Annotated in this window: 54 protein-coding genes and 1 tRNA gene (2 of these 55 running past the window's edge); 52 read left to right on the forward strand and 3 right to left on the reverse strand. The window is 41.4% G+C overall.

Going from position 1 to position 57,671, the window contains the following annotated elements; all coding sequences use genetic code 11:
* The 8 genes from recN to DW019_RS00530 form a co-directional block, all read left to right on the forward strand.
* Positions 1-1,319, forward strand: partial view of a DNA repair protein RecN gene (gene recN / locus DW019_RS00495; RefSeq protein WP_118442157.1) — the 3' portion only. The gene continues 364 nt to the left of window position 1, outside the view; the window shows 1,319 of its 1,683 coding nt (coding positions 365-1,683); its start codon lies beyond the left edge, outside the window; it ends in the stop codon at positions 1,317-1,319.
* Positions 1,320-1,415: 96 nt separating this feature from the next.
* On the forward strand, positions 1,416-2,642 hold the full coding sequence (spoIVB, locus tag DW019_RS00500; protein WP_182430990.1) for a SpoIVB peptidase: 1,227 nt from the start codon (positions 1,416-1,418) through the stop codon (positions 2,640-2,642).
* Between the two features lie 185 nt (positions 2,643-2,827).
* The gene (gene spo0A / locus DW019_RS00505; RefSeq protein WP_117478339.1) at positions 2,828-3,622 is read left to right on the forward strand and encodes a sporulation transcription factor Spo0A; all 795 of its coding nucleotides are present in this window, start codon (positions 2,828-2,830) and stop codon (positions 3,620-3,622) included.
* Between the two features lie 80 nt (positions 3,623-3,702).
* The gene (gene glgA / locus DW019_RS00510; protein ID WP_117478338.1) at positions 3,703-5,139 is read left to right on the forward strand and encodes a glycogen synthase GlgA; all 1,437 of its coding nucleotides are present in this window, start codon (positions 3,703-3,705) and stop codon (positions 5,137-5,139) included.
* A 121-nt stretch (positions 5,140-5,260) separates the two neighbouring features.
* Entirely contained in the window at positions 5,261-6,277 is a 1,017-nt protein-coding gene (gene gap, locus DW019_RS00515) for a type I glyceraldehyde-3-phosphate dehydrogenase (protein WP_117478337.1), read from the forward strand.
* A 99-nt stretch (positions 6,278-6,376) separates the two neighbouring features.
* Positions 6,377-7,573 (forward strand): phosphoglycerate kinase, encoded by a 1,197-nt coding sequence (locus DW019_RS00520; protein WP_118442159.1) that lies wholly within the window; start codon positions 6,377-6,379, stop codon positions 7,571-7,573.
* Between the two features lie 122 nt (positions 7,574-7,695).
* Entirely contained in the window at positions 7,696-8,442 is a 747-nt protein-coding gene (tpiA, locus tag DW019_RS00525; protein WP_117478336.1) for a triose-phosphate isomerase, read from the forward strand.
* A 110-nt stretch (positions 8,443-8,552) separates the two neighbouring features.
* A tRNA-Gly gene (locus DW019_RS00530) sits at positions 8,553-8,625 on the forward strand.
* A 74-nt stretch (positions 8,626-8,699) separates the two neighbouring features.
* Here the strand turns inward: DW019_RS00530 and DW019_RS00535 are convergent.
* On the reverse strand, positions 8,700-9,476 hold the full coding sequence (locus tag DW019_RS00535) for a DeoR/GlpR family DNA-binding transcription regulator (protein WP_117477661.1): 777 nt from the start codon (positions 9,474-9,476) through the stop codon (positions 8,700-8,702).
* A 282-nt stretch (positions 9,477-9,758) separates the two neighbouring features.
* On the opposite strand from DW019_RS00535, the gene DW019_RS00540 reads away from it, so the two are divergent.
* From DW019_RS00540 to DW019_RS00660, 26 genes are all read left to right on the forward strand, one after another.
* Positions 9,759-9,998: a hypothetical protein gene (locus tag DW019_RS00540; protein ID WP_147324403.1), complete on the forward strand. Its 240-nt coding sequence runs from the start codon at positions 9,759-9,761 to the stop codon at positions 9,996-9,998.
* Positions 9,999-10,019: 21 nt separating this feature from the next.
* A complete protein-coding gene (locus DW019_RS00545; RefSeq protein WP_117477663.1) occupies positions 10,020-10,229 on the forward strand; it encodes a hypothetical protein in 210 nt (69 codons plus the stop codon).
* Positions 10,230-10,498: 269 nt separating this feature from the next.
* Entirely contained in the window at positions 10,499-11,890 is a 1,392-nt protein-coding gene (asnS, locus tag DW019_RS00550; RefSeq protein WP_117477664.1) for an asparagine--tRNA ligase, read from the forward strand.
* Between the two features lie 24 nt (positions 11,891-11,914).
* Positions 11,915-12,922, forward strand: a complete 1,008-nt coding sequence (asnA, locus tag DW019_RS00555; RefSeq protein WP_117477665.1) for an aspartate--ammonia ligase — start codon at positions 11,915-11,917, stop codon at positions 12,920-12,922.
* Positions 12,922-14,091: an iron-containing alcohol dehydrogenase gene (locus tag DW019_RS00560; RefSeq protein ID WP_118442160.1), complete on the forward strand. Its 1,170-nt coding sequence runs from the start codon at positions 12,922-12,924 to the stop codon at positions 14,089-14,091. Before asnA ends, DW019_RS00560 begins: the two co-directional genes overlap by 1 nt.
* 16 nt (positions 14,092-14,107) lie before the next feature.
* Entirely contained in the window at positions 14,108-14,875 is a 768-nt protein-coding gene (locus tag DW019_RS00565) for a sigma-70 domain-containing protein (protein ID WP_022378094.1), read from the forward strand.
* Entirely contained in the window at positions 14,862-15,926 is a 1,065-nt protein-coding gene (gene mutY / locus DW019_RS00570; protein ID WP_118442161.1) for an A/G-specific adenine glycosylase, read from the forward strand. Before DW019_RS00565 ends, mutY begins: the two co-directional genes overlap by 14 nt.
* Positions 15,927-16,138: 212 nt before the next feature.
* On the forward strand, positions 16,139-18,265 hold the full coding sequence (nrdD, locus tag DW019_RS00575) for an anaerobic ribonucleoside-triphosphate reductase (protein ID WP_022378092.1): 2,127 nt from the start codon (positions 16,139-16,141) through the stop codon (positions 18,263-18,265).
* A 17-nt stretch (positions 18,266-18,282) separates the two neighbouring features.
* The gene (gene nrdG, locus DW019_RS00580) at positions 18,283-18,813 is read left to right on the forward strand and encodes an anaerobic ribonucleoside-triphosphate reductase activating protein (RefSeq protein ID WP_118442162.1); all 531 of its coding nucleotides are present in this window, start codon (positions 18,283-18,285) and stop codon (positions 18,811-18,813) included.
* Positions 18,814-18,828: 15 nt separating this feature from the next.
* Entirely contained in the window at positions 18,829-19,275 is a 447-nt protein-coding gene (dut, locus tag DW019_RS00585) for a dUTP diphosphatase (RefSeq protein WP_117477669.1), read from the forward strand.
* A gap of 114 nt (positions 19,276-19,389) precedes the next feature.
* Positions 19,390-20,655 carry a 3-isopropylmalate dehydratase large subunit gene (gene leuC / locus DW019_RS00590; protein ID WP_118442163.1) on the forward strand — a complete coding sequence of 422 codons (1,266 nt, stop codon included), beginning with the start codon at positions 19,390-19,392 and terminating at the stop codon, positions 20,653-20,655.
* A gap of 19 nt (positions 20,656-20,674) precedes the next feature.
* Positions 20,675-21,166, forward strand: a complete 492-nt coding sequence (gene leuD / locus DW019_RS00595; protein WP_022378088.1) for a 3-isopropylmalate dehydratase small subunit — start codon at positions 20,675-20,677, stop codon at positions 21,164-21,166.
* A gap of 71 nt (positions 21,167-21,237) precedes the next feature.
* On the forward strand, positions 21,238-21,597 hold the full coding sequence (locus tag DW019_RS00600; protein WP_147324404.1) for a hypothetical protein: 360 nt from the start codon (positions 21,238-21,240) through the stop codon (positions 21,595-21,597).
* A gap of 16 nt (positions 21,598-21,613) precedes the next feature.
* Positions 21,614-22,954 (forward strand): acetyl-CoA hydrolase/transferase C-terminal domain-containing protein, encoded by a 1,341-nt coding sequence (locus tag DW019_RS00605; protein WP_118442164.1) that lies wholly within the window; start codon positions 21,614-21,616, stop codon positions 22,952-22,954.
* Between the two features lie 76 nt (positions 22,955-23,030).
* Positions 23,031-24,137: an FKBP-type peptidyl-prolyl cis-trans isomerase gene (locus tag DW019_RS00610; RefSeq protein WP_118442165.1), complete on the forward strand. Its 1,107-nt coding sequence runs from the start codon at positions 23,031-23,033 to the stop codon at positions 24,135-24,137.
* 14 nt (positions 24,138-24,151) lie between these two features.
* Entirely contained in the window at positions 24,152-24,703 is a 552-nt protein-coding gene (locus tag DW019_RS00615; protein WP_118442166.1) for a hypothetical protein, read from the forward strand.
* A gap of 13 nt (positions 24,704-24,716) precedes the next feature.
* A complete protein-coding gene (locus DW019_RS00620; RefSeq protein ID WP_022378083.1) occupies positions 24,717-25,388 on the forward strand; it encodes a response regulator transcription factor in 672 nt (223 codons plus the stop codon).
* A gap of 17 nt (positions 25,389-25,405) precedes the next feature.
* A complete protein-coding gene (locus DW019_RS00625) occupies positions 25,406-26,953 on the forward strand; it encodes a HAMP domain-containing sensor histidine kinase (RefSeq protein ID WP_243024080.1) in 1,548 nt (515 codons plus the stop codon).
* A gap of 58 nt (positions 26,954-27,011) precedes the next feature.
* A complete protein-coding gene (locus tag DW019_RS00630) occupies positions 27,012-27,722 on the forward strand; it encodes a DUF4352 domain-containing protein (protein WP_117477671.1) in 711 nt (236 codons plus the stop codon).
* A 9-nt stretch (positions 27,723-27,731) separates the two neighbouring features.
* Complete coding sequence (locus DW019_RS15600; protein WP_279217628.1) at positions 27,732-27,860, forward strand: hypothetical protein; 129 nt, start codon at positions 27,732-27,734, stop codon at positions 27,858-27,860.
* A gap of 14 nt (positions 27,861-27,874) precedes the next feature.
* The gene (locus DW019_RS00635; protein ID WP_022378079.1) at positions 27,875-28,783 is read left to right on the forward strand and encodes a chemotaxis protein; all 909 of its coding nucleotides are present in this window, start codon (positions 27,875-27,877) and stop codon (positions 28,781-28,783) included.
* A gap of 34 nt (positions 28,784-28,817) precedes the next feature.
* Positions 28,818-30,293 carry a hypothetical protein gene (locus DW019_RS00640; protein ID WP_118442167.1) on the forward strand — a complete coding sequence of 492 codons (1,476 nt, stop codon included), beginning with the start codon at positions 28,818-28,820 and terminating at the stop codon, positions 30,291-30,293.
* Positions 30,294-30,359: 66 nt separating this feature from the next.
* Positions 30,360-30,968 carry an imidazole glycerol phosphate synthase subunit HisH gene (gene hisH, locus DW019_RS00645; protein ID WP_118442168.1) on the forward strand — a complete coding sequence of 203 codons (609 nt, stop codon included), beginning with the start codon at positions 30,360-30,362 and terminating at the stop codon, positions 30,966-30,968.
* 27 nt (positions 30,969-30,995) lie between these two features.
* On the forward strand, positions 30,996-31,757 hold the full coding sequence (gene hisF, locus DW019_RS00650) for an imidazole glycerol phosphate synthase subunit HisF (protein WP_118442169.1): 762 nt from the start codon (positions 30,996-30,998) through the stop codon (positions 31,755-31,757).
* Positions 31,758-31,772: 15 nt separating this feature from the next.
* On the forward strand, positions 31,773-32,462 hold the full coding sequence (locus DW019_RS00655) for a uracil-DNA glycosylase (RefSeq protein WP_118442170.1): 690 nt from the start codon (positions 31,773-31,775) through the stop codon (positions 32,460-32,462).
* Positions 32,463-32,719: 257 nt separating this feature from the next.
* Positions 32,720-34,384, forward strand: coding sequence for a collagen-binding domain-containing protein (locus tag DW019_RS00660; RefSeq protein ID WP_117477676.1), 1,665 nt, complete (start codon positions 32,720-32,722; stop codon positions 34,382-34,384).
* A 132-nt stretch (positions 34,385-34,516) separates the two neighbouring features.
* On the opposite strand, the gene DW019_RS00665 is transcribed toward DW019_RS00660, so the two are convergent.
* A complete protein-coding gene (locus tag DW019_RS00665) occupies positions 34,517-38,734 on the reverse strand; it encodes a 2-hydroxyacyl-CoA dehydratase (RefSeq protein ID WP_118442171.1) in 4,218 nt (1,405 codons plus the stop codon).
* Between the two features lie 153 nt (positions 38,735-38,887).
* Between DW019_RS00665 and DW019_RS00670 the strand changes: the two genes are divergently transcribed.
* From DW019_RS00670 to rpmB, 9 genes are all read left to right on the forward strand, one after another.
* Positions 38,888-39,331 (forward strand): LysM domain-containing protein, encoded by a 444-nt coding sequence (locus tag DW019_RS00670; RefSeq protein WP_118442172.1) that lies wholly within the window; start codon positions 38,888-38,890, stop codon positions 39,329-39,331.
* A gap of 101 nt (positions 39,332-39,432) precedes the next feature.
* Complete coding sequence (locus tag DW019_RS00675) at positions 39,433-40,359, forward strand: magnesium transporter CorA family protein (protein ID WP_118442173.1); 927 nt, start codon at positions 39,433-39,435, stop codon at positions 40,357-40,359.
* Between the two features lie 41 nt (positions 40,360-40,400).
* Complete coding sequence (locus DW019_RS00680) at positions 40,401-41,300, forward strand: hypothetical protein (protein WP_117477679.1); 900 nt, start codon at positions 40,401-40,403, stop codon at positions 41,298-41,300.
* Between the two features lie 20 nt (positions 41,301-41,320).
* The gene (locus DW019_RS00685; protein ID WP_118442174.1) at positions 41,321-45,322 is read left to right on the forward strand and encodes a glycosyltransferase family 39 protein; all 4,002 of its coding nucleotides are present in this window, start codon (positions 41,321-41,323) and stop codon (positions 45,320-45,322) included.
* A 27-nt stretch (positions 45,323-45,349) separates the two neighbouring features.
* Positions 45,350-46,735 (forward strand): hypothetical protein, encoded by a 1,386-nt coding sequence (locus tag DW019_RS00690; protein ID WP_118442175.1) that lies wholly within the window; start codon positions 45,350-45,352, stop codon positions 46,733-46,735.
* Between the two features lies 1 nt (position 46,736).
* Entirely contained in the window at positions 46,737-47,075 is a 339-nt protein-coding gene (locus DW019_RS00695) for a hypothetical protein (protein ID WP_117477682.1), read from the forward strand.
* Between the two features lie 20 nt (positions 47,076-47,095).
* Positions 47,096-47,917, forward strand: a complete 822-nt coding sequence (locus DW019_RS00700) for a DUF2953 domain-containing protein (RefSeq protein ID WP_118442176.1) — start codon at positions 47,096-47,098, stop codon at positions 47,915-47,917.
* Between the two features lies 1 nt (position 47,918).
* Positions 47,919-48,302, forward strand: a complete 384-nt coding sequence (locus tag DW019_RS00705; protein WP_022378065.1) for a GerW family sporulation protein — start codon at positions 47,919-47,921, stop codon at positions 48,300-48,302.
* 160 nt (positions 48,303-48,462) lie between these two features.
* Positions 48,463-48,648, forward strand: a complete 186-nt coding sequence (rpmB, locus tag DW019_RS00710; RefSeq protein WP_022056941.1) for a 50S ribosomal protein L28 — start codon at positions 48,463-48,465, stop codon at positions 48,646-48,648.
* A 70-nt stretch (positions 48,649-48,718) separates the two neighbouring features.
* On the opposite strand, the gene DW019_RS14855 is transcribed toward rpmB, so the two are convergent.
* The gene (locus DW019_RS14855; RefSeq protein ID WP_181974888.1) at positions 48,719-48,862 is read right to left on the reverse strand and encodes a hypothetical protein; all 144 of its coding nucleotides are present in this window, start codon (positions 48,860-48,862) and stop codon (positions 48,719-48,721) included.
* Between the two features lie 151 nt (positions 48,863-49,013).
* Between DW019_RS14855 and DW019_RS00715 the strand changes: the two genes are divergently transcribed.
* The 9 genes from DW019_RS00715 to ilvB form a co-directional block, all read left to right on the forward strand.
* A complete protein-coding gene (locus tag DW019_RS00715; protein ID WP_022378063.1) occupies positions 49,014-49,370 on the forward strand; it encodes an Asp23/Gls24 family envelope stress response protein in 357 nt (118 codons plus the stop codon).
* Positions 49,371-49,398: 28 nt separating this feature from the next.
* Positions 49,399-51,072, forward strand: a complete 1,674-nt coding sequence (locus DW019_RS00720; protein ID WP_022378062.1) for a DAK2 domain-containing protein — start codon at positions 49,399-49,401, stop codon at positions 51,070-51,072.
* A 31-nt stretch (positions 51,073-51,103) separates the two neighbouring features.
* Positions 51,104-51,703, forward strand: coding sequence for a bifunctional phosphoserine phosphatase/homoserine phosphotransferase ThrH (gene thrH / locus DW019_RS00725; RefSeq protein WP_022378061.1), 600 nt, complete (start codon positions 51,104-51,106; stop codon positions 51,701-51,703).
* Between the two features lie 21 nt (positions 51,704-51,724).
* Positions 51,725-52,600: a methionyl aminopeptidase gene (locus DW019_RS00730; protein WP_117477684.1), complete on the forward strand. Its 876-nt coding sequence runs from the start codon at positions 51,725-51,727 to the stop codon at positions 52,598-52,600.
* A gap of 43 nt (positions 52,601-52,643) precedes the next feature.
* Positions 52,644-53,699 carry a GGDEF domain-containing protein gene (locus tag DW019_RS00735; protein ID WP_118442177.1) on the forward strand — a complete coding sequence of 352 codons (1,056 nt, stop codon included), beginning with the start codon at positions 52,644-52,646 and terminating at the stop codon, positions 53,697-53,699.
* A gap of 38 nt (positions 53,700-53,737) precedes the next feature.
* Positions 53,738-54,607: a putative manganese transporter gene (locus DW019_RS00740; RefSeq protein WP_117477686.1), complete on the forward strand. Its 870-nt coding sequence runs from the start codon at positions 53,738-53,740 to the stop codon at positions 54,605-54,607.
* A 247-nt stretch (positions 54,608-54,854) separates the two neighbouring features.
* Entirely contained in the window at positions 54,855-55,940 is a 1,086-nt protein-coding gene (leuB, locus tag DW019_RS00745; RefSeq protein WP_022378057.1) for a 3-isopropylmalate dehydrogenase, read from the forward strand.
* A 12-nt stretch (positions 55,941-55,952) separates the two neighbouring features.
* Positions 55,953-57,611: a dihydroxy-acid dehydratase gene (ilvD, locus tag DW019_RS00750; RefSeq protein WP_022378056.1), complete on the forward strand. Its 1,659-nt coding sequence runs from the start codon at positions 55,953-55,955 to the stop codon at positions 57,609-57,611.
* A gap of 51 nt (positions 57,612-57,662) precedes the next feature.
* A protein-coding gene (gene ilvB, locus DW019_RS00755; RefSeq protein WP_022378055.1) for a biosynthetic-type acetolactate synthase large subunit crosses the window boundary here: on the forward strand, positions 57,663-57,671 show its beginning. It continues 1,680 nt past the right edge of the window; only the first 9 of its 1,689 coding nucleotides appear in the window; its start codon is at positions 57,663-57,665; its stop codon lies beyond the right edge, outside the window.

Genomic DNA, 57,671 nt, shown 5'->3' on the forward strand with positions numbered 1-57,671 from the left:
TCTGCATTGACATTCATGGACAGCATGAAAACCAGTCATTATTGCAGAAGGATAAACATTTAGCAATTGTAGATGAGTTTGCCACCAAACAGTGTGTCGCTCTGAAACAAGAGATTGCTGCTTTATACCGTGAATATACAGCGCTGAAAAAACAGTGGCAGGATGAAGATGTGTCAGATGAGGAGCGTGCGAGAGAACTTAGTTTTCTGGAATACGAAAAACAGGAAATTGAGCAGGCATCTTTACAAGCCGGTGAAATCGAAGAAGTGGAAGAAGCATACCGCAGAGCATCCGGCGCTGAGACAATTGTGGAATCGCTTGGTCTGGTACACCGTTTGACAAGTGATACGGCCGCGGGAGCTGTGAGCCATGCGTTACAGAGTATGCAGCGGATTACAGGCTTTGGTGATGAAATTCGGAACTTGCAGGAAGAACTTTTGCAGATTGAGGGACTTTTAGATGATTTTAATCATGAAACAGCGGATTATATGCAGGACTTTTCTTTCGATGCCAATGAGTTTTCGGAATTAGAGAAAAGACTCGATACGATTCACAATTTGCAGGCGAAATACGGAAGTACCTATGAAGAAATACTTTCACATTTGGAAGAAGTAGAGGATAAACTGCAAAAACTTGCAGATTTTGAACAGTATAAGGAGAAACTTCTTGCTAAAATAAAGGAATATGAGTCGGATTTGACAAAGAAATGTGAGCAGTTATCAAAAGAAAGGAAAGAAACCGCTTCCATTCTTCAGGAAAAGATTAAAGCTGCTTTATCAGATTTAAATTTTGCCTATGTAGATTTTGAAATTTCATGGAGCCGCAAAGATACATTTGGTGCGGATGGATGGGATGAAGCTGAATTTTTGATTGCAACGAATCCGGGCGAGCCAAAGAAAAGCCTCGGAAAAATCGCATCCGGCGGTGAGTTGTCCCGTATTATGCTGGCAATTAAATCGGTTTTTGCCGAAAAAGACCATATTGAGACCTTGATTTTTGATGAAATTGATGCCGGAATCAGTGGACGTACGGCACAGAAGGTTTCGGAAAAACTGAAACTTTTAAGTAAAAGCCACCAGATTCTATGCATTACTCATCTGGCACAGATTGCGGCAATGGCAGATACCCATTTTTTGATTGAAAAGATGGTTGATGAAAATCATTCGGAGACAGTGATTCGTCCGTTGGATAAGTCGCAGAGTGAACAGGAACTGGCACGTATTCTTGGCGGTGTTGAGATTACAGAGTCGGTACTTGAAAATGCGAGAGAGATGAAAGCGTTAGCAAACCAAAAAAGTTCAGATAGTTTTCAGAATTAGAAAAATAGAAGTTGGCTATACTAAACAGAAGGAACCAAAACAATAGTAAGTTTTGTACCTTCTGTTTTTATTTTGCCAATTATGGGAGGAATGAGTATGAGAAAAAAAGTTCGTTTTTTGCTGGCTGGATTATTAGTGGCTGATGTATTATTGATTGGATATTTGATGTATGATTATATTCAAAATAAAATTCCTGATTCTGTTTTGACTTACGTCGGGGAAAAACAGGAACTGGACCTGCCGGCGTTTTTTAAGACCGAGCAAAGTGTTCCTGCTCTGCATGTGCAAAATCAGGATGGCAGTTTTTCTATGAAGTCAAACCGGTTAGGAAGTTATGAGGTATCGGTCCGCTTATTTGGTGTGCTGCCGGTAAAGAGGATGGACGTTAAAGTGGTGAAAAGGAAAAAGATTTTTCCGAGTGGAGAGCCAATTGGTATTTATGTGGAGACTAATGGGCTGCTAGTGCTGGATACGACTGAGGTCCCGGCAAAAGATGGGCTTACTTATGCGCCCGGTGAAAATTTGTTAAAGCCGGGGGATTATATTTTGGAATGGAATCAGAAAAAGGTTGCTACGATTCAAAGTTTAAACCGTGAAATTCAGGGGACAAAAGATAAAAAGGTTACGGTTTTAATACGCCGAAACGGAGAAAAGATAAAAATTGCCATGCGTCCGGTGCTTTCATCAGATGGCACATATAAAATCGGAACATGGGTACGGGAGGATACACAGGGAATCGGCACGCTTACTTATGTAACGAAGACCGGTGTATTTGGTACACTTGGACATGGAATTACAGATGTTGATACCGGGACGCTGTTGAATTTACACGGGGGTGAATTGTTTCAGACGCAGATAGTCGATATTATGAAGGGGGAGAAAGGAAATCCGGGAGAACTGCAGGGATATATCAATATGATTGCAAAAAATACGATAGGAAAAATTAAAAAGAACACGGAGCAGGGTGTGTTTGGTGAGATGAAACAGGAGCGTGTGTCCGCCTATTCCGGAAAGGCGTATGAAGTTGGCAGAAAACAAGAGATTGAAGCCGGAAAGGCGTATCTGTATGCGAATCTTGAAGGCAGGGCGAGGATGTATGAAATTGAAATTGAAGATATAAAAATTAATGCAAGGGATAATAAGAGTATGGAAATCAGTGTGACGGATAAAAAGCTTTTAAAACTGACGGGCGGGATTGTACAGGGGATGAGTGGTTCGCCGATTATACAGAACGATAAAATTGTTGGGGCTGTTACGCATGTTTTTGTTGATGACCCGACAAGAGGTTATGGAATTTTTATTGAGGAGATGTTGGTGCAGTAAAAAGAACCGCATTTGCTGTCAAAAACCGAAGCTAGGAGTCGAAAGATGATGAAATATAAAAAGAATATAAATAAAAAAATAAAATAATTTAGAATTTGCTCTTGTAATATGGAGAAAAGAGGTATATACTTTTAATTACATTGAGTTTATAAAAAATTTATAATTATTTCAAGGGGGTACTAGTTGTGCAGAAATTAAAAGTGTTAATTGCAGATGATAATCCAAGAATGGCATCCATGATTCAGAATATTCTTATGGATGATGATGAGATTCAGGTCGTGGGAACGGCAGAAGATGGAGTAGAAACACTGGGAATGATTGAGGAAACGGAGCCGGATTTGCTTTTGCTAGATTTGATTATGCCGAAATTAGATGGTCTTGGTGTGATGGAGCGGCTGCAGGAAAAGCAGAAGATGAAAAAGGTGCCGGAGATTATTGTGGTGTCCGGTATTTCGCAGGAACGAATTACGGATACGGCATTTGCCTTGGGAGCTTCATATTACTTATTAAAACCATTCGAGTCGGAAACACTTCTTTCTCATGTACAGAAATTTAAACCGGGTGCGAGGGCAAAACTCATTGCTACGGGAAATGAGAACCGAAGAAATGAAAAAATGGCGAAATATAATCTTGAATCGGATGTTACCAATATCATTCATGAAATCGGGGTGCCGGCACATATAAAAGGGTATCAGTATTTGCGGGATGCAATTATGATGTCAGTTGACGATAAAGAAATGTTAAATTCTATTACAAAAATTCTCTATCCTTCTATAGCCAAACAACATGGGACAACACCAAGCAGAGTAGAACGAGCAATACGACACGCAATTGAAGTGGCGTGGAGCCGCGGAAAAGTGGATACAATTGATGAATTATTCGGATATACGGTTCATAATGGAAAAGGAAAACCGACAAATTCGGAGTTTGTAGCGCTAATTGCGGACAAGATACGGCTAGAACAGAAAATGAAAGCCTAAAAAAATCTTTTCACCGCTCCCTTTTTAGTGTATAATAATACCAATATGATTTTGTGTCAAAAAGAAAGGGGAGAAGGATATTGAAGAAAGTATTATTTGTTGCTTCTGAATGTGTTCCTTTTATAAAAACCGGTGGATTGGCAGACGTTGTCGGTTCACTTCCAAAGTATTTTGATAAGAGTAAATATGATGTACGGGTTATGATTCCAAAATACACTGCGATACCGGAAGAGTATAAAAACCAGATGCATTATATCACGCATTTTTATCTGGAACTTGCATGGCGTAAGCAGTATGTCGGTGTGTTTGAAATGGAATTAAACGGTGTTAAATTCTATTTTCTTGATAATGAATTTTATTTTAGCGGCAGCAAGCCTTATGGAGAAATTTATCAGGATATTGAAAAATTTGCCTTTTTTGACAAAGCGGCGTTATCAACACTGCCTGTGATTGATTTCCGCCCGGATATTATTCACTGCCATGACTGGCAGACGGGGCTGATTCCGGTATATCTGCATGATGCATTCCAGCAGAGCGAATTTTACCGTGGAATTCAGTCAATTATGACGATACATAATTTGAAATTTCAGGGTGTCTGGGATAAAAAGACAGTTATGGATACGGCAGGGCTGGATGCATACTATTTTACACCTGATAAATTGGAAGCCTTTGGGGATGCTAATTATCTAAAGGGTGGTCTTGTTTACGCAGATCAGATTACGACTGTAAGTGATACCTATGCAGAAGAGATTAAGACACCGTTTTATGGAGAAAAATTAGATGGTCTGATTAATGCGAAGTCAGGGTGTTTGACCGGAATTGTGAATGGCCTTGACTACGATGAGTATAATCCGGCAAAGGATCCACTTATTTATGCAAATTATGATGCAAGAACATTTCGCAAAGAAAAAATTAAAAATAAGCGCGGCCTTCAGAAAGAACTTGGTCTTTCGCAGGATGATAAGAAGTTTATGATTGGTATTGTGTCAAGACTGACCGACCAAAAGGGCTTTGATTTGATTGACTATGTAATCGAAGAAATCTGTGCAGAAGATACACAGCTTGTGGTACTTGGTACCGGAGAAGAAAAGTATGAAAATCTGTTCCGCCATTTTGCATGGAAATATCCGGACCGTGTATCGGCGAACATTTACTATTCCAATGAGCGTTCGCATAAAATTTATGCGGCGTGTGATGCCTTTTTGATGCCGTCGCTCTTTGAACCGTGCGGATTAAGCCAGCTGATGAGTCTTCGATATGGTACGGTTCCGATTGTAAGAGAGACCGGCGGACTTAAAGATACGGTAGAGCCTTATAATGAATATGAGAGCAAAGGAACCGGTTTCTCATTCAGCAATTACAATGCACATGAGATGCTTAATACCATCCGCTATGCAAAAGATGTCTATTATAATAGAAAGAGAGAGTGGAATAAGATTATCGACCGCGGGATGGCAATGGATTTTTCATGGAAGAATTCAGCGAAAAAATATGAGCAGTTGTATGACAGAATGTAAAAAAATACAAATTATTTGAATTTACTCTTGAATTTTATTACGGAATTGGGTAGAATAGGTTCTAGAAGTTTGTATATTTTTTAACAAACCAAAATTTTAACTATTTTTAGGAGGAAATATCATGTCAGTAAAAGTAGCGATTAACGGATTTGGACGTATCGGACGTCTTGCATTCAGACAGATGTTTGGTGCAGAAGGTTATGAAGTAGTAGCAATTAACGATTTGACAAGCCCTAAGATGCTTGCACACCTTTTGAAGTATGATTCTTCTCAGGGTAAATATGAGAAAGCAGATACTGTTTCTGCAAGTGATGATTCCATCACAGTAGATGGTAAAGAGATTAAAATCTATGCTTTCCCGGATGCAAACAACTGCCCATGGGGTGAGCTTGGTGTAGACGTAGTTTTGGAGTGCTCCGGATTCTATACATCCAAAGAAAAAGCACAGGCTCATATCAATGCAGGTGCTAGAAAAGTTGTTATCTCTGCTCCAGCAGGAAATGACCTTCCTACTATCGTATATAACACAAACCACGAGACATTGAAAGCAGATGATACAATCATCTCCGCAGCTTCTTGTACAACAAACTGCCTTGCTCCTATGGCAGATGCATTGAACAAATATGCTGCAATCCAGTCTGGTATCATGGTTACAATCCATGCTTACACAGGTGATCAGATGACTCTTGATGGTCCTCAGAGAAAGGGTGACCTCAGAAGATCTCGTGCAGCAGCAGTAAACATCGTTCCTAACAGCACAGGTGCTGCAAAAGCTATCGGCCTTGTAATTCCTGAGTTGAATGGTAAACTGATTGGTTCTGCTCAGCGTGTTCCTACACCTACAGGTTCTACAACAATTTTGACAGCTGTAGTTAAAGGAAAAGACATCACAGTAGATGGTATCAATGCCGCTATGAAAGCAGCAGCTACAGAGTCCTTCGGATACAATGAAGACGAAATCGTTTCTTCTGATATCGTAGGAATGAGATTTGGTTCTCTCTTCGATGCAACTCAGACAATGGTTTGCAAAGTTGACGATGACACATACGAAGTACAGGTTGTATCTTGGTATGATAACGAGAACTCTTACACAAGCCAGATGGTTCGTACAATCAAATACTTCAGCGAGTTAGCATAAGTCTTGATTTAGGACAAGGTTTGAAATTGATCCCAAAAAGGGTCCGGTCGGTTGGACCGGATCCTTTTTTCATAGAAATAATTAAAATGGAGGTTTGTTATGTTAAATAAAAAATCAGTAGATGATATTAATGTAAAAGGTCAGCGCGTGTTAGTACGCTGTGACTTTAACGTACCGCTTCAGGATGGTAAGATTACAGATGAAAACCGTCTGGTAGCAGCACTTCCTACAATTAAGAAGTTGATTGCCGATGGCGGTAAAATTATTCTTTGCTCCCACCTTGGTAAGCCAAAAGGAGAGCCTAAACCGGAACTTTCTTTGGCACCGGTTGCTGTTCGCCTTTCTGAACTTTTGGGACAGGAAGTAAAATTCGCAGCAGATGATAACGTAGTTGGTGAAAATGCAAAAGCTGCTGTTGCTGCTATGAAAGATGGCGATGTAGTTCTTCTTGAGAATACACGTTATCGTGCAGAAGAGACAAAGAACGAAGATAATTTCTCCAAAGAACTTGCTTCTTTGGCTGATGTTTTCGTAAACGACGCATTTGGTACTGCTCATAGAGCACACTGCTCAAATGTAGGTGTTACCAAATATGTAGATACTGCTGTTGTTGGTTACTTGATGCAGAAAGAAATTGATTTCCTTGGAAATGCAGTAAATAATCCGGAGAGACCATTTGTTGCAATCCTCGGTGGTGCCAAAGTTTCTTCCAAGATTCCGGTAATTGAGAACCTTTTGGATAAAGTAGATACTTTGATTATCGGTGGTGGAATGGCATATACATTTATGGCTGCTCATGGTGAGCCAGTTGGTAAATCTCTTTTGGAAGAGGATTACAAACAGTATGCACTTGACATGGAGAAGAAAGCAGAAGAAAAAGGTGTTAAACTTTTGATTCCTGTAGATAATATAGTAGCGGATGATTTCTCAAACGACGCAAACTTCAAAGTTGTTGAGCGCGGTGGTATTCCGGATGACATGGAAGGTCTGGATATCGGACCTAAGACATGCAAATTGTTTGCAGATGCCATCAAAGGCGCAAAGACAGTTGTTTGGAATGGACCGATGGGATGTTTTGAAATGCCAAACTTTGCAAAAGGAACGATTGCAGTTGCTCAGGCAATGGCAGATTTGAAAGACGCTACAACGATTATCGGTGGTGGTGATAGTGCTTCTGCTTGCAACAACCTTGGATTTGGTGACAAGATGACACATATTTCTACCGGTGGTGGTGCTTCACTTGAGTTCTTGGAAGGAAAAGAACTTCCTGGTGTTGCAGCAGCAAACGACAAATAATAATATAAGATTTTGATTCTGTGGTGGTGTTTTGTATGCCACCACAGAAATTTTTGGAGAAAAAAACAATAATTACACATTATGAGCAGAGTGAGAAGATATTTGTATAAGGAGTGATTTTTATGTCAAGAAGAAGAATTATCGCAGGAAACTGGAAAATGAATAAAACACCAAGTGAGGCAGTTGCCCTTGTAAATGAATTACTTCCGTTGGTGAAAAATGATGATGTTGATGTTGTATTTTGTGTACCGGCAATTGACATTGTACCGGTTGTTGAGGCGGTAAAGGGAAGTAATGTAAATGTTGGGGCAGAAAATCTTTATTTTGAAGAAAGCGGTGCTTATACCGGTGAAATTTCTCCGAACATGCTTGTAGATGCCGGAGTTAAATATGTCATTATCGGACATTCGGAGCGCAGAGAGTATTTTGCAGAAACTGACGAGACGGTAAATAAAAAGGTTTTGAAAGCATTTGAACATGACATTACCCCGATTATCTGCTGTGGTGAGACATTGACTCAGAGAAAACAGGGTATTTATGTGGATTGGATTCGTATGCAGATTAAAATTGCATTCCAGAATGTAACGGCAGATCAGGCAAAAAAAGCAGTTATTGCTTATGAGCCAATCTGGGCAATCGGAACCGGTGAGACGGCAACAGCAGACCAGGCAGAAGAAGTATGTGCAGCAATCCGTGCTTGTATCGGTGAGATTTATGATGCAGCTACTGCAGATGCAATTCGTATTCAGTACGGCGGTTCTATGAATGCCAAGAATGCCGCAGAACTTTTGGCAAAACCGGATATTGACGGCGGACTGATTGGCGGCGCTTCTTTGAAACCGGATTTTGGTCAGATTGTGAATGCATAACGCGAATGAACTCGGGAACTTGTTAAAAAGTGAAATAAACTATTGACAAGAACCGTATCAGTATGTATAATATGTCTTGTGTCTGTCAAAGAGATGGACACAAGATAAATGCGCGAGTGGCTCAGTTGGTAGAGCACAACCTTGCCAAGGTTGGGGCCGCGGGTTCGAGTCCCGTCTCGCGCTCTAATATAAAAAAGAGTGATTCCAAAAGGAATCGCTCTTTTTTACTTCGAGGTCTCGGCTGCCGCCTCGGTTGACTATACTGTTAGAAGTATTTCGACACCATTTTCTTCGATTGCTTTTAAGTCTTCTTCTAATGCATCGTCATCGGTAATAAGAACATCTAAAGCGTTAATAGGACAAATACTTATAATAGAATCTGTGCCAATTTTGCTGGTAGGGTAAAGTCCATAAACTTTTTTTGCAGACGCAAGAAGAGTGTTATACAGACATAAATTTCTGGTTCGCTGGATGGATAATCCGAAGTCAGCACTGACTCTTGCTGAGGTGATAAAAATTTTATCGAAGCGCAGCCGTTTTAACATCTCAATGGCGAAACCATCATATACGCAGCCGTTTTTGTGTAATTGGCCTCCTAAAAGAAGGATGGTAATGTTTGGATATTGGCGCAGATTATCTGCGATAGAGATGGAATTTGTTACAATGGTACAATTCAAATCATGCGGCAGATTCTGTGTCATAAGATACCCAATGCTTGCGCTAGTGATAAATATTACATCATTATCATTTATACAGGTGACTGCTTTCTTTGCAATGGCAAGATAATTTGGGTCAACTTTGGCAATGCGCTCCTTAGCTGTTAAATCACCAATGTTATATTGAGCCCCGATTGTTTCTCTTAAAATGGCGCCGCCGTGAGTTCTTTTTAGCATACCTTGTTCTTCAAGCAGACGCAGGTCACGTTTGGCAGAATCATAACTTATGCCAAACATATCTTGTATCTCCTGATTTGTGATACTTTTGTTTTTTTGCAGCATTTCCAGTATTTTTTTGTGTCTTTCTTCAATAAACATAATGGTTACCTCCTTTAATGGTTGTTGTATTGTAACTCAGATATTAGCACAATCGTTAACAAATGTCAACATAAAACGTGAATAAAAGTTAAATAACGTGAATAAGCGTGGAAAACAAGATGCTTTATTGCTAGATTATGTTGTTGATAGTAGATTCTATCTACGAATTTAAAAAAGTTTAGATATTTGAATGTACTCGTTTAACACTTCTTTTTATACTAAAGAAAAAAGAAAGAAGGATGCGGAATAAAGACAAAAGACCATAAGATACTTAGCCATTATTTGATGGCACAATTTAATTATCCGGTAAAAAAGAGCTTAAAGCATGCATTGATATTAGGCAGTGTTGAGCCTGACTATAACCCTTTTACCTATCTGCATGGAAGTTTAAAAACAGAAAAATTCCGCGGACATAATTTTGATAATGCACGAAAATGTATTGTGTGTTTGATTCATAAAATCGAAACAGAAGATATGAGTGAGTTAAAACGATGCTATTTGTTGAGCAAATTGATAAAATGAAAAAACGAAAGAGAAATAAAAATGAATCCGAAAAGAGTATACTGTGAACTGCTTATATGTGTTGTGGTTTTTTGCGTGATAGCAGGGATAGGGGCAGCGGTAAAGTTTGGCGGCAGACTGCCGGAATTAAAGCAACAAATGGAAACCGCTAATCTATCTGCTTTCACGGCAAGTGATTTGGCATTCCTTGGCTGTGTAATAGGAGTGTTTTGGATTCCAGTAATTCCGTAGAAAAGCTTTGTGACTCGTGGGTTTTGAGTACGTCGGTATGAGGCACTGGTATTTTCGGTGCCCATACCGCTACGTACTCAATGAGCGAAAGCACCCACGAGACGCAAAGCTTTTCTGCTGAACTACGGAAACTAAAAAATCCGCCATCCGTTTATTTAATACAAACACAAGCGGTAGCCCTTGCATTTTTTTTCATATTTTGATAAACTGTAAAATTGAGAATAGAACTAACTATATTATTGTGTTTTAGACGCAGAAATGAGGCAGATATGGAATTAATTAGTATACGCGATTTGTATCGCAACCAGGAAAAGTATGTAGAACAGACGGTTACGGTCGGAGGATGGTTAAGAAGCGTCAGAGATTCCAAAACATTTGGATTCTTAGTGGTTCATGATGGAACATTTTTTGAGCCGCTTCAGGTGGTATATTCAGATAAACTTGATAATTTTTCAACAATTTCCAAATTGAATGTAGGAGCAGCCGTGATTGTTACGGGAAAAGTAGTAGCAACACCGGGAACGAAACAGCCATTTGAGATTCAGGCAGATGAGGTTGTTGTAGAAGGTGAGTCTGCACCGGATTATCCATTGCAGAAAAAGAGACACTCCTTTGAGTATCTTCGTACGATTTCCCATCTTCGTCCGAGAACAAATACATTTCAGGCAGTGTTCCGTGTGCGTTCTTTGATTGCGTATGCGATTCATAAATTCTTCCAGGAGAGAGAATTTGTTTATGTACACACGCCATTGATTACCGGGAGTGACTGTGAAGGTGCCGGTGAAATGTTCCGTGTGACGACATTGGATATGGAAAACCTTCCGATGACAGAAGAAGGAAAAGTAGATTACACAAAGGATTTCTTCCGCAAAGAAACTAACCTTACCGTAAGTGGTCAGTTAAATGGTGAAACGTATGCGATGGCGTTTAAAAACATTTATACATTTGGACCGACATTCCGTGCGGAAAATTCAAATACGACACGCCATGCGGCAGAATTTTGGATGATTGAGCCGGAAATTGCATTTGCGGATTTGAAAGATGACATGATGTTAGCTGAGAGCATGTTGAAATATGTTATCCGCTATGTGCTTGAGAATGCACCGGAAGAGATGAAATTCTTCAATCAGTTTGTGGACAAGGGACTGATTGAGCGTCTGCGGGGAGTTGTGGATGCGGACTTTGCACATGTTACTTATACCGAAGCTATCAAACTCTTAGAAGAGCACAATGATAAATTTGAATACAAAGTAAGCTGGGGATGCGATTTGCAGACCGAGCATGAGAGATACCTTACGGAAGAAATTTTCAAACGCCCTGTTTTCGTAACGGATTATCCAAAAGAAATCAAGGCATTTTATATGAAGATGAACGACGATAATAAAACCGTTGCCGCTATGGACTGTCTGGTTCCTGGAATCGGGGAGATTATCGGAGGAAGCCAGCGTGAAGATGATTATGATAAGCTGGTTGAGAGAATGAACGAATGTGGACTGGATAAAAAAGATTATGAATTTTATCTGGATTTGCGTAAATATGGTACGGCACGCCATGCCGGATTTGGTCTTGGATTTGAGCGCTGTGTGATGTATTTGACAGGCATGCAGAATATCCGCGACGTTATTCCGTTCCCACGTACTGTAAATAATTGTGACTTATAAAGATTACACTAGGAGGTTAGTAACATGAATTTAATAATTCCACAAGGCTATCAGTCAGCGTTGGATATCCGCGAGACTGAGGTAGCAATTAAAAAAGTAAAGGATTTCTTTGAAAAGGCTTTGGCTGCCAATTTGAATCTGACACGAGTTTCAGCACCGCTTTTTGTAGATCCGGATTCCGGATTGAATGACAACTTAAATGGTGTAGAGCGCCCGGTTTCTTTTGATATTTTGGAGCAGAACGGAAGGGTAGCAGAAATCGTACATTCGTTAGCCAAGTGGAAACGTCATGCGTTGGGCCGCTATGGTTTTGCGCATGGAGAGGGACTTTATACGGATATGAATGCGATTCGCCGTGATGAAGAAACCGATAATGTACATTCTTTGTTTGTCGACCAGTGGGACTGGGAGCGCATTATCGACAAAGAAGAACGTAATGTAGATACTTTGAAAACTATTGTAAATAAAGTATATCAGGCATTGATGGAAACAGAAGATTATATGGCAATGCAGTATGACTACATTAAGAAATCCCTGCCTGAGCAGATTACCTTTGTGACAACACAGGAACTTGAGGACCGATATCCGGACAAGACGCCAAAAGAGCGTGAGTACGAGGCAGTAAAAGAATATGGTGCCATTTTCCTGATGCAGATTGGAGATAAGTTAGCTTCCGGAGAGCCGCATGATGGACGTGCACCGGATTATGATGACTGGTCATTAAATGGTGATATTATCGTTTATTACCCGGTTCTTGATATGGCATTTGAAATTTCTTCCATGGGAATCCGTGTGGATGAAAAGGCATTGAAGGAGCAGCTTGAAAAAGCAGGATGCCCGGAGCGCGAAAACCTTCCGTTCCAGAAAGAAATTTTGGAAAAGAAACTTCCGTATACCATCGGTGGTGGAATCGGACAGTCAAGAATTTGTATGTTTTTCCTGAAAAAAGCACATATTGGAGAAGTACAAGCATCGATTTGGCCGGATGATGTGTGGGAAGAAGCATCGAAGAAAGGACTTAATATTTTATAATGGATAATTTTACCTTTTATGCGCCGACTTATTTTGATTTTGGTAAAGGCGCCGAAAAGCATGTTGCTGATTTAATAAAAAAATTTGGCGGACATAAAGTGCTGCTTCACTATGGGGGAGGCTCCATCAAAAAGAGCGGACTTTATGATACCGTGATTTCCGTATTAAAGGAAAGCGGTTTGGAATTTTGTGAACTTGGTGGTGTAAAACCAAATCCAAGAAGCGGACTCGTATACGAGGGAATTGAATTGTGCAAGAAAGAAAAGGTTGACTTTATTCTTGCCGTCGGCGGTGGAAGTACGATTGATTCGTCTAAGGCAATTGCTGCCGGTACTTTGTATGATGGAGATTTCATGGATTTTTATCAGGGCAAGGCATCCGTTGAGAAAGCGCTTCCAATCGGAACGATATTAACGATTGCGGCAGCCGGCAGTGAGGGTTCTCCAAATACGGTAATCACCGATGAAAAAACAATGGTGAAAAAGGGAACAAAAAGTGATTTGCTTCGTCCGAAGTTCTCTATTTTGAACCCGGAACTTACCTGCACCCTGCCTCCGTATCAGTCGGCAGCGGGAGCAACGGATATCATGATTCATGTTTGTGAGCGTTATTTTTCCAACACAGAGGAAGTTGAGATTACAGACCGCTTGTGTGAAGCAATTTTAAAAACAATTGTATATGAGGCACCGCGTGTCATTGAAAATCCAAATCATTATGAAGCGCGTGCAAACATTATGTGGGCAGGTATGTTAGCACATAATAATGTTTGCGGTGTCGGTCGTGTGCAGGATTGGGCAAGCCACCACATCGAGCATGAACTGTCAGCTCTTTATGACGTTACTCATGGCGCAGGACTTGCAGTAATTGCACCGCTTTGGATGCGTTATGTCTGTAAGAAAAATCCGGGTAAACTTGCTTTATTTGCAAACCGTATATTTGATGTGCCGATGAATGAGAAACATCCGGAGAAAACCGCACTCAAAGGAATTGAGGCGTTTGAAGCATTTTTGAAAAAAATCGGCATGCCGTCTTCCTTTGCAGAGATTGGTGCAAAAGAAGAGGATATCGAGCTTATGACCGATAAGCTTTTGAAGGGGCGTAAGACCGAAGGAAATTATGTGAAATTGAATCGTGATGATGTGATTGCGATTTATCGGAGTGCATTGTAAAATTAAGGAGGCAGATATGGACCAGAGAGAATTTCTACGTCAGATGGAAGAGTTGGTAGATTTTGGACGAACGAAAGAAAATTTGCTCACCAAACAAGAAATTGCCGATTATTGCAGTGACTGGAATTTGACAGAGGAACAGATGCCATTTGTCTATGCATACCTTAAAGAACATCGGATTGAGGTAGAAGGATATCGTGCGCCGGTAGAGAAAACGGAAGAAGAGGCTGTCGAAAAAAGCGAAAAGGATTCCAAATATTTGCGCTTATACAAAGAAGAACTGTGTCAGTTAAAGCGGTACGAAGAAGAGGAACTTGTGCGTTTACTCGAACAGTTGCGAAGAGGCGAGGAAGAAGTAATTTCTTCTGTTATCGAAGCGCATCTGCACCGGGTCATGCAGTTGGCGGATAAATACCGCGGCCGTGGTGTGCCGGTGGAAGATTTGATTCAGGAAGGTAATTTGGAATTAACCGCCTGTGTTGCGATGCTCTGTGGAAATGAAGAAGTTGTGGATTATCAAAAAGCCATTGAACATGCAGTGAGAAGCCGGTTGATTGAATTAGTAGATGAAGAACTGGCAGGAACGGACAGCGTGCATGCACTGCTTGGGCGTGTGAACCTTTTGCTGGAGGCAACGAGGACATTAGCGCAGGAATACGGACGTATTGCGACAATTGAAGAACTTTCCGAATTTACCCATATGGATATTGAGGAAATTAATCAGTACGTCGATTTGTCCCACAATGAAATAGAACTGGGAAAAGGTGAAAATGAACGAAAATAAAGAATTTAAACTGGAGGCTCTCGTTGAGCCTCTTTGCTTATGGTATGAAAAGGAAAAACGCAGTATGCCGTGGCGGGATGATGCTACGCCGTATCATGTATGGCTGTCGGAGATTATGCTCCAGCAGACAAGAATAGAAGCGGCAAAAGCATATTATGACCGGTTTACAAAGTGTCTGCCGGATATTCCTTCTCTGGCAGCAGTTTCGGAGGAAGAACTTCTGAAATTGTGGGAAGGACTTGGATATTATAACCGCGCACGCAATTTAAAGAAGGCAGCTTCTCTTTTGGTGGAGCGGTATGATGGCAGGCTGCCGGCCGATTATGATTTGCTGCTTTCACTGCCGGGAATCGGAAGATATACAGCGGGGGCGATTGCATCCATTGCTTACGGCTTAGCAGAGCCGGCGGTGGATGGCAATGTGCTTCGTGTTACGATGCGGTATTTAAATTGCGATGAAGATATTATGAAGATGTTGGTTCGGACTAAGATGGAAAAACAACTTCGTGCCATTATGCCAAAGGACTGTCCGGGCGAATTTAATCAGGCACTGATGGAACTCGGGGAAGTAATCTGCATTCCAAATGGGAAACCACTCTGTGAAAAATGTCCGCTTTCTCATTTGTGTCTTGCCCACAAAGAAGGGCGTGAGATGGAACTGCCGAAAAAGGCGGAGAAGAAAAAGCGCCGTATCGAGAAAAAGACAGTCCTTGTATTCCGGCAGGGTGACCGGATTGGAATTGTAAGACGACCAAATCAAGGGCTATTAGCCGGTATGTGGGAATTTCCATCAAAAGAAGGACATTTGACGATGCAGCAGGTGAAAGAGTATTTGTCAGAAACCGTATCCTGTGAGGTGACGGTAAAACGATTAAAGAGCGGCAAGCATATTTTCTCCCATGTGGAGTGGCACATGCGCGGTTATGAGATTATTCTTCCGGAAGGAAAACCACAAGATGTAGTGCATGGGCTTTTGCTTTGTGACTTGTCAGAGGTCCAGGAAAAATATCCGATACCGGTTGCTTTTCATATTTTCTTACACCAGATTTGAGTGTGGAATAACGTAAAATAAGGGCTTTGGATGAATTTCCGGCTCTTATTTTTATATTCCGTAAAAACACATGATATAGTGCATACTGCAAAAAAAATACAAAAGAATTACAATATATAGTAGACAATGCATACCTCATTTGGTATAATGATTCCTGTAGGAAAAATTATGAACGTTAGTATTGGTACGGATTGAAAGGAGTTGTACAAAAAGTGAGGGTAATCAAAAGGGATGGCCGAACCGTAGAATATGACCGAAACAAAATATTGATTGCAATACGGAAGGCAAATGCAGAAGTGGATACGTTTGAAAGGGTTAATGATGACATGATTGATGGCATCGTTGCCGGTATCGAGAATATGAAACGTGATACGATGCAGGTGGAAGATATTCAGGATATCATTGAGCAGAAATTAATGGCGGCAGGAAAGTTTGACCTTGCGAAAAAGTATATTATTTATCGTTATACGAGAGAACTGGTTCGTAAAGCCAATACCACAGACGATTCGATTATGAGTCTTCTCCAAAACAGCAACAAAGATGTTATGGAGGAAAATTCAAATAAAAATGCATATGTGGCAAGTACCCAGCGCGATTTGATTGCCGGAGAGGTGTCAAAAGATTTGACAAAGCGTATTCTTCTTCCGGAGAAAATCACAAAAGCGCATGAAGACGGTGTGCTTCATTTCCACGATATGGATTATTTTATTCAGCCGATTTTTAACTGCTGTCTGATTAATATTGGGGATATGCTTGATAATGGTACAGTGATGAACGGAAAACTGATTGAGAGTCCAAAGAGTTTTCAGGTTGCCTGCACGGTTATGACACAGATTATTTCAGCTGTAGCAAGCAGTCAGTACGGCGGTCAGTCGGTAGACACCAGACACCTTGGCAAATATTTGAGAAAGAGTGCGGACAAGTACCGCAAGCATTATACCGAGCGTTATGCAGGGAAAATTGCGCCGGATGTAATTGAAGAATTTGTTAAAGAACGTGTAAATGACGAACTCCGCTCCGGTGTGCAGACAATTCAGTACCAGATTAATACTTTGATGACAACGAATGGACAGTCTCCATTTGTAACACTGTTTTTAAATTTGGATCCAAAGGATGAATACATCAAAGAAAATGCGATGATTATTGAAGAGATTCTTCGTCAGCGCTTAGAGGGAATTAAAAACGAAAAAGGTGTTTATGTGACACCTGCGTTCCCGAAACTGATTTATGTATTAGATGAGCACAATGCCTTAAAAGGCGGTGAGTACGATTACATTACAAAACTTGCTGTCCGCTGTTCGGCAAAGAGAATGTATCCGGATTACATATCCGCAAAGAAAATGCGTGAAAATTATGAAGGAAATGTATTTAGCTGCATGGGATGCCGCAGTTTCCTTACACCGTGGAAAGATGAAAACGGTAATTATAAATTTGAGGGACGTTTTAACCAGGGTGTTGTCAGTTTAAACCTTCCGCAGATTGGTATTTTAGCAAAAGGCGATATGGAATATTTTTGGCAGCTTTTGGAAGAAAGATTGTCGCTCTGCTTTGAAGCTTTGATGTGCCGCCACCGTGCGCTTGAGGGTGTAACCAGTGATGTCAGTCCGATTCACTGGCAGTATGGTGCGATTGCACGTCTGCAAAAAGGAGAGAAAATCGATAAATTGTTACATGGCGGTTATTCCACGATTTCTCTTGGATACATCGGTTTGTATGAAGTTACGAAACTGATGACCGGCGAGAGTCAGACAACGGAAAAGGGAAGTCAGTTTGCAAAAGCGCTGATGAACCGTCTGCGCCGTGCAACGGATACATGGAAGGAGGAAACCGGAATCCATTTTGGACTTTATGGAACACCGGCAGAAAGCCTCTGCTACCGTTTCGCTGAAATTGATAAAAAACGCTTTGGTGAGATTGAAGATGTAACGGATAAAGGATATTATACCAATTCCTACCACGTGGACGTGCGTGAGAAAATTGATGCTTTCAGTAAATTTGAATTTGAGGCACAGTTCCAAGTTATTTCTTCCGGCGGTGCGATTTCATATGTAGAGGTGCCAAATATGCAGAACAACCTGCCTGCACTGGAAGAAGTTGTTAAATATATTTATGAGCATATTCAGTATGCTGAATTTAATACAAAATCGGATTATTGTCATGTGTGCGGATATGACGGCGAGATTATTATTAATGATAATCTTGAGTGGGAATGTCCAAATTGCGGAAATAAAGACCATGACAAAATGAACGTAACAAGAAGAACCTGTGGGTATCTGGGTGAGAATTTCTGGAATGTGGGCAAAACCAAGGAGATTAATGCCCGCGTACTCCATCTGTAAAGAGGAGATGAAAGAAAATGAATTACGCAGATATTAAATACTGCGATGTAGCAAATGGTGAAGGTGTGCGTGTATCTTTGTTTGTCAGCGGATGCACGCATCACTGCAAAGAATGTTTTAATAAAGAAGCATGGGATTTCCATTATGGAAATCTTTTCACGCAAAAAGAAATCGACCGGATTTTAGAGTATTTAAAACCGAATTATATTGCCGGTTTGTCCCTGCTTGGCGGTGAGCCGATGGAACCTGTCAATCAGGAGGGGATTCTTCCATTGCTTCGCGTGGTAAAACAGACATATCCGGAGAAAAATATCTGGTGCTATACCGGTTATTTGTTTGACAAAGATGTCTTAGATAAAATGTGTAAAGAGTCGGAAGTGACAAAAGAAATTGTATCCTATCTTGATATTGTGGTTGATGGAGAGTTTATGATTGACAGAAAAAATCTGAAAATCAATTTCCGTGGTTCCGATAATCAGCGTATTATTGATGTAAAAAAGACATTAGATGCCGGAGAAATTGTTCACTGGGAACGTGAGATACAATAAATAGTGAGGAAGAAAATGAATAAAACAACAGTAAAATTTAAAAAATTAGACGAAAGAGCACAGATGCCGCATTACGGAACGGAATTTGCGGCGGGTGCGGATTTGTATGCGTGTCTGGATGCACCGCTTACCATTGCAAAAGGAGCAACGGAATTTGTCCATACCGGGATTGCGATGGAAATTCCTACAGGACTTGTCGGACTTGTGTATGCAAGAAGCGGGCTGGCGTGTAAAAAAGGACTGGCACCGGCCAATAAAGTTGGTGTGGTGGATTCCGATTACCGCGGCGAGATTATGGTAGCGCTTCACAATCATTCAAACGAAGATATAACGATTGAAAGCGGCGAGCGCGTGGCACAGATGGTGATTGCTCCTTATATTTTTGCGGAGTACGAAGAAGTATCCGAGTTAGAGGATACAGTGCGCGGTGAGGGCGGCTTTGGTTCAACCGGTACAAAATAATTAAAAAACGGTGGTTTTGTAAATTTTTAGACGGAACATAATTTACAGAACGCCGTTTTTCTGTTATGATAGTGAATGTTAAGAACTTATACACAAAGAATGGAGGAATGAACGATGGGTATGACGATGACGCAGAAAATTCTTGCGGCCCATGCAGGACTGGAGTCGGTAGTACCGGGTCAGTTGATTGAGGCAGACTTGGATTTGGTACTGGCAAATGATATTACCGGACCGGTAGCGATTCATGAAGTAGAGAAATTGAATAAAAAGACGGTGTTTGATAAGGACAAAATTGCACTTGTACCGGATCATTTTGCACCGAATAAAGATATTAAATCAGCAGAACACTGCAAATGTGTACGCGAATATGCAAAAGCACAGGGAATTACAAATTATTTTGAAGTTGGCGAGATGGGAATTGAGCATGCCCTTTTGCCGGAAAAAGGTTTGATTGTTGCCGGTGAGACATGTATTGGAGCAGATTCCCATACTTGTACATACGGTGCACTGGGTGCTTTTTCCACCGGTGTCGGAAGTACCGACATGGGTGCCGGCATGATTACCGGACAGGCATGGTTTAAAGTACCATCTGCCATTAAGGTAGAATTAAAAGGTGAGTTAAAGCCATGGGTCAGCGGTAAAGATGTAATCCTTCATCTGATTGGATTGATTGGCGTAGATGGTGCGTTGTACCGCTCTCTTGAATTTATGGGCGAGGGTGTAAAGAGCTTGTCTATGGATGATCGTTTCTCCATTGCCAATATGGCAATCGAAGCAGGTGCCAAAAATGGTATTTTCCCGGTTGATGAAAAGACGATTGCATATATGGAAGAACATTCGACAAAGAAATATACAATTTATGAGCCGGATGAGGATGCCGAGTATGATGAGACGATTACCATTGATTTGAATACATTAGAGTCTACGGTAGCATTCCCGCATCTGCCGGAAAACACAAAGACCGTAAAAGAAGCCGGCGAAGTAGTCATCGACCAGGTTGTCATTGGTTCCTGTACAAATGGACGAATCGAGGATATGCGTGTTGCCGCAAGCATCTTGAAGGGACGTAAAGTAAAAAAAGGAATCCGCTGCATCGTGATTCCTGCCACACAGGCGATTTACTTACAGGCAATCGAAGAAGGACTTGTGCAGACCTTTATCGAGGCAGGTGCTGTTGTCAGCACACCAACGTGTGGTCCGTGCCTTGGCGGATACATGGGTATCTTAGCAGCAGGTGAGCGTGCGGTATCCACAACAAACCGTAACTTTGTTGGACGTATGGGACATGTGGATTCAGAAGTATATTTGGCTAGTCCGGCAGTTGCCGCAGCAAGTGCCATTACCGGTAAAATCTCAGAGCCATCCGAACTTGGCTTGTAAGAAATGGAGGAAATTGATTGTGAAAGCATTAGGTAAAGTATTTAAATATGGTGACAATGTGGACACGGATGTAATTATCCCTGCCCGTTATCTGAATTCTTCGGATCCGGCAGAACTTGCTACACACTGTATGGAAGATATTGATAAAGATTTTGTAAATCAGGTAAAAAAAGGTGATATCATTGTAGCGGAGAAAAACTTTGGCTGTGGTTCTTCCCGTGAGCATGCGCCAATTGCCATTAAGGCATCGGGGGTAAGCTGTGTAATTGCAGAGACATTTGCTCGTATTTTCTACCGCAACTCCATTAACATCGGACTTCCGATTATTGAGTGTAAAGAGGCATCTGAGCGCATTGAAGCCGGTGATGAAGTGGAAATTGATTTCGACAGTGGTATCATTACAAATAAAACAAAGGGTGAGTCTTACAAAGGCCAGGCATTCCCTGAGTTTATGCAGAAAATCATCAAGGCAGAAGGTTTGATGAATTATATCAATGCCAAAGAGGCATAAAAGAAACTAGATTTTGGCAGGAGACCTTATGCGTATGTGTAAGGTCTCTTGTTGCATAGAAACGAGGGAAAATGATGAAAGTAGCAACAAGACATTTTGTCAGACCTGAATTTATGAACCATCACCAGACTTTATACGCCGGCTATATATCGGAGTGGGTGACGGAAGCTGCGATGATTGGTGTGACTGAAAAGTTAGGAACGAATGAGCACGTTGTACTTGCCGCACTGAAAGAAGTGGTGATAAAAAAAGAAGTCGTAAGTGGTATGATACTGCAATTGGATTATGAGGTATCAAAAATCGGGGTGACAAGTATTGAGATTTTGGTAGAAGGAAAGAATTTTCTGACCGGTGAGAGTCATTTGACCGGGCGTGCTGTTTTTGTGACAGTGGATGAAAATGGAAAGAAACGGCCACATGGGCTGTCATAAGAAATGAGGGGAATGGATGAAGGATTTTAGAAATGAATATAGGCAAAAACTGAGAAGTCCGGAGGAAGCGGTTGCTGTTGTGAAAGACGGTGACTGGATTGATTATACGAGTTGTCTTGGAAAGCCGATTCTTTTAGACCGGGCACTTGCCAAAAGAAGAGACGAACTTCATGATGTGAAAATCCGTGGGAATTTGATGGCGGGACCAATTGCGGTGGCAGAATGCGATGAGACGCAGGAGCATTTTGTGTATCACAGCTGGCACTGCTCGGCGTATGAGAGAAGGCTCTGCGATAAAGGGCTCTGCTATTATATTCCGATGGTTTTTCATAACAATGCTGCTTATTATGAATACTTTTTAGACGTTAATGTTGTTATGGTCAGTGTGGCTCCGATGGATAAACACGGGTATTTTAATTTTTCGGTAAATACCGGTGTTGCCGCACCGATTGCCCGCATGGCAGACATTGTGATTGTGGAAGTAAATGAAAATCTTCCGCAGGTGCGTGGCGGTTATGACGAATGTATTCATATTTCGGATGTGGATTATATTGTGGAAGGGGAGCATGAGCCTTTTGTTAATATGGAAGCACTGGAACCGACGGAAATTGACAGGCAGATTGCCAAATACCTGATTCCGCATATTGTGGATGGAGCGACGTTGCAGCTTGGGATTGGAAGTATGCCAAATGCGTTAGGAGAAATTATTGCAAAATCGGATTTGAAAGATTTGGGGATGCATACGGAACTTTGCTCGGATGCGTATTTGCAAATGTATTTGGCGGGAAAATTGACAAATCGAAAGAAAAAACTGGAGCCGGGCAAAGGTGTATTTGGATGTGCCATTGGTTCCAACGCACTGTATGAGTGGTTAGATAATAACCCGGGAGTAGCGGCATATCCGCTTGAGTATGTGAACCGCCCAAGTGTGATCGCGCAGATTGACAATATGGTGTCGATTAACAGTTGTGTTGCCGTTGATTTATATGGACAGGTGGCGGCAGAGAGTTCCGGGGTTAGGCAGATTAGCGGAACCGGCGGCCAGTTGGATTTTTTGATTGGTGCATCGGCTTCACGTGGTGGCAAGGCATTTATTTGTATGAGCAGTGTGTATGTGGACAAGGATGGACAGACTCATTCACGTGTTCGTCCGCAGTTTAATGGCGATATTATCACTTCGCCGCGCAGCCAGGTTTATTTTCTGGCAACGGAATACGGAGTTGTGAACCTTGAGGGGCGTTCGACCTGGGAACGTGCGGAAGCATTGGTGAGTATTGCTCATCCGGCATTCCGCGATTATTTAATAAAAGAAGCGGAGAAAAGAAAAATTTGGAGGCGGAGCAACCGTATCCGCTAAGGGGTTACGCAAATATTCTTTCTTTCGTCACACTTTTGTGCTAGAATGACAATAGAAAAATGTACTGGAGGATATTATGAAGGCGAAGAAAAAAGCATGGATTGTAATTATTGTATTGGCAGTGATTGGGTTTTGCGTCGGTTTTTATTTTGGATATAAGGGAGAAAAAGATAAGCAGGAGCAAACGAACACACAGACAAGAACGCAGGAAAAAGAAATACGGGCACAGGGTGAAATGAAGGACGGAGAGCTAGTCGACTATACAAAAAATAATATGTTGGAACTTGGTAAATATAAGGGGAGAACGGTTACCGTTACGCCGACCGAGACGGAAGTTTATCAGGCAATTTTATTGGAGGCAGAGGACTGGAAGAAAAAGGTGGCCGATGGAGAGCGGGTAGAGAAAGGTGACTGGATTTCTCTGGATTACGAAGGCTATGTCGACGACCAGCCATCCGATGATTTGAGTGAGAGCGGTGCCGTGATTCAAGTTGGTGCAGGAAATTTGTTTAATGCGGCGTTTGAACGCGGATTGATGGGCTTGAAATTAGGAGAGACATATAATCTGAATGTAACATTTGCAGAGGATGATGCAGATCCGGACGTGGTGGGGAAAACGATTACTTTTTCCGTTGAGGTGAATGCGAAGTTTAACGATGCATATGCGAAAAAGATGTCGAAAAACAAATATCCGAACGTAAAAGCGTATTATACGTATGCAAAAGCGAAGGAAGAGAAAGAAAACAGAGAGGGAATCGGTGATACGGTATGGGAGGATTTATTAAAAGAATGTAACGTGAAAAAATATCCGGCAGGTTCCAGAAAACAGGCATACAAAGACCAGAAACGTTCGTATCAGGTTTTTGCCAAAGTAAGTGGGCAATCGTATGAAGAATTTATCGGTGCATTAGGTCAGACGGATGAAGATATTCAGTCGTCAGCTGACGATCAGGTGAAAGCGCGTATGACAGCAAAGACAATTGCCATAAAAGAGGGGCTTACATTATCGGATGCAGATTATGAGCGTTTTCTTTTGGCGTTTTTAGAGCCGGAAGAAGAAGAGGACAAGACTTTGAAAGCAATGGAGAAAAGATATCTCGAAGAACAGAGCTGTTATCCGAGAGATGATATGCTTATTGAATTAGTAAAAGAGTATCTTGGCAAAAATTCAAAGATGAAATAAAGGCGGGGATTTATATGGCTGAAAATTATGTAACAAACCAGTATTCTTTTGAGAGCCGTGAATCGTATGAACAGACGAAAAAAGAAGCAGAGCAGATAAAAAAACTGATTCACTCAGCGGATTTGAAAAATCCGAAAATCGCTTTGAAAATTTATAATAAATGCGTGTCAGACAAGATGTTTCATACGATGGCCGGTTATAATTTTTTGATGGAACTGCGGCATTTTATTGGGAAAAGCGGACTTGTGAGTGAGCAGTCTTTAGCGCCAATTCCAATTAAGGAAGAAAATGAGAAAAAGCCGGATGTTATTGCTCAGACATCACGAAAAGAAGCAAAGTGGAAGCGATTGTACGAAGGGCAGCAGTTACTGAATAAGAAACTGAAAATTGCCCTTTTTGCGGCAGTTGTTCTTTTGATTGGTTTTGTCGTAATAAATTTTCGATTTGAATACTCAATTTTCACATATTTTACAAATTATAAGGCTAATATGGAAGAAGATTTGATTGACAAATATGAAAAATGGGAAGAACGTCTTCAGCAAAAAGAGGACAGTCTGAATCAGTGAAAGGAGTTTATATATGGCAGGAAATACAATTTTAGTCGTAGATGATGAACAGCGTATGAGAAAATTGGTACGCGATTTTTTGACAAAGCAGAATTTTCGTGTGTTAGAGGCGGCAGACGGTGAAGAAGCCGTAGATGTTTTTATGGAGAATAAGGACATTGTTCTTGTGATTTTGGATGTTATGATGCCAAAGATGGATGGCTGGGAAACCTGCAGGGAAATCCGCCAGTACTCCAAAGTGCCTATTATTATGCTGACGGCACGTGGCGGGGAAAATGACGAACTGCGTGGCTTTGAACTTGGGGTGGACGAGTATATTGCAAAGCCATTTAGTCCAAAGATTTTAGTGGCGCGTGTGGAGGCACTGCTTCGCAGAACCAATTCGGCAAATGAGAAAAATCTCGAATATGGCGGAATTGTGTTAAACCGCTCCGCACATGAAGTTATAATTGATGGTGAGAAAGTGGATTTGAGTTACAAGGAATTTGAGTTGCTTTCCTATTTTATGGAAAACAAAGATATTGCCCTTTCACGTGAACGGATTTTGAATCACGTGTGGGACTATGATTATTTTGGTGATGCCAGAACGATTGATACCCATGTGAAGAAACTCCGCAGTAAAATGGGTGAAAAAGGAAAGTACATTAAGACAATCTGGGGTATGGGATATAAATTTGAAGTATAGGAAATGGAGTGATTATCTTGAAGCGTTCCATGAAAACAAGACTGGTAGCGATTTTTGTCGTTACCATTGTCATTATTATCGGTGTTATCAGTCTTGCAAACGTTGTGCTTTTGCCATATTTTTATCAGTCCAATAAGGTAAGCCAGATGCAGGGCGTTTATTCGCGTGTTATCAATATTTGTGAAAATGTGGATTGGAATAAGATGGACAGCGAGCAAAAAGATACAATTTATGATAAGTTAGACCAGCTTTCGAGCAATACCAACATGAGCATTTATCTTGTGCAGATTCGGGTTTACCAAGGGTCTGGTGATATCGCGGAATTAGCGTATGTATATCCGAGTGACAGTGAGCGTTTGCAGCAGGTAACAAAAAACCAACTTGATAAGTACGTAAAATCAATTTATTTTGGGCAAAAGCTAGACGATAACTGTAAAATGATTACACAGACAGCAAATTATTCGATGTATAATGTGTATGACACGAGAGTAGATTCTAATTTTTTGGAACTCACAGGAAAGATGCCCGATAATTACTGGATTTATCTGCGTAGTAATTATCAGAGTATACAGGAAAGTGCCAGTGTATCGAATCAGTTTATGCTGTATGTCGGAATGATTGTGATGATTGCCGGCGTATTTATTATGTATTTTGTCAGCAATCAATATACGAAGCCGATTCTGCGCTTGGCAGCTCATGCAAAAAATATGCAGAAACTTGACTTTTCAACTCGTTATAAAGATAACCGTGATGATGAAATCGGAGTGCTTGGCAACAGTATGAATGCTTTGTCAGACCGCTTGGAGAAAACCATTTCCGAATTAAAGACAGCGAATAATGAATTGCAGCTGGATTTACAGAGGCGTTCGGAGCAGGAGCAGATGCGGCAGGAATTTTTGGCGAATGTTTCGCATGAACTGAAGACGCCGATTGCTTTGATTCAGGGATATGCAGAAGGATTGCAGGAAAATATTAATGATGATGCAGAAAGCCGTGAATTTTACTGTGAAGTCATTGTGGACGAGGCTGACAAGATGAACAAGATGGTAAAAAAACTACTGAGTTTAAATCAGTTAGAGTTTGGAAATGACCAGGTTCATTTTGAACATTTTGACTTGCGAAGTGTAATTCAGTCGATAGTAAATTCCTCTGATATTTTGTTCCGTCAGAAAGAAGTTACGTTGTCATATCATCCGGATGAGGAACCAATTATGGTTTGGGCAGATGAGTATATGATTGAGGAGGTTGTCAGCAATTATGTGAGCAATGCACTTAATCATGTGAAATACGAGAATAAAATTGAAATTAAGACGATTCGGAAAGGTGACCATGTATGCACCAGCGTATTCAATACCGGAGATCCGATTCCGGAGGAAGATATGGATAAAATCTGGTCGAAATTTTACAAAGTTGACAAGGCAAGGACAAGAGAATATGGTGGCAATGGAATTGGTTTATCTATCGTAAAAGCCGTTATGGATGCCCATAATCAGAAGTTTGGTGTGAAAAATTATGACAATGGTGTCGAATTTTGGTTTGAACTTGACGTGAAAAGTGTTGATTGATGGACGGGATATGTGCTATAATAAATAAACTGGATTTAATTGTAAAAGGAGGGGTTTTTTGAGACAGATACGTTTTTTATGTGCCGTTTTGGCTGTGTCCGTTCTATCCCTTACCGGATGTGCGGATATAAAAAATTTGTCTGAGGAGCAGGAAAATGAAATTGCGGAGTACGCAGCAGGTGTTTTGCTCCAAAATTCTGACAAATATCCGTACCGGCTTATCGCAAAAGAAGAAAAAGAGGTTACAGAAACGCCGACACCGATGCCGGCGACACCGACACCAACATCGGCAGCTGCACAGGCATCAGACGCACCACAGGAATCGCAGCCGGAACAGACAGCAGCTACACCGGAAGATTCCAAAAAGGAAGTATCGTTAGATGATTTATATCATCTGAAAGGTGTTTCGATTTTGTATACTTCTTATCGTCTGGCAGATAAATACGGAAGTTCACAGATTCGTGCCGAACAGGGGAAAAAACTACTTGTTGCAGAGTTTTCACTAAAAAATAATTCCGGTGCGAAAAAAAAGGTTAAACTGATTGACAGACGAAAAATCACCTATCAGCTGAATGTGGACGGAACAACTTATTCTCCACAGATTAGTTTATTGGAGAATCAACTGGATTATTTGGAAACTGTGATTGCGAAAGGAAAGTCACAGAAGGCAGTGTTAGTATTTCAGGTAGATAAAAATGCGACAAACGCTTCTACAATTGATTTGTCGATTGAAGAAGGGAATAGTAAAGCATCAGTGAAAATGAAGTAGGAGGCGTTTATGTATCAGGAAAAAAAAGAAGTCATTTTAGTTACCGCAGAACAAGAACGGCGCAAAGTCAGAACCCTTCATACAATGGGGCTTTATGCAGATGCCGGTCAGTTTGATGATATTGATGACATGGAGTAAGGAGGAGAGAGACAATGGCAGTAGAAACAGGAATTTTATTAGAGAGTGGTACCAATGAGCTTGAATTATTGGAGTTTGTGGTTGGTAATCAGCATTATGGAATCAATGTGGCAAAGATTAATGAACTCTGTCCGTATCAAGAGCCAACGATGGTGCCGAATGCACATGAGTACATAGAGGGAATCTTCATGCCGAGAGAACGGCTGATTACCGTAATTGATTTGGCGAAAGCGTTAGGTGTTCAGCCAAGCGCTGACACATCTCATGATATGTATATTATTACGAATTTTAACCGTCTACACACAGCGTTTCATGTTCAGCAGGTGCTTGGTATTCACCGTGTATCATGGAAAGACATCGCAAAACCGGACTCTACCATTAGTGGAAATGGTAAAGGGGTAGCCACCGGCATTACAAAGATTAACGGAAGAATAATTATTGTTCTTGACTTTGAGAAAATTGTTACGGAAGTTAATCCGGAAACGGGACTTAAGCTGTCTGAGATTGAGGCAATGGGTGAGCGCTCCCGTATTGATTACACAATCCTTCTTGCGGAGGATTCACCGCTGCTTCTTGAGATGTTGAAGAAATGCTTAACAAAGGCTGGCTATTCACATTTGATTCCAACAAGCAACGGACTGGAAGCATGGAACACTTTGGACCGCATGATGAAAGATGGTGCGGTGATTGGAAAAGATATTTCACTTGTTATTACGGATATTGAAATGCCACAGATGGATGGACATCATCTGACCAAGAAAATTAAAGAAGACCCTAGATTTGAAGGACTTCCGGTTGTTATTTTTTCATCTTTGGTAAATGATGAGATGAAACGTAAAGGAGAGGCACTTGGTGTAGATGCCCAGCTTTCTAAACCGGAGATTGGCAGATTGGTTCATCAGCTGGACCTTTTGCTTAAATAAGAAGTTCGTGCTTTGGCAAGAGGAGGTGTGACATTTGACCTTATGTAGAAAATGTGGAAAAGAAATTCCGGATGGCGAAGAATTGTGTGAAGACTGTAAAAATGAAGAATCACAGATGGATGAGGCTTATCTGGAAGAATTGATGCAGAGCATGAGTGATGAAGAGAAAGAACCGGAAAATGCAGGTGAACCGGCACCCGTTATGGACGAACAGGTGGAGGAGAAACCGGCAGAAGAAGCTTCTGATGGAGAAGCGGATGTAAATGAACTTTTGGCACTGCTTTCGCAGGATTATGAAGATTATGATGAGTCGGATTCCGCAGCGCAGCCGGAGGAGGAGGTTCAAACAGCAGAGCCTATGGATGAAAGTCCGGCTGAGACTTCTCTTTTTCGGGAAGATGATGAGGAAAGCGTATTTGCCGATGATGCAGATGCTTTATCTGTAGATGATATTTATGATGATGCACTTTCTGCTGTGGATTACAGTGAGGCAGATGAGGCACCGGAATTTCCTGAAATTGAGGAAGAATTTGTTCCGCAGATGGATGAAGATGCCGGTGATGATTTTGGTGATTTGGCGCTGGATTCTTTGGCATTGGATGATAGTGAAGCGGCTGGTGTGTCCGGAGAGCCGTTGGTGGTTTCAGATGACACAGAGGCAGATGTACAAGATATAAAGCAGGAGAAAGAGAAAAAAGACGGTTTCTTTAAACGTATTTTTGGTAATATCATTACGGAACAGTCCGCAGAGGAAGAAGCCAAAGAGCGTGAGAAAGAGCAGGCTGACGCTGAAGAGAAGAAAGCGGCGAAAGAGGAAAAGAAACAGCAGACAGCAGAGGAAAAGGCAGCAAAAGCAGAGCAGGCAAAAGAAGAAAAAGAAAAAAAAGCAGCAGCAAAGGCAGAACAAGCAGCAGCAAAAGCGGCAGAAAAAGAAGAAAAGAAACGATTAAAAGCCGAGCAGGAAGCTAATGAAGTGGTTGGCAGAATTAATCCGGTTGGTGCTGCGATTGTTATGGTATTTTTCGGACTTCTCTGTGTAGCGGTTGTGTTTGGCAGTCAGGCACTTTCTTATACGACATCCGTAAAAAGTGCGGAGAGTTCTTTTGAACAGCGGGATTATAAGAACGCCTATGATTCTTTGGCAGGAGTCTCTGTTTCGGATTCGTCGAAAGAACTCAAACAGAAGGTGCGTATGTGTATGCAGCTCCAGCGTGAGTATGATGCTTATCAGAATTATTATAAGATGAAGATGTATTTGGAATCCCTGGATTCTTTGATTGGTGGAATTCGTCTTTACGATGCAAACAAAGCAAAAGCGGAGCAGTATGATATGCTCAGCCAGTACAATGAATTGGAGAGTAAACTCGCAAATCAGCTGTACAATGAGTTCGGTGTCAGTGAATCACAGGCACGAAATATTATTGCTTCCGAGACACAAAAGGAATACACAGACCGCTTGCAGGCGATTCTTTTGCAGTGGCAGAAGAGAAATGAAGCAGATGAGAGATAATGAAAAGATAGCTGACCGGTTTTCCGGTCGGCTATTCTAATACAATGACAGAGGTGATACAAAACGATGGTAGCAATTGTAGACTACGATGCAGGAAATATTAAAAGTGTTGAGAAGGCGTTACAATATATTGGGGAACATCCGGTGATTACAAGAGATGTGAAAGAAATTAAGAAAGCAGATCATGTAATTGTGCCGGGAGTTGGTGCGTTTGAGGATGCGATGGAAAAGATGAATCGCTATGAACTGACAAAAGTGCTGCAGGATGTGGCGGCATCCGGTACACCGATTATGGGCATCTGCCTCGGACTACAATTGTTTTTTGAGAGAAGTGATGAGTCAGAACATGATGTAAAAGGACTTTCGCTTCTTCCCGGTGAAATTGTGAGATTTCCGGAAAAAGAGGGATATAAAATTCCGCATATGGGATGGAACTCTTTGAAAATCAATCCGGATTCGAAACTGTTAAAAGGAATTCCTGAGGATGTATATGTGTATTTTGTTCATTCGTATTATTTAAAAGCCAAACATATTGAAGATGTAGCGGCAACAACCGATTATATTGTTCCGGTACATGCGGCAGTGGAACATGACAATATTTTTGCAACCCAGTTTCATCCGGAGAAGAGCGGAGATGTTGGGCTGGAAATTTTGAAGAATTTTGTTTCCATATAGAATAAGACGAAGATAGGAGGAATTTCGGTGTTTACGAAAAGAGTAATTCCATGTTTGGATGTAAATGAGGGAAGAGTGGTAAAGGGAGTTAATTTTGTTAATTTGATTGATGCGGGAGATCCGGTTTCAGTTGGTGCTGCTTATGGAAAAGCAGGGGCAGATGAATTGGTTTTTTTAGATATTACAGCATCGAGTGATGCAAGAGAGATAAAGGCGAACATGGTTCGTAAAGTGGCGGAAACGGTGTTTATTCCGTTTACGGTAGGCGGCGGAATCCGCACGATTGAGGATTTTCGTATGATTTTGCGCGAGGGTGCGGACAAGGTTGCAGTGAATTCAGCGGCAATTTTAAATCCAACACTTGTATCAGATGCCGCGGATAAATTTGGAAGCCAATGTGTCGTTGTTGCGATTGATGCCAAAAGACAGGCAGATGGCAGTGGATGGACAATTTACAAAAATGGCGGTCGTGTAGATATGGGAAAGGATGCCGTGGAATGGGCAATGGAAGCAGAGCGCTTAGGTGCCGGCGAAATTCTTTTGACCAGCATGGACTGTGATGGGACAAAAGACGGCTATGATGTTGAACTGACACGGACGGTTTCTGAAAATGTTTCAATTCCGGTTATTGCATCCGGCGGTGCAGGAACAAAAGAGCATTTTTATGATGCCCTTACGGAAGGAAAAGCGGATGCAGTTTTGGCAGCTTCGCTATTCCACTTTAAAGAACTTGAAATCGTTGAATTGAAAAAATACCTGCAAGAGCGGGGAATCAGTGTACGGTTATAAAAGAGGGAGGTTGTTATGAGTGCTTTGACAGGTGAGTGGGAGCGTGCATTGCACGAAGAATTTTCCAAAGAATATTATAAAAACTTATTCTTTTTTATTCGGAAACAATATAGTGAGACAATTGTATATCCAAAGGCGGATGAGATTTTTACGGCCTTTCATCTCACACCACTTGAGAAGGTTAAGGTTGTGATTTTGGGACAGGACCCTTACCATAATGAAGGACAGGCGCATGGGCTTTGCTTTTCGGTGAAACCACAGGTGGCAATTCCACCGTCTCTTGAAAATATTTACAAAGAACTGCATGATGATTTAGGCTGCAAAATTCCAAGCCACGGTTGTCTGACTTCGTGGGCAAAACAAGGTGTTCTACTTTTGAATACGGTGCTTACGGTTCAGGCACACAAGCCGATGTCACACCGTGGTGTCGGCTGGGAAGAGTTTACGGATGCGGCAATTGCTAAATTAAATACGCAGGATAGACCAATTGTATTTATTTTATGGGGAAAGCCGGCACAGGAAAAGGCGAAAATGTTGACAAATCCGAAGCACCTTGTGCTGAAAGCACCTCATCCAAGCCCTTTGTCGGCGTACCGAGGATTCTTTGGCAGTAAACCTTTTAGCCAGACAAATGATTTTTTGATAAAGAATGGAGAAGTTCCAATTCAGTGGGAGATTCCTGAAAAAATAGAAAATGAATTTTGAATAAGACTCAACTGGATGAGTCTTATTTCATATAGTGAAATATGGCTTATTTTATATGGATATCAGTGAATGTTTTCATAGCAAAACGGCCTTTCTAGTGTTTCCTGATTTGAAATTTTGATATCATTAAAAAATTGTAAAAAAATGAAAAAAACTTCTTGATATATGTGATAGGTTTATGTTACCTTAATGATAAGTATAGAATTATACTAATCTTGTAACAAATTAAACTAAAAGGATTAAAAGACTGGAGGAATATGATGAGGAGATTAAAGCGAAGTTTTTGGGCAAAAGCAGCAGTTGCTGTGGCGTCAATCGCAATTGCAATCGGGGTAATTGGCGGAATTTCATTTGCGTCAAATAATCAGCCTTTTTTGGGAGATTGCATTGAGTACGGAATTGTTTGTAATTATCTGAATCAGACAGCAGATATGGAGACAAACTTTGCCGTAGGTAAGTACCAGGGGAATGGTCATTGGAACGGAAACACGATTTCTGAGAGCAAAGCAAATGCTTCCGGAGAGGTTCGGATTGGAGAAGTTGTAGGAGAGACGAAATTCCGTGGGACGCCTTATGTAGTAGTAAAGGAAAGTGTGAAAGATGAAGTTAAAGCAATGCTTGCATCTGTTTCAAACTATGCAGAATCTGTTGTGAAAAAGGCAGATTACACAACACCAAAAGATGTTAAGGACATGAACAATTATCATGTAGACATTACAGGAATTGATGAAGAAGTTGTATATGTGGATGCGGATGCTATGGTTGAAAATATCACTGCAGGGAAAATTCAGAATGGTGGTGTTAAGGTCACATTGCGAGCAAATCAGTCCTTAGTATTTAATGTATCATTGAAAGATGATGTTCGCATTCCGGAATATAAGATTACTGTAAAAAATGGAAGTAAAACACACGAGGAAATGGCAGAGTCTGTTGTGTGGAATATGCCTTATGTGACGAATTTGAATTTGAACTCAGATGGTATGAGAGCTACGATAATTGCGCCAAAAGCTTTTGTGAATTTGAGTACTACATCCGAAGGATGGCTGGTATGTGATACTGTTGTCAGCAATTCTGGCGAATGGCATATGATTTCAAAGAAAATCCCGAAAGTGACACCAACGCCAAAAGTGACACCAACACCAACGCCGAAAGTGACAGCGACACCGACACCAAAAGTGACAGCAACACCAACACCAAAGGTAACGGCAACACCAACACCAAAGGTAACGGCAACACCAACACCGAAGGTAACGGCGACACCAACACCAAAGGTAACGGCAACACCAACACCAAAGGTAACGGCGACACCAACACCAAAAGTGACAGCAACACCGACACCGAATGTGACGGCGACACCAACACCAAAGGTAACGGCGACACCGACACCAAAAGTAACGGCGACACCAACACCAAAAGTGACAGCAACACCGACACCGAAGGTGACGGCGACACCAACACCAAAAGTAACGGCGACACCAACACCGAAGGTGACAGCGACACCAACACCAAAAGTGACAGCAACACCGACACCAACACCAACGGCAACGCCGACAGCTACACCGGAAGTAACACCGACAACTACACCGGAAGTAACACCAACGGCTACTCCGGAGGTAACACCAACGGCTACTCCGGATGATGATGCAACACCGACACCGGAAGTGACAGCAACAGCTACTCCAAACTTGTTCGATTTTGATGAAGACACACCGAGAGCAAGTAAAGAGCTGACAGACCCGGATACACCAAAAGCATCAGCAACCAGTAAGAAAACAACTACTTTGTTGGATGAAGATGTACCATTATCTGATTCCGCACCGGAAACAGGAGATACAACAAATCTTTTGTTCCCAATGATTGTTATGGGATTGTCTGTATTAGCAATTTTCGGAGTAATTGTATTTAGAAAGAAAATGAACTAAGTTAAGAAGTAAATGAAAAAGAATCTACAAAATGATTCAAAATATAATAAGGAGTTTGCTAAGGCAGACTCCTTATTTCTTACAAATAAAAAGGAGCCGGCCTTTTGGCAGACTCCTAAATTGTGATTCTTTTTATTTGTTTAAATTCTCATTTGCTGTTGCTAACATCAGTTTGATACGATTTAACTGGTTTACTTCGCTGGCGCCGGGATCATAGTCAACGGCTACAATGTTGGCATCTGGGAATGCCTTTCGAATCTGTTTGATAACACCTTTACCAACGACATGGTTTGGCAGACAGCCAAATGGCTGAGTACAAACGATGTTTGGCACATTGCTGTGAATCAATTCAATCATTTCACCTGTGAGAAACCATCCTTCACCGGTCTGGTTACCGTTAGATACGAAAGGCTCTGCATATTTAGCCAGTACGTGAATCTCAGGTGGTGCCTCAAAACGTTTGCTTTCAGCAAGTGCTTTGCAGTATGGCTTGCGGAACTGATTTAACAGCCAGATAGCAGCATTTCCAAGCCACTTACTGGTTTTCTTAAAGCCAAGATGGTCAGCCTTAAATTCACTATCGTAAGCACTGTACATAAAGAAGTCAAGCATATCCGGACAGACTGCTTCAGCACCTTCAGCCTCCAAGAGTTCAACAACATGATTGTTGGCTGCAGGGAGATATTTAACTAAAATCTCACCAACGATTCCAACACGTGGTTTTTTCTTTGTTTCATCTAATTCTATTTCATCAAATTCCTTCACGATTTGTTTGATATTTTTCTTAAGTTCCGACTGCTTTGGTTTTTTCACAGCCTCAATACAGACTTTTTTCCATTTATCGTGAAGAGCGTTTACGGAACCCGGTACCTTCTCGTAAGGGCGGGTACGGTATACGACGCGCATAAACAAATCACCGTAGATTAAGCTGTGAATAGCGGCTTTTAACAATCGGTAATTGATGTCAAAGCCGGAGTTTGTTTCCACACCGGCACTTAACGAAATAACAGGAATTTGTTCCATGCCTGCTTTTTTCAGTGCACGGCGGATAAAGCCGATATAGTTCGTTGCACGGCATCCGCCACCGGTCTGGGTAATGATTAAAGCAGTTTTATTTAAATCGTACTCGCCGGATAACAATGCTTTCATGAACTGTCCGACTACAAGAAGAGACGGATAGCATGCATCATTATTTACATATTTTAAGCCGTAATCCAATTCGCCTACGCCGGTAGGAAGCTGGACAAGATTATAACCACAGGCAGCAAGAGCCGGCATTAAAATGTCAAAATGAATTGGTGACATTTGTGGTGCTAAAATCGTGTAACTTTTACGCATTTCTTTTGTAAATTCAACTCGTTTATAGGCTGAATTTTGAGGAGATGACTTAATTCCCTTGCGTTCGCGGTCTTTCACAGCGGAAATAAGCGAACGGATACGAATTCTTGCGGCACCTAAGTTGTTGACCTCGTCAATTTTAAGAACCGTACATATTTTATTGGAACTTGTCAAAATATCATTGACCTGGTCGGTTGTTACTGCGTCAAGTCCACATCCAAAAGAGTTAAGCTGAATCATATCCAGATTGTTCTGGGTGCGTACAAAACTGGCAGCGGCATAAAGTCTGGAATGATACATCCACTGATCCATCGCAATCGTTGGCCGGTCAACTTTTCCTAAATGGGAAATGCTGTCCTCAGATAATACCGCAATATCGTAAGATGTAATCAATTCCGGAATACCGTGGTTGATTTCCGGGTCAATATGGTAAGGACGACCGGCTAACACAATACCACGCTTGTTGTTATCTGCCATCCATTTTAATACGCGTTCGCCCTCTAAGCGGATATCATTTCTTGTTTTTTGCAATTCTTCGTATGCCTTGTGGGCAGCTTTTCGAATCTCGCCGGCATCAATATTATTTTCTTTGCCGAGATAGCGTACTAACTCATCGGCAAGAATTTTATCGCTTTCAAAGGAGACGAATGGATTCTGGTAGGTAATCGATTCATCTGCCAATTCTTCTACATTATTTTTGATATTTTCTCCATAAGAAGTGACAATTGGGCAGTTGTAGTGGTTGCCCGCTTCATCAAATTCTTTGCGCTCGTAAGGAACACAAGGGTAAAAAATGTACGAAACGCCCTGGTTTAACAGCCATGAGATATGTCCATGAGCTAACTTTGCCGGATAACATTCCGATTCGCTTGGAATCGATTCGATACCAAGTGAATAAATGTTTCGGTTGGAAGCTGGTGAAAGAACGACTTCGTAGCCAAGTTCCGTAAAGAAAGTAAACCAGTATGGATAATTCTCATACATATTTAACACGCGTGGAATTCCGACCTTGCCGCGATATGCTTTGTCCGCAGATAATGGTTTATAGTGGTCAAAAAGACGCTTATTTTTATAGGTGTAAAGGTTTGGAACGTCACGGTTTGTCTTTTCTTTGCCAAGGCCACGTTCACATCGGTTACCGGACACAAACTGACGGCCACCGGTAAAGCGGTTTATTGTAAGGAGACAATGATTGGTACATCCCTTACATCTTGTCATGGAACTTTCAAATTTTAATTCGATAATGTCCTGTAAAGAGAGCATGGAAGAAATTTCTCCCTCTTCGTAATGCTCACGGGCAATCAGTGCGGCACCAAAAGCACCCATGATACCGGCAATGTCAGGGCGAATTGCCTGACATCCGGAAACACGCTCAAAACTTCGTAATACCGCATCGTTATAGAAAGTACCACCCTGAACAACTACGTTTTTACCGAGATCTTTCGGGTCTGTTAATTTAATTACCTTTAACAGGGCATTTTTAATAACGGAAATAGCAAGTCCGGCAGAAATATCTGCGACCGTAGCTCCTTCTTTTTGTGCCTGTTTTACTTTAGAATTCATAAATACGGTGCAGCGGGAACCCAAATCAATTGGATTTTCGGCAAACAGAGCCAGTTTTGCAAAATCTTTTACTTCATAATTCAACGAGCGTGCAAACGTCTCGATAAAAGAACCACAGCCGGAAGAGCAGGCTTCATTTAACTGTACCTGGTCTACGGAGTGATTTTTGATTTTAATACATTTCATATCCTGACCGCCGATGTCCAGAATACAATCAACATCCGGGTCAAAGAAAGAAGCAGCGTAATAATGGGAAACGGTTTCAACTTCACCTTCATCTAACATCAAAGCGGATTTAATCAGTGCTTCGCCGTATCCGGTTGAACAGGAACGCACAATTGTGGCACTTTCCGGGAGCAGTTCATAAATTTCCTTAATTGCTTTAATTGTCGTCTTCAGTGGGCTTCCGTTATTATTATCATAGAATGAGTACAGAAGGGAACCGTCTTCGCCGACAAGAGCTACTTTAGTTGTTGTTGAACCGGCATCTACGCCAAGAAATACATTTCCTTCGTAAGTGGAGATATCTCCCTTCTTTACGCTGTGTACGTTATGTTTTTCGATAAATTCATTGTAATCAGTTTCATCTTTGAAAAGAGGCTCCATACGAGTCACTTCAAATTCAATTTTAATTTCGCCGGAAAGCTTCTTTAACAAAGCACCGATTGTTGTGGCGCCTTTTCCCTCCGAGTTCATGGCTGCTCCGCTTGCAGCAAAAAGATGGGAATTTTCCGGTGCAATAATGGCATCCCCGGTTAAATTAAGAGTGCGGATGAATGCCTGTTTTAATTCTGTTAAAAAGTGCAGCGGACCGCCGAGAAAAGCAACGTTACCGCGAATCGGTTTTCCGCAGGCAAGACCACTGATTGTCTGGTTTACGACAGCCTGGAAAATGGAAGCGGCAAGATCCGGTTTCGATGCGCCCTCATTTATTAAAGGCTGAATATCAGTCTTTGCAAATACACCACATCGTGCGGCAATCGGATATAAAGCCTGGTAATCTTTTGCATAGGTATTTAATCCGGCAGCGTCTGTTTTTAATAAGGTAGCCATTTGATCGATAAAAGAACCGGTACCGCCGGCACAGATACCGTTCATTCGCTGCTCAATACCATCGGTAAAGTAAATAATTTTTGCATCCTCACCACCAAGTTCAATGGCGACATCGGTCTGAGGAGCGTAACTTTTTAAGGAAGTAGCAACGCTCACAACTTCCTGCACAAATGGAATGTCAAGGTGATTTGAGATGGAAAGACCACCGGAACCGGTAATCATCGGTGCGATGTCACAGTCACCAAGTTCGTTGTAAGCACGTTCCATAATTGCACGTAAGGTTTCCTGGATATTTGCGTAGTGACGCTCATAGGCAGAAAACAGTATGTTATTGTTATCATCCAGCACAGCAATTTTTACTGTGGTTGAACCAATATCGATACCTACTCGTTTCATAAGTACCTCCTAAAGTTTCCTATTAAAATCATTTTTTGTTATCTAATTATCGAAACCTTATTATACGACAAAAAGAATGGTTTTGCAACAAAATTAGAAAGAACAAATGGCATTCTTTTGAATAGGATAATAAAAAAAGGCAGGAATCTGAAAATGAATCAACGCTTTTGTAATGGAATGATACATGTCATTCGCTCCGGCGATAATCTTTACCAGTTGAGCAGACGCTACCGTGTTCCGCTCGCACTTATTCTGCGGGCAAACCCTTATGTGGATGTGTATAATTTAAGACCGGGACAGGAAATCTGCATTCCGATGCCCTGTGGAAGCGGACCGATGGCAGGACGGGGAATTCAGCAGGAAAATGTGGAGACAACCGAGCAGGAGACAGAGAAAGAGGATTATGAGGAGGAAAAGAATGCACAGGCAGAGGAAGAAAAAGAGGTGTCTTGTGTCTATCGTGCAGACGGAACAAAAAGCCTCGGAGCCATTTTAAATGAGTGCGGTGTAACGATGGCAGAATTTTTTGAAATGAATAATCCGGAGCAGATTATTATCGCGGCAGATGTCCTTTTTGAAGTGCCAAAGAAGGTTTGACAAAGGTTATTAGAACCTTTATAATGAAATGGATTAGTCAGACTCGGCGATGCCTTGTTTTCGGGGAATCGCCGTTGTCTTTGAAAGGAAGGTGAACAAGCATGATTTCCATTTACAAAACCATAGAAGACGATATGGTGGTGTTTGATAAAATAGAAGAGGGTTGTTGGATATCAGCCATTCACCCAAATGAGGAAGAATTGGCTTTTTTGGAGGAAGAAACCGGGATTGATTTGGATGATTTACGGGCGCCTTTGGATGATGAGGAGCGTTCCCGTATCGAGTTGGAAGATGGATACAATATGATTTTGGTGGACATTCCTTCGCTTGATGAGAAAGACCGGTATGTCACGATTCCTCTTGGTATTTACATGACAAAGGAGCATATTATTACGATTTGTCTGGAAGAATCACCGGTTTTGAAAGCATTTGTAAACCGTAGAGTACGCGAGTTTTACACATTCAAAAAGACTCGCTTTGTATTCCAGATTTTGTATCGCAATGCTGCTTCCTACCTGCGTTATCTGCGTATTATTGACAGAAAAAGTGACCAGATTGAGGAAAAACTGCATATTTCCCAGAAAAACAGTGAGTTGATTGAACTTTTGGAACTGGAAAAAAGTCTGGTTTATTTTACCACTTCCCTGCGCTCAAATGAAGTCGTTTTAGAGAAACTTCTGCGGACGGAGCGCGTTAAAAAATATCCGGAAGATGAGGACTTATTGGAAGATGTCATTATCGAGAATAAACAGGCGATTGAAATGGCAAATATATACAGTGGAATTTTAAGTGGAATGATGGATGCGTTTGCGTCTGTTATATCCAATAACTTAAATATTGTAATGAAGTTCTTGGCAACGGTTACGATTGTTTTATCAATCCCGACGATGATTGCCAGTTTCTTTGGAATGAACTTTGATAATATTCCACTTGGACATTCGCCGTTTGGATTTTTTACCATTATTGTTTTAACGCTTATTATTTCCGGTGTTGTGGCGTTGTTGTTCCGCAAAAAAGATTTGTTTTAATAGGGAAAAGACGATTGTTGAATGGAGGTTAAAAAAGAACTATGAGTTTATTAGACCGATTGGAGAGAACACGGTTTGGAAAATTTGGCATTCCGAATCTGATGCGGTATGTCATTGGAGTTAATATTGTCGGAATTCTGATTAGTCTTGTGAATCCGATGTTTTATTATTCGTATCTGAGTTTGGATATTGCAAGTATTCTGCATGGACAGGTTTGGCGTATTTTTACCTTTGTGTTAAGCCCATCCGGACAGTTTGGCGGTACCGGCATGGTTAGTTTATTGTGGTTTGCAATCTGGATTTTTGTGTATTATTCGATTGGAACAAATCTGGAGCGCATGTGGGGAACTTTCCGCTTTAATTTGTTTTATTTTGGCGGACTTTTACTGGTTGTAATTATGACATTTGTTTTTTATCTGTTTTTACAACTTGGGTTAGTGCCAAATGCTGCAACTGCTTATACGGATTATATGCTTTCCGCCAATATTATGGATGATTTGAACCAGACGATGTTTTTAGCGTTTGCCTTTGCTTTCCCGGATGCACAGTTCCTTGTGTATTTTATTATTCCGGTTAAGGCAAAGTGGCTGAGTATTGTATATCTTTTGATGGATGGCTATATGTTTGTCCGCTATCTGATGAGTGGATATTATTATTCGGCAGCGGTGATTTTGGTTCTTTTATTAAACTTTTTTATCTTCTATTTTATGGGACGTGGTTCTCTTACGCCAAAGCAGGCGTACCATCAGAAGAAGAGAAAGATGGAATATAAGAAAAAAACAGCACCCACACAGGGAAGTGTACCAAGGCATCATTGTGTGATTTGTGGCAGAACGGATGTGGACTCTCCGCAGTTAGAGTTCCGTTACTGCTCCAAATGTGAGGGAAACTATGAGTATTGTTCAGAGCATTTATTTACCCATGAGCATGTGCATCATTAAAAGGAGGAAGGAGTCGGAAAATGGGATTGTTTGGTATTGCGACAAATAGTGTACAAATGTTAGTGTTAGTAGCGGTTTTAACCGTGGCAGTTTTTGCTGTTTTGTATTTTGAAAAATTCCGCTATGAAGTAGAAGGAATTCGGATTTACCGCAAAGACAGCAAAAAGTCATGGACTAATCTACTGCTTGTATTAGCGGCAGCGCTGCTTGTAAAACTGATTTTTGCGGCAGCGTATGAAGGACATGGAACGGATATGACCTGCTTTAGTGCGTGGTCGGATATGATTTTTAAAGATGGATTCTGGAATTTCTATCATTCGGATTCTTTTACGGATTATCCGCCCGGATATATGGCAATGCTGTGGGGCATTGGGGCTCTGCGCAGCATCTTTAATCTGGATGTTGCAACAGGAGCCGGAAGATGTGTTATTAAACTGATTCCGATTTTGTTTGATCTTGGTGCAGGGGCACTGCTTTATAAGATAGCAAAGAGAAAATTTTCTGAAGGTTCTTCTCTTATTTTGTCAGCGACATACGTGCTCAGTCCGGTCGTTGTTCTGGATTCTTCGGCATGGGGACAGGTGGATGGTGTATTTACCTTTTTCCTGTTGCTTGTCTGCTATCTGTGCATGGAAGAAAAGCGTATTTTTGCGTATTTTGCTTTTGTTGCCGGAGTTCTTATCAAACCGCAGATGATTATGTTTGCTCCGCTTTTGATTTGGACAATTATTGAACAGGTTTTCTTAAAAGATTTTTCAAAAGAAAAAATGTTTCGGGATTTAGTAGGCGGCGTTTTATCTCTTGTGGCAATGGTTGTATTTACCCTTCCGTTTGGTGTGGACAAAGTGTTCAGCCAGTATGTGAATACGTTGGGCTCGTATCCGTATGCGACGATTAATGCATACAATTTCTGGGCGTTGTTAGGACAGAACTGGCAGCCGCAGGCAAATTCATTTTTAGGTGTGTCAGCAAGCTCGTGGGGAACACTCGCAATTTTAGTATCCGTTGCACTGAGTGCCGTGATTTTCTTCCGCTTAAAAGATGATAATTCCCGCTATTTTACAAGCATGGCGGTACTTCTTGCCAATATGTTTTTATTCTCAGTGCGTATGCATGAGAGATATTTATTCCCGGCACTTGTACTTATGTTGGCTGCCTTTTTGGTGAAGCCGACCAAACAGTTATTCTTTACTTATGTGGGATTTTCGGCAATTCACTTTTTGAATGTAGGTCATGTTTTGTGGGCGTATGTCGAGGAAAACGAAAATACGGCACCAAACGGACCGTTAATTGGAATTACGGCAGTCCTTACAATTTTAATGTTTGCTTATTTGATTTATGCTTCTTTTTCTGTTTCGGTTATGGAGGATTTAAAAGAGGTATCCGGAGGAAAGAAGAAAAGGAACACCCTTCCATATCTTGTGAAAAATCCGAAGGTGAAAGAGAAAGAACCGGAAGAAGTCTATAAACAACATATTCATGCGACAAGAAGAATGCCTAAATTTACAAAGTGGGATTATATTGTATTGTTTGGAATTCTTGTATTATACAGTGTATTCGCTTTTCGTGATTTGGGTGATACCAAGGCTCCGGAGACTTACTGGCAGCCGGAAAATGGTAATTCCGAGATTGTGTTAGATCTTGGTAAAGCAAAAGATATCGGAATGATTTATACGTTCCTTGGAGCGAAGGAAGACCGTATGATGACGCTTGAAATGTCAGAGGACGGGAAAAACTATGATATGGTCGGCACGGTCAGAGCAACAAGTGTGTTCTGTTGGGATGCATTAAAGACTTGGGACAAAGAATCTCAGGAAGAGGGCGCGGATGATTATAATCTGGCAAAAGATTACCGTTATATCCGCTTAAGTGTTGATGAAGACCAGCTTTTTGATACCTTTATGCTGAATGAATTAGTGATTCTTGACAAAGACGGAAACTGGATGAAACCGGTCAATGCTTCTGAATATAAGAATTTGTTTGATGAGCAGGATTGTTTTGAGCCGCAGAGTGATTTGCCGGAGACTGTCTGGAAAGCTGAAAAAGCTGGAGAAACCGTGACTTTAGATTTGGGTGCAGATAGTTACTTTAGTATGCTGCGCGGCTACTCTACGGAGAAAGCAAATCAGCGGTTTGAAGTGGAAGTGGCAAAATCGGCAAATGATGGTGAGGAGCCACAGTATCAGAAAGTGGGAACGGTAGTCAGTGGTGAGGCTGATGGCTTTAGCAGACTTTCAGAGGAAAATCAGCAAAATGCCGATACTTATTCTTTTGCCAATGATTCGTACCGCTATATCCGCTTGACAACACTTTCGGATAATACAAGTTTGAATGAACTGGTATTGACGGATACGAATGGAAATACGGTGAAAATCCGTGACCATATTGGCGGAGATTCCTTGTTTGATGAACAGGATGGATACCGAAAGGCAATTACCTTTAGGAGCGGCACTTATTTTGATGAAATTTATCATGCGAGAACGGCTTATGAAATTGCGCATGGAATGAGCAATTATGAGTGGACACATCCGCCTCTTGGTAAAGTATTTATCAGTCTTGGTGTGCGCATGTTTGGCATGAATCCGTTTGGCTGGCGAATTATCGGTGTGCTGTTTGGAATCGGGATGATTCCGTTTATGTACTTCTTTGGCAGGCGTTTGTTCAAAAACCGCACGTGGGCGGCCGGTGCATTGACATTTTTGTTTACTTTTGATTTTATGCATTTTACGCAGACAAGAATTGCTACCATTGATGTGTACGGAACATTCTTTATTATAGCAATGTTCTACTTTATGTATCAGTACAGCCAGACAAGTTTTTATGATACAAAATTGTGGAAGACTTTTATCCCGCTTGGCTTAAGTGCAGTGATGATGGGACTTGGCTGTGCATCGAAATGGACGGCAGTATATGCGTCTGCCGGTCTTGCTGTGTTCTTCTTTGCCATTATGGGCTGGCGTATTTTTGAGTACCATCTGGCGAAGAAAAATCCGACGGGCGAAACAGAAGGAATTGCGCATAAACATATTATTGAAGTATTTAAGAAGAAACTTCTTTTAACCCTTGGTTTCTGTGTGATTTTCTTTGTGTTTGTAGCAGGAACGATTTATGTTGCTTCCTATGTTCCGTTTGAGGACAGTGCAAAGGATAACACCGAGCGCTTCTATGAAGTGACAGATGAGAATTATGAAGGATTTAAATGGGAAAATACATTTGTTTCCGGTCTTGTGGATACACTTCGCGACCACAGTGGAAATCCTGTGGCTGAGACGGTCGGAAAAATGTTGAATAATCAGCATGCTATGTATGAATACCACAGCAAACTGGAGGCTACCCATCCATGGCAGTCAAGCTGGTATGAGTGGCCGACGATGATACGACCGATGTATTATTACTGCCAGACTTTGCGGGATGGTATGAAAGAGGGTATCAGTGCCTTTGGTAACCCGCTTGTATGGTGGGCAGGAATCCCGGCATTGATATTGATTCTTCTGCCATTTGGAAGAAGGCGTTCGAACAGACTTGGAAGCAAAACGTCGCAATGGCTTCAGAGTATCGGCTGTGAATTCTTTGTGTTCCTTGCTTTGTGGAGTGTGTTTGTGAAACAGTCTTCAAGTAATGGAGGCGGTGATTCATGGAAGTTATATGGACCGTTCCTTATTGTGCTTGGCGTGGCGTCGGCTTTGTATATTGCTTACCAGCTTGTGACAAGGGGAGACAAAAAAGCCTTGTTTATGGTATTTGCCTATGCGGTTCAATTATTACCGTGGATTTTAGTGCCGCGCTGTACATTTGCCTATCACTATTTTCCAAGTGTGCCATTTGTCGCCATGATGATTGTGTACGGTATGGTAAAACTTGTGGATGCGGACAAAAAATGGTTCAAATGGTGTATGGTTTATCTGGCAGTTGCCTTTTTCCTGTTCTTAGTTTTTTATCCGGTACTTTCCGGACAGCCGATCTATGAGCAGATGGCAAGAGATGGACTGCGCTGGCTGGAAGGCTGGCAGCTTGTCAGCTAAACAAACGATAGAAAGAAGGATAAAAACGTGAGAAAACTGATTCAAGAGATTCATAACGGGAAAAATATAAAGGAAAATTTAAAACATTATGCGGATATTGCCGTAAAAACATATGTGGATTATGGAACGCTTGAAATGACTTTTTCTGCGTATTCGCTTTTGGAAGATGAAATACAGGTGTTAGATGCGGATGAGAAGGAGAAAATGCTCTCGCAGGTAAAACAGGCGATTGGCTGTTTGGCGGATGAGTCCTGCGATTTCGCGGTACTTGGTGAAAAAATGAATCATCTGCGGGATGAAATTACGGATAAAATGGATGTTTTAACTGCGTACACGGACCGCATGATTTGTTATGAATATGTGTTAAACCGTATGGAATTAAAATATCTTTCCAAGAAAGAATTGTCAGAGAAACTGGCAGCTTTTGAGGAAGAAGAGTACATGAAAATGTTAGAAGGGTATTTGTTTGGCAGTAAAGATCAAAAGGTGGCGCTTGATAAAATTCGTTTGATTATGGGACAGATTCCGGTTCATATGACAAAGAATAAATTGTTTGAGCGGATTGGTGAAGCACTTACGTTATATCAGGATGGCGATAAATCGGCACTGGATGGCTTTTTGTATATGGTGCGTACAAGTGCGATGCTGTATGAGCCAAAGCAGGAAGAAAATCAGTTTCCAGAGATTTTAGAGGCCCTGCAAACGTTTGAACAGACCGATTTTGAGTCATTAGAGGGCGAGAAATACAATCAATTGGTATCACTTTTGGAAAAGACAGCCAAAGAAATTCATGAGATTACGGACTTTTATTATGAAGTGCAAAATGTTGTGAATGGTGTGTATGCCATGGCACTGATTCTTCCTTATCGTGAGAAAATGAGCCGGATTGAAAAAGCGGGAAGAAACGTTTGGCAGGCATTGGCACAAGGAGAGTTAAAAGAAGAACTGTTAGTGCCGTTAGAGGGCAGTATCGAGGAGTGTGTTGAAAAATCCAGTCATTTGGAATCGATTTTATATGAAATCCGCAGTTCTTATAAGAAAGAATTAATGGAAACCGGTCTTGCCGGACAGTTCCACGATTTTGTATTAGTGGCAAATCTTTTGTCAGACAGTTTGTTTATTGACTTGTCGGTATCCGGTGAGGAAGAGGAAAAAGCAGACCTTTCTTACGTGAGAAAATGCACAGATGAATTAGTAAATGAACTTTCCGAGAAGTTAAGCCGGGTGTCAAAACCGGTGAAAAAAGCGATTATGGGACTTGTCCTTGAAAAACTGCCATTGACGTTCCAAAATTCGGATGAGGTACTTGATTATATCCGTGTTAATCTGATGGGATGTCAGGATAAGGCTGAAAAATGTGTGGTACTTACGATGTTAGCAGACTTGATTCGCGAGGAGCAGGAGTGGACATGATATGATTTACTGGTATCAGAATTTATATATGGATGAAACCGTAGAAAAAAATCCGAAACGGTGCAAAAAACGGGTGGAAAAGCGGCGCCCATGGAAAAAGAGTTACGTCGTGCTTACCTTGGCGCAGAATGATAAGAATTTATTTGAGATTATGCAGACGCGCCAGTTGTTTTTTCGCCGCTACCGTCATGTGGATATGTATGTAGTGGCACTGACTTCGGATTATGATGCCGCTGTCGAAATTCTGCAGCAGATTTTAGAAAAAGGATATCGTGAGAATCCGGAATATAACCCAAGGAACGTATTTGCCAAGAAGGAGTTTTATCCGGGTAGAAAGTAACAGAGAAAAGAGGTGTGCCTATGTGGATTTTTTTATTAATACTCAAATGGATTTTCATTATACTTGGCATACTTTTAGGACTTGTTTTACTATTTACGGCTCTTGTTTTATGTGTGCCGGTGCGCTACCGGGCAGCAGGGGATAACCATGAAAAAATCCAGTATTCATTTAAGGTGAGCTGGCTTTTGTCTATTGTTGCCGTGAAAAAGAAAAAAGATTCGGAGCAGATTGTTTTCTCTGTGTTTGGTATTCCGATAAAGAGAATGGGAAATGAAAAACCGGTAAAAAAAACCGTGGTGAAATCAGAGAAAGAAAAAGAGCCGGAACCATTACAGGATAACAAAGAAGAAACAGGCGAGCCGGTTTTGGCAGCGCAGGAAGAAAAAAAGGAACAAAGAAAGGACAAGAAGAAGAAAACTTTTTCCAGGACCAAAAAAGCGAAGAAAAAGAAAAGCAAAAAAAACTTTTCATTTCAAGGGCTATCCAGTATAATGAAGTGTGTGAAACAAAACAAGAAACTTTTGAAACGGTTGTATCGGGAAATAAAAGAGTTAGTTAAGTATCTCGCACCGAAAAAGGTGAGAGGAACATTTGCATTTGGAACCGGCGACCCTTCATCGACGGGGCTTGTTACGGGGCTTATCAGTTTGTTCCCGATTGCTTATCAGGAGGGCGTTTATGTTACACCGGACTTTGAGGAAAAAAGACTGGCTGCTGATTTTCTTGTAAAGGGCAGAATGAGGGTGATTTATTTTTTACGGCTCTTTTTGAGACTGTATCAGGATAAAGAATTGAAACGAATGTGGAAACAGATTCATAGATTAAAAAAGGAGGCTTTTTAAAATGTCAGAAAATAATTTTACCAACACAGTAGAATCCCTGTTTAAGGGGATGGATGCATTTATCACAACAAAGACCGTAGTGGGAGACGCTGTGCGTTTTGACGATGGAACCATTGTACTTCCGCTTGTGGATGTGAGCTTTGGCGTTGCTGCCGGTGCATTTGCAAACGACACTGAAAAGAAAAACAACGGTGGCGGCGGTATGGGCGGTAAAATCCAGCCAAGTGCCGTGTTAGTAATTAAAGACGGAACGTCCAAACTTGTCAATGTGAAGAACCAGGACGGTATCACAAAGATTCTCGATATGGTACCGGATTTTGTTGACAAATTTGCCGGAAAGAAAAATAAAGAGCAGCCACACGATGCGGGAAAAGATGCGGAATAATCCGTAAGAATTGTGGAAATTTTAAAATTTGTAAAAAAATAAAAATTTTGCTTGCATTATAGTTGGAATTTTGCTAAAATATTCGTGTTGTCGTGTGTGAGAGATATTTTGTTTCATATAGAAGAGACATGCGAAGTTTAAGCAGAAGGAGGTGCTTTTCATGGCTAAATGTGCAGTATGTGGAAAAGGCGTACACTTTGGTAACGCTGTCAGCCACTCTCATAGAAGAAGCAATAAGATTTGGAAATCGAATTTGAAATCTGTTAGAGTAAAGGTGAACGGTGGTACAAAGAAAATGTATGTTTGTACTTCATGCCTTCGTTCTGGTAAAGTGGAAAGAGCGTAGTTGCGGTTTACCCGTACATCATAAAAAAAGAACACATTCTTATACTAGAGTAGGAGAATGTGTTCTTTTTTTAGTCACAGCTTGTGAAGAGATTATAGCCAAGGACAAGACAGGCAATAATAATCAGGATGGCAAGCAGACTGTGCCGCATGAAAAGCATGATGCACATACCGATGCCAATCCAAAACAGAATAAATCCGATTAAGCGTTTCATAAAAGATACCCGCATAGATGTCTTTGTTACTATTCTATGCAGAAAATGGGAAAAGTTTCGCAGTATGTGGATTTGCTTTTTTTTATAGAATAGTGTAAAATAAAAATAATTATGCAGTTATCCGTTAGGGGATACCAGATTGGAGGTTACTATGAAAGGTCAGATGGATACCGAAATGGGCAAAATCTTTGTAGATGAGGATGTATTGGCTAAGTATGCCGGTTCCGCAGCGGTAGAGTGTTTTGGCGTTGTTGGTATGGCATCCGTAAACGTACGCGATGGCTTTGTAAAGTTGTTGAAAAAGGACAACTTGCGTCATGGCGTGAATGTTAGTGTGGCGGATGGCAAGCTGATGATTGAACTTCATATTATTGTGGCATACGAAGTAAGTATTCTTGCGGTTGCACAAAACCTTGTTGATAATGTGAAGTATAAGGTAGAAGAGTATACCGGCATGGAAGTTGGAAAAATTACCGTATGCGTTGAAGGCGTACGCGTGATTAACTAATTTGCCTGTTAAATTGGAGGAGAAAACTGTGATTATAAAAACGATGGATGCCTCTTTTGTAAGAAAGTGTTTTCTTGCCGGGGCAAATGCAATCGATGCAAAGAAGGAAGTAATAAACGATTTGAATGTGTTCCCTGTACCGGATGGTGATACAGGAACCAATATGACGATGACTATTATGTCTGCGGCAAAAGAAGTAGCAGCGTTAGAAAATCCGGATATGAAATCGCTTGGTAAAGCAATTTCCGGTGGCTCTTTACGTGGTGCAAGAGGAAACTCAGGTGTTATTTTGTCGCAATTACTCCGTGGATTCACGAAAGAAGTGTCAAAGGTTGATGAAGTGGATGTCGATGTTTTGACAAAAGCCTTTGAACGTGCTGTAGAATCTGCGTATAAAGCAGTGATGAAACCAAAAGAAGGAACGATTCTTACAGTTGCCCGCGGTGGTGCAGATAAAGCAATTGAGTTAAATGGGCGCACGGATAACATTGCAGAGTTTATGAACAGCGTAATTATGCATATGCGTGATGTGTTAGAACAGACGCCGGAACTTTTGCCGGTGTTAAAAGAGGCCGGTGTTGTGGATTCCGGTGGAGAGGGTCTTGTTACCGTGTTGGAAGGTGCATATACCGCGTTGATTGGCAAGGAAGTGAAAATCGATGTGGAACCGGCTGCCACTCCTGTTAAGAAACCAAGCATGGGAGCAGATGCCGGCGTTGTTGCTGAGGCGGATATTAAATTTGGCTACTGCACCGAGTTTATCATTATGCTTGAAAAGCCATTTGGAAGGAAAGAAGAAATGGAATTTAAGGCATTTTTGGAATCCATTGGTGATTCGATTGTCTGTGTTGCCGATGAGGAAATTGTTAAAATTCATGTGCACACAAACGACCCGGGTCTTGCGATTCAGAAAGCGCTTACCTATGGTTCTCTGACACGCATGAAAATTGATAATATGCGCGAAGAACATCACGAGCGTGTCATCAAAAATGCCAGCGAGATGGCAAAACAGCAGAAACAAGAAGAAAAGAAAGTGGAATTTAAAGAAAATGGTTTTATCAGTGTTTCGGTCGGAGATGGACTTACGGATTTGTTCCATGAACTTGGTGTGGATGAAGTGATTGAAGGCGGTCAGACGATGAATCCGAGTACTGAGGATATTCTTGGTGCGATTGAGAAAATTCCTGCGAAAAACATCTATATTCTGCCAAATAACGGTAATATTATTTTGGCGGCACAGCAGGCAAAGGATTTGACAAAGGATAAGGCGGTTCACGTAATTCCAACGAAAAATATTCCGCAGGGAATTGCAGCAATGATTAACTTTGTGGAAGGATTTACACCGGAGCAGAATGAAGAGGCGATGACAGAAGCACTATCCGAGGTGAAATCCGGACAGGTCACTTATGCGGTAAGAGATACTGTAATTGACGGGAAGGAAATTAAAGCCGGCAATATCATGGGATTGAGCGATAAGACGATTGAGATAGTTGGCACCGATGTAGTGGATACGACAATTGATTTATTAAAAAAGATGATGGATGAAGAATCGGAACTCATTACCATTTATTATGGTGAAGAGGGAACCAAAGAAGATGCAGAAAAAATCGCAAAAGCCATTGAGGGGATTGATGACGAGATGGAAGTCGAGATTCAGTATGGCGGACAGCCGATTTATTACTACTTTGTATCCGTAGAGTAGTGAAATTATAAATACAGATGGAGGATGAATAATGAATATTGTATGTTTGGACTTAGAGGGCGTACTGGTACCTGAAATTTGGATTGCTTTTGCAAAAGCAAGTGGAATCCCGGAGTTAAAAAGAACGACGAGAGACGAACCGGATTATGATAAACTGATGAATTGGCGTCTCGGTATTTTGAAAGAGCATGGACTTGGACTGAAAGAAATTCAGGAAACGATTGCTACGATTGACCCGATTCCGGGAGCAAAAGAATTTCTGGATGAACTGCGCAAAACGACACAGGTTATTATCATCAGTGATACATTTACTCAGTTTGCGGCTCCGCTTATGGAAAAACTGGGATGGCCTACCATTTTCTGCAATTCTCTGGAAGTAGCAGAAAACGGTGAGATTACCGGATTTAAGATGCGAATTGAAAATTCCAAATATACAACAGTGAAAGCACTGCAGTCGATTGGTTATGAAACGATTGCCAGCGGTGACAGCTATAATGATTTGGGAATGATTCAGGCAAGTAAGGCAGGTTTCTTATTTAAGAGTACTGAGCAGATTAAGAAGGATCATCCGGAACTTCCTGCTTTTGAAGAGTATGATGAGTTACTTGCTGCCATAAAAAAAGCATTATAATCAATAGAAAGTGTGACAAAAATGTCAAAACAAATTGGACGTAATGAGCCATGCTGGTGTGGCAGCGGACGCAAATATAAGGTCTGTCACGCCGGTTTTGATGCAAAGATTGAATCTTATCGTGAGAAAGGACACATTGTGCCGCCTCACCACATCATCAAAACACCGGCTCAGATTGAACAAATAAAGGAAAGTTGTAAAATTAACATTGCTATTTTGGATTATCTGGAAGAGCATATTTATGAGGGGATGAATACCAAAGAAATTGATCAAATTGTGTATGATATGACAACCAAAAGAGGCGGAATCCCGGCACCTTTAAATTATGAAGGATTTCCGTATAGTGTCTGTACTTCGGTAAATGACCAGGTATGTCATGGTTTTCCGTCAGAAGATGTCATATTAAAATCGGGCGATATTGTGAATGTCGATTGTTCGACAATCTTAAATGGATATTTTTCAGATTCTTCCCGTATGTTTTGCATCGGTGAGGTGTCACCGGAGAAAAAACGTCTTGTACAGGTAACAAGAGAGTGTGTGAAGAAAGGATTAGAACAGGTCAAGCCATGGGGATTCCTTGGTGATATGGGTCAGGCGGTGCATGATCATGCAGCGGCAAACGGCTACACGGTGGTCCGTGAAATTGGCGGACACGGTGTCGGGCTTGAGTTCCATGAGGAGCCATGGGTTGGTTATCATTCCAAACGAGGCGAAGAGATGCTGTTAGTGCCTGGTATGATATTTACGATTGAGCCTATGGTAAATATGGGAAAAGAAGATATTATAACCGATTCACAAAATGGCTGGGAAGTTTATACAAAAGATCATATGCCATCGGCACAGTGGGAAATTATGGTGCTTGTGACAGAGGAAGGAAATGAGGTATTGTGTTGGTAGTTTACTGATTTCTTAGGAAATCAAGGAAAAGGGAGGTTTTACTATGTTAATTGGGGAAACAGAACAAAAACGAAGTGTTCATTTTTTTGCTATAATGTTAGCACTGAGTTTGTGTATGCATACGGCATTGTGTATTTTCTTTTATTGTATTGGTGTAACAATTTTATACGTGTTTAATATTGCAAGTGTTGTGATCTATTTATTGTTGCTTTTTTTGGTTTCTCGTGTGAAGCATATGGAGAGATGGATGCTGGTACCATTTGCCGAAGTGCTTGTACATGTACTTTTGTGTAACCTGTGCTTAGGCTGGGGATATGGCTTTTCTTTATACGGCTTTATGCTTATTCCGGTTATTTACTACATTGCGTGTATTCATATGAAGAGCCGAATCGGTGTGGTCACGTCAAGTGTGCTTGGTATTTTTGATTTGCTTGTGATTGTTCTCTCGGCATCGTCAGCCGGAGAAATTAATAAATTACCGGGTATGTCAAACCATGAGATGCTTGTTATTTTTGCAATTAATGTAGCTATCTGTACCATTTTTCTAATGGCTTATTCTGCGTACTTTGTTGTTGCAATACGCAGTGCGACAAATGTGTTGGAGGAGCGGAATGATGAACTTGATTTTATGGTTCATTACGATGCACTCACAAATATGAGAAATCGCCAGAATATGGATGAAATATTTGAGGAATACGAGTGTTATGAAAAAGATTATTGTGTGGTGCAGATGGATTTGGATAATTTCAAACAGACAAACCGTACGTACGGTCATTCCTGCGGAGATGAACTTTTGATTAATCTTTCTTATCTAATCCGCCAGGCAGTGAGAAACCGTGGTGAAGTGTGCCGCTGGGGCGGTGATGAAGTGTTACTGCTTCTGAAGATGGATAAAAAAAGCGGGTACCGATTAACGGAAAAAATTCGCAAAGAAATTGCGGACTATGTACTTACTTACCAGCGTCAGCGTGTGTCAGTTACGGCAACGTTTGGATTTGTATACTGCGATGAAAAACAGACAATGAAAGAGCGGATTGCACTTGCAGATTCGCGTTTGAATCAGGGGAAGGAAAAGGGGAAAAATCAGGTCGTGAACTAAAAATGAATTAGTTTTACGAAAAGAAAGGAATCAATACGATGAATGAGTTTCTTGATATTTTCATGGAAGCAGGAGTGGATACATTAAAACTTATCCCATTTCTTTTTCTTACCTATATTTTAATGGAGTGGCTCGAACACCGCACCGGAAGCCATACACAGGCGGCGATTTTGCGCGCCGGAAAAGCAGGACCGGTATTTGGTGGAATTTTAGGTATTGTGCCACAGTGTGGCTTTTCGGCAGCAGCATCAAATCTGTATTCCGGTGGTTTGATTACGGCGGGCGCTTTGGTGGCTGTCTTTTTGTCTACTTCTGACGAAATGCTTCCGATTTTTATTTCTGAGGCAGTACCTGCATGGACAATCATTAAGATTTTGGCGGTTAAAATGGTAATGGGAATCCTTTTTGGCTTCCTTTTGGACTTTTTGTATCACAGTATCTGGGGCAGAAAAATGAGATACCGGAACATCCATACAATGTGTGAGAGTGAACACTGTAAATGTGATGATGAGGGGATTTTTTTCTCGGCGCTGCGTCACACAATTCACATTACCATTTTTTTGTTTTTGGTAACACTTGTTCTGGAAGCTGTTATTGATGGTGTGGGTGAAGATGCTTTAGCCGGATTTCTTATGGACCGTCCGGTTCTCGGCGAGATTTTGGCGGGGGCAATTGGCATGGTTCCAAACTGTGCGTCGTCCGTAGTCATTACTCAGCTCTATTTACAGAAAGTCATTGGCGCCGGCCCGATGATGGCAGGATTATTTACCAATGCCGGTGTCGGCGCACTTGTTTTGTGCCGCATGAACCGCAAACACGTAAAACAAAACGTCGGTATTTTGTGTTATTTATATGTGGCGGGGGTTGTTGGAGGAATTTTGATTGATTTGCTTGGAATCAATTTTTAATACTTGTTATTAGAGTTTTTAACTGTGGATAAGATAGTGGTAATGTTATTGAAGTTCGTTGTTAGAAAAATCAGACCGGGTTTCAACCTGAGGGACGTTGAAATCCGGTCTGATTTTTCTAATAAAGCAACAATTAAAACATTTCCATATCGTGTTTACTTGACATAAAGCCCCATCTTGCTTTATACTAGGAGATTATGAGGGGAAGTTTACCCTTTTATGAAACGAAATGGAGATGAGAGAGAGAATGAACTACCATATTGCAGTGATTCCCGGAGACGGAATCGGACCTGAAATTGTGGCAGAAGCTAAAAAGGTATTGAATAAAGTGGCAGATACATATGGGCACACATTTGAATACGAAGAATTGTTGATGGGCGGCTGTTCCATTGACGCATACGGCGAGCCTTTGACAGATGAAACCTTAGAGCGTGCAAGAAAAAGTGATTCGATTTTGCTTGGTGCGGTCGGTGGACGAGTCGGAGTGGACAGCTGGTATGAATTGCCACCGGAAAAAAGACCGGAAGCAGGTCTTTTGAAAATTCGTAAGGGACTTGGCTTATTCTGCAACCTTCGTCCGGCAATTCTGTTTGAAGAATTGAGCGGCGCTTGTCCGTTGAAGGAAGAAATTGTAGAAGGTGGTTTTGATTTTATCTTTGCCCGTGAGTTGACGGGTGGTCTTTACTTCGGTGAACGCTATACCAAAGAAATTGATGGCGTGCGCACCGCAGTGGACACTTTAAAATATGATGAAAATGAGATTCGCAGAATTGCCATTCAGGCGTTTGAGATTGCGATGAAGAGAAATAAAAAAGTCTGCAGTGTTGATAAAGCAAACGTATTGGATTCTTCCAGACTTTGGAGCAAAGTCGTCGAGGAAGTCAGCAAGGATTATCCGGAAGTGACATTGACAAATATGCTGGTTGACAACTGTGCAATGCAGATTGTAAGAGATCCAAAACAGTTTGATGTCATTTTGACAGAGAATATGTTTGGCGATATTTTGTCGGATGAGGCAAGTATGGTAACCGGTTCTTTAGGAATGCTTTCTTCTGCAAGTTTAGGTGAGGGAACCTTTGGTATGTATGAGCCAAGTCACGGGTCAGCACCGGATATCGCAGGACAAAATAAGGCAAATCCGATTGCGACGATTTTATCGGCAGCTATGTTACTACGTTATTCCTTTGGACTTTCCAAAGAAGCAGATGCGGTTGAAAATGCCGTCAAGACTGTACTCAAAAAAGGAATGCGTACGATTGATATTATGGATGAAGGTAAGACTCTGCTTGGTACAAAAGAAATGGGCGATGCCATTGCTGCAGAGATTGAATAGGAGGACGACAAGATGAAAAGTGATTCAGTAAAAAAAGGAATGCAGACAGCACCACAGCGTTCTTTGTTTAATGCGCTTGGTTTGACAAAAGAAGAGCTGGAAAAGCCGCTTGTAGCTATTGTCAGCTCTTATAATGAAATTGTTCCGGGTCATATGAATCTGGATAAAATTGTAGAGGCAGCAAAACTTGGTGTCGCTATGGCAGGTGGTACACCAATTGTATTCCCGGCAATTGCCGTTTGTGATGGTATTGCGATGGGACATGTGGGAATGAAATATTCTTTGGTAACCCGTGACTTGATTGCGGATTCAACCGAGTGTATGGCACTTGCACATGCTTTTGATGCGATGGTAATGGTGCCAAACTGTGATAAAAACGTACCGGGTCTTTTGATGGCTGCGGCACGTGTGAATATTCCAACCGTATTTGTCAGCGGTGGTCCAATGTTAGCCGGCCATGTGCAGGGACAGAGAACTTCTCTTTCAAGTATGTTTGAGGCAGTTGGTGCTCATGCGGCAGGCAAAATGACCGAAGAGCAGGTGGATGATTATGTCAGCCATGCCTGCCCGACTTGTGGTTCTTGCTCCGGTATGTATACAGCAAACTCCATGAACTGTCTGACCGAGGCAATTGGTATGGGACTTCAGGGCAATGGTACAATTCCGGCTGTATATTCCGACCGAATCAAACTGGCAAAACATGCCGGTATGCAGGTTATGGAAATGTATAAGAAAAATATCCGTCCACGTGACATTATGTGTGAGAAAGCATTTTTAAATGCGATGACAGTTGATATGGCACTTGGATGTTCGACCAATACGATGCTTCATCTGCCGGCAATTGCTCATGAAGCAGGCGTAAAACTGAATCTTGATATTGCCAATGAAATTAGTGCAAAGACACCTAACCTTTGTCATCTGGCACCGGCAGGGCACACCTATATGGAACAGTTGAATGAGGCAGGCGGTGTTTATGCGGTAATGAATGAGCTGAATAAGAAGGGGCTTCTTTATACAGACCTTATGACTGTGACCGGAAAGACAGTAGGTGAGAACATTGAACATGTAGTAAACCGTAATCCGGAAGTGATTCGTCCAATTGATAATCCATACAGTGAAACTGGTGGCATCGCCGTTTTGAAAGGTAACTTGGCACCGGATTCCGGCGTTGTAAAACGTTCTGCCGTAGTACCGGAAATGATGGTTCATGAAGGTCCGGCGCGTGTCTTTGACTGCGAGGAAGATGCAATTGCTGCTATCAAGGGCGGTAAAATTGTTGCAGGAGATGTTGTTGTTATCCGCTATGAGGGACCAAAGGGTGGTCCGGGTATGAGAGAGATGCTCAATCCAACTTCTGCAATTGCCGGTATGGGACTTGGCTCTTCCGTTGCTTTGATTACGGATGGACGTTTCTCAGGAGCTTCCCGTGGTGCTTCGATTGGACATGTTTCACCGGAAGCAGCGGTTGGTGGTCCGATTGCTCTTGTAGAAGAAGGAGACATCATTAAGATTAACATTCCGGAAAATACTTTGATGGTAGATGTTTCAGATGAAGAGATGGAGAAGAGACGCAAAAACTGGCAGCCACGAGAGCCGAAAGTGACAAGCGGTTACTTACGTCGTTATGCCAATATGGTAACAAGTGGCAGCACAGGAGCAATTTTGAAATAATACGATGCGTGTGAGAATAGGGAAACAGACGAAAAGAAAGAGGTGCAAGGTATGCAAATA

Origin of the sequence: Clostridium sp. AF37-5 (assembly GCF_003477605.1) — a bacterium.
GTDB lineage: Bacteria > Bacillota > Clostridia > Lachnospirales > Lachnospiraceae > Eubacterium_F.

Coding starts and splice junctions, on each gene's coding strand:
- spoIVB (WP_182430990.1), top strand. CDS start 1,416: ATGAGAAAAAAAGTTCGTTTTTTGCTGGCTGGATTATTAGTGGCTGAT.
- gap (WP_117478337.1), top strand. CDS start 5,261: ATGTCAGTAAAAGTAGCGATTAACGGATTTGGACGTATCGGACGTCTT.
- DW019_RS00520 (WP_118442159.1), top strand. CDS start 6,377: ATGTTAAATAAAAAATCAGTAGATGATATTAATGTAAAAGGTCAGCGC.
- tpiA (WP_117478336.1), top strand. CDS start 7,696: ATGTCAAGAAGAAGAATTATCGCAGGAAACTGGAAAATGAATAAAACA.
- DW019_RS00535 (WP_117477661.1), bottom strand. CDS start 9,476: ATGTTTATTGAAGAAAGACACAAAAAAATACTGGAAATGCTGCAAAAA.
- DW019_RS00545 (WP_117477663.1), top strand. CDS start 10,020: ATGAATCCGAAAAGAGTATACTGTGAACTGCTTATATGTGTTGTGGTT.
- asnS (WP_117477664.1), top strand. CDS start 10,499: ATGGAATTAATTAGTATACGCGATTTGTATCGCAACCAGGAAAAGTAT.
- asnA (WP_117477665.1), top strand. CDS start 11,915: ATGAATTTAATAATTCCACAAGGCTATCAGTCAGCGTTGGATATCCGC.
- DW019_RS00560 (WP_118442160.1), top strand. CDS start 12,922: ATGGATAATTTTACCTTTTATGCGCCGACTTATTTTGATTTTGGTAAA.
- DW019_RS00565 (WP_022378094.1), top strand. CDS start 14,108: ATGGACCAGAGAGAATTTCTACGTCAGATGGAAGAGTTGGTAGATTTT.
- mutY (WP_118442161.1), top strand. CDS start 14,862: ATGAACGAAAATAAAGAATTTAAACTGGAGGCTCTCGTTGAGCCTCTT.
- nrdG (WP_118442162.1), top strand. CDS start 18,283: ATGAATTACGCAGATATTAAATACTGCGATGTAGCAAATGGTGAAGGT.
- dut (WP_117477669.1), top strand. CDS start 18,829: ATGAATAAAACAACAGTAAAATTTAAAAAATTAGACGAAAGAGCACAG.
- leuC (WP_118442163.1), top strand. CDS start 19,390: ATGGGTATGACGATGACGCAGAAAATTCTTGCGGCCCATGCAGGACTG.
- DW019_RS00600 (WP_147324404.1), top strand. CDS start 21,238: ATGATGAAAGTAGCAACAAGACATTTTGTCAGACCTGAATTTATGAAC.
- DW019_RS00605 (WP_118442164.1), top strand. CDS start 21,614: ATGAAGGATTTTAGAAATGAATATAGGCAAAAACTGAGAAGTCCGGAG.
- DW019_RS00610 (WP_118442165.1), top strand. CDS start 23,031: ATGAAGGCGAAGAAAAAAGCATGGATTGTAATTATTGTATTGGCAGTG.
- DW019_RS00615 (WP_118442166.1), top strand. CDS start 24,152: ATGGCTGAAAATTATGTAACAAACCAGTATTCTTTTGAGAGCCGTGAA.
- DW019_RS00620 (WP_022378083.1), top strand. CDS start 24,717: ATGGCAGGAAATACAATTTTAGTCGTAGATGATGAACAGCGTATGAGA.
- DW019_RS15600 (WP_279217628.1), top strand. CDS start 27,732: ATGTATCAGGAAAAAAAAGAAGTCATTTTAGTTACCGCAGAACAAGAA.
- DW019_RS00635 (WP_022378079.1), top strand. CDS start 27,875: ATGGCAGTAGAAACAGGAATTTTATTAGAGAGTGGTACCAATGAGCTT.
- hisH (WP_118442168.1), top strand. CDS start 30,360: ATGGTAGCAATTGTAGACTACGATGCAGGAAATATTAAAAGTGTTGAG.
- DW019_RS00655 (WP_118442170.1), top strand. CDS start 31,773: ATGAGTGCTTTGACAGGTGAGTGGGAGCGTGCATTGCACGAAGAATTT.
- DW019_RS00660 (WP_117477676.1), top strand. CDS start 32,720: ATGATGAGGAGATTAAAGCGAAGTTTTTGGGCAAAAGCAGCAGTTGCT.
- DW019_RS00665 (WP_118442171.1), bottom strand. CDS start 38,734: ATGAAACGAGTAGGTATCGATATTGGTTCAACCACAGTAAAAATTGCT.
- DW019_RS00670 (WP_118442172.1), top strand. CDS start 38,888: ATGAATCAACGCTTTTGTAATGGAATGATACATGTCATTCGCTCCGGC.
- DW019_RS00675 (WP_118442173.1), top strand. CDS start 39,433: ATGATTTCCATTTACAAAACCATAGAAGACGATATGGTGGTGTTTGAT.
- DW019_RS00680 (WP_117477679.1), top strand. CDS start 40,401: ATGAGTTTATTAGACCGATTGGAGAGAACACGGTTTGGAAAATTTGGC.
- DW019_RS00685 (WP_118442174.1), top strand. CDS start 41,321: ATGGGATTGTTTGGTATTGCGACAAATAGTGTACAAATGTTAGTGTTA.
- DW019_RS00695 (WP_117477682.1), top strand. CDS start 46,737: ATGATTTACTGGTATCAGAATTTATATATGGATGAAACCGTAGAAAAA.
- DW019_RS00700 (WP_118442176.1), top strand. CDS start 47,096: ATGTGGATTTTTTTATTAATACTCAAATGGATTTTCATTATACTTGGC.
- DW019_RS00705 (WP_022378065.1), top strand. CDS start 47,919: ATGTCAGAAAATAATTTTACCAACACAGTAGAATCCCTGTTTAAGGGG.
- rpmB (WP_022056941.1), top strand. CDS start 48,463: ATGGCTAAATGTGCAGTATGTGGAAAAGGCGTACACTTTGGTAACGCT.
- DW019_RS14855 (WP_181974888.1), bottom strand. CDS start 48,862: ATGAAACGCTTAATCGGATTTATTCTGTTTTGGATTGGCATCGGTATG.
- DW019_RS00715 (WP_022378063.1), top strand. CDS start 49,014: ATGAAAGGTCAGATGGATACCGAAATGGGCAAAATCTTTGTAGATGAG.
- thrH (WP_022378061.1), top strand. CDS start 51,104: ATGAATATTGTATGTTTGGACTTAGAGGGCGTACTGGTACCTGAAATT.
- DW019_RS00730 (WP_117477684.1), top strand. CDS start 51,725: ATGTCAAAACAAATTGGACGTAATGAGCCATGCTGGTGTGGCAGCGGA.
- DW019_RS00735 (WP_118442177.1), top strand. CDS start 52,644: ATGTTAATTGGGGAAACAGAACAAAAACGAAGTGTTCATTTTTTTGCT.
- DW019_RS00740 (WP_117477686.1), top strand. CDS start 53,738: ATGAATGAGTTTCTTGATATTTTCATGGAAGCAGGAGTGGATACATTA.
- leuB (WP_022378057.1), top strand. CDS start 54,855: ATGAACTACCATATTGCAGTGATTCCCGGAGACGGAATCGGACCTGAA.
- ilvD (WP_022378056.1), top strand. CDS start 55,953: ATGAAAAGTGATTCAGTAAAAAAAGGAATGCAGACAGCACCACAGCGT.